General features: G+C 61.7%; 43 protein-coding genes (2 of these 43 running past the window's edge). 17 read left to right on the top strand and 26 right to left on the bottom strand.

Translation table 11 applies throughout. From position 1 onward, the window contains the following. Positions 1–1629, top strand: partial view of a TonB-dependent receptor plug domain-containing protein gene (locus ACFPN2_RS27350; protein WP_380602560.1) — the 3' portion only. The gene continues 1296 nt to the left of window position 1, outside the view; only the last 1629 of its 2925 coding nucleotides appear in the window; its start codon lies beyond the left edge, outside the window; the stop codon is at positions 1627–1629. 16 nt (positions 1630–1645) lie between these two features. Continuing rightward, the gene (locus ACFPN2_RS27345) at positions 1646–4108 is read left to right on the top strand and encodes a penicillin acylase family protein (protein WP_380602558.1); all 2463 of its coding nucleotides are present in this window, start codon (positions 1646–1648) and stop codon (positions 4106–4108) included. Here ACFPN2_RS27345 and ACFPN2_RS27340 read toward each other — a convergent pair. From ACFPN2_RS27340 to ACFPN2_RS27310, 7 genes are all read right to left on the bottom strand, one after another. Beyond that, positions 4105–5058: an aspartyl protease family protein gene (locus ACFPN2_RS27340; protein ID WP_380602556.1), complete on the bottom strand. Its 954-nt coding sequence runs from the start codon at positions 5056–5058 to the stop codon at positions 4105–4107. The two genes, ACFPN2_RS27345 and ACFPN2_RS27340, sit on opposite strands and share 4 nt — an antisense overlap. A 105-nt stretch (positions 5059–5163) precedes the next feature. Next, positions 5164–6687, bottom strand: a complete 1524-nt coding sequence (locus ACFPN2_RS27335; RefSeq protein ID WP_380602554.1) for a hypothetical protein — start codon at positions 6685–6687, stop codon at positions 5164–5166. A 72-nt stretch (positions 6688–6759) separates the two neighbouring features. Further along, positions 6760–8016 carry a S8 family peptidase gene (locus ACFPN2_RS27330; protein ID WP_380602552.1) on the bottom strand — a complete coding sequence of 419 codons (1257 nt, stop codon included), beginning with the start codon at positions 8014–8016 and terminating at the stop codon, positions 6760–6762. Further along, a complete protein-coding gene (locus ACFPN2_RS27325; RefSeq protein WP_380602550.1) occupies positions 8013–8648 on the bottom strand; it encodes a S8 family serine peptidase in 636 nt (211 codons plus the stop codon). Before ACFPN2_RS27325 ends, ACFPN2_RS27330 begins: the two co-directional genes overlap by 4 nt. 8 nt (positions 8649–8656) lie before the next feature. Continuing rightward, a complete protein-coding gene (locus ACFPN2_RS27320; protein WP_380602866.1) occupies positions 8657–9292 on the bottom strand; it encodes a sigma-70 family RNA polymerase sigma factor in 636 nt (211 codons plus the stop codon). Between the two features lie 34 nt (positions 9293–9326). Next, a complete protein-coding gene (locus ACFPN2_RS27315) occupies positions 9327–10082 on the bottom strand; it encodes a TorF family putative porin (protein ID WP_380602548.1) in 756 nt (251 codons plus the stop codon). Between the two features lie 119 nt (positions 10083–10201). Beyond that, positions 10202–11551: a CHRD domain-containing protein gene (locus tag ACFPN2_RS27310; protein WP_380602864.1), complete on the bottom strand. Its 1350-nt coding sequence runs from the start codon at positions 11549–11551 to the stop codon at positions 10202–10204. 247 nt (positions 11552–11798) lie between these two features. Here ACFPN2_RS27310 and ACFPN2_RS27305 point away from each other — a divergent pair, with 247 nt between their 5' ends. Together ACFPN2_RS27305 and ACFPN2_RS27300 are read left to right on the top strand one after the other, a co-directional pair. Beyond that, positions 11799–12659, top strand: coding sequence for a hypothetical protein (locus tag ACFPN2_RS27305; RefSeq protein ID WP_380602546.1), 861 nt, complete (start codon positions 11799–11801; stop codon positions 12657–12659). A gap of 8 nt (positions 12660–12667) precedes the next feature. Next, entirely contained in the window at positions 12668–13759 is a 1092-nt protein-coding gene (locus ACFPN2_RS27300) for a porin family protein (protein WP_380602544.1), read from the top strand. Here the strand turns inward: ACFPN2_RS27300 and ACFPN2_RS27295 are convergent. The 5 genes from ACFPN2_RS27295 to ACFPN2_RS27275 form a co-directional block, all read right to left on the bottom strand. After that, complete coding sequence (locus tag ACFPN2_RS27295; RefSeq protein WP_380602542.1) at positions 13756–14442, bottom strand: lipase secretion chaperone; 687 nt, start codon at positions 14440–14442, stop codon at positions 13756–13758. The two genes, ACFPN2_RS27300 and ACFPN2_RS27295, sit on opposite strands and share 4 nt — an antisense overlap. A gap of 62 nt (positions 14443–14504) precedes the next feature. Beyond that, on the bottom strand, positions 14505–15374 hold the full coding sequence (locus ACFPN2_RS27290) for an alpha/beta hydrolase family protein (protein WP_380602540.1): 870 nt from the start codon (positions 15372–15374) through the stop codon (positions 14505–14507). Between the two features lie 196 nt (positions 15375–15570). Then, complete coding sequence (locus ACFPN2_RS27285) at positions 15571–18627, bottom strand: YncE family protein (protein ID WP_380602538.1); 3057 nt, start codon at positions 18625–18627, stop codon at positions 15571–15573. Between the two features lie 44 nt (positions 18628–18671). Next, positions 18672–19775: an AraC family transcriptional regulator gene (locus ACFPN2_RS27280; RefSeq protein ID WP_380602536.1), complete on the bottom strand. Its 1104-nt coding sequence runs from the start codon at positions 19773–19775 to the stop codon at positions 18672–18674. A 125-nt stretch (positions 19776–19900) separates the two neighbouring features. Then, the gene (locus tag ACFPN2_RS27275) at positions 19901–21142 is read right to left on the bottom strand and encodes a porin (protein ID WP_380602534.1); all 1242 of its coding nucleotides are present in this window, start codon (positions 21140–21142) and stop codon (positions 19901–19903) included. Between the two features lie 271 nt (positions 21143–21413). Here ACFPN2_RS27275 and ACFPN2_RS27270 point away from each other — a divergent pair, with 271 nt between their 5' ends. Further along, a complete protein-coding gene (locus ACFPN2_RS27270; RefSeq protein WP_380602532.1) occupies positions 21414–22193 on the top strand; it encodes a pentapeptide repeat-containing protein in 780 nt (259 codons plus the stop codon). Between the two features lie 4 nt (positions 22194–22197). Here ACFPN2_RS27270 and ACFPN2_RS27265 read toward each other — a convergent pair whose 3' ends face one another. From ACFPN2_RS27265 to ACFPN2_RS27235, 7 genes are all read right to left on the bottom strand, one after another. After that, positions 22198–24519: an MHYT domain-containing protein gene (locus tag ACFPN2_RS27265; RefSeq protein ID WP_380602530.1), complete on the bottom strand. Its 2322-nt coding sequence runs from the start codon at positions 24517–24519 to the stop codon at positions 22198–22200. Positions 24520–24716: 197 nt separating this feature from the next. Further along, positions 24717–27239, bottom strand: coding sequence for a DUF7133 domain-containing protein (locus tag ACFPN2_RS27260; protein ID WP_380602528.1), 2523 nt, complete (start codon positions 27237–27239; stop codon positions 24717–24719). Further along, on the bottom strand, positions 27236–28600 hold the full coding sequence (locus tag ACFPN2_RS27255) for a putative oxidoreductase C-terminal domain-containing protein (protein ID WP_380602526.1): 1365 nt from the start codon (positions 28598–28600) through the stop codon (positions 27236–27238). The genes ACFPN2_RS27260 and ACFPN2_RS27255 overlap by 4 nt, the downstream gene beginning before the upstream one ends. An 8-nt stretch (positions 28601–28608) precedes the next feature. Further along, complete coding sequence (locus tag ACFPN2_RS27250) at positions 28609–29928, bottom strand: Gfo/Idh/MocA family protein (protein WP_380602862.1); 1320 nt, start codon at positions 29926–29928, stop codon at positions 28609–28611. A gap of 66 nt (positions 29929–29994) precedes the next feature. Beyond that, positions 29995–32835 carry a TonB-dependent receptor gene (locus ACFPN2_RS27245; protein WP_380602524.1) on the bottom strand — a complete coding sequence of 947 codons (2841 nt, stop codon included), beginning with the start codon at positions 32833–32835 and terminating at the stop codon, positions 29995–29997. 233 nt (positions 32836–33068) lie between these two features. Further along, positions 33069–34214 carry a Gfo/Idh/MocA family protein gene (locus ACFPN2_RS27240; RefSeq protein WP_380602522.1) on the bottom strand — a complete coding sequence of 382 codons (1146 nt, stop codon included), beginning with the start codon at positions 34212–34214 and terminating at the stop codon, positions 33069–33071. A 9-nt stretch (positions 34215–34223) separates the two neighbouring features. Then, positions 34224–35564, bottom strand: a complete 1341-nt coding sequence (locus tag ACFPN2_RS27235; protein ID WP_380602520.1) for a 3-keto-disaccharide hydrolase — start codon at positions 35562–35564, stop codon at positions 34224–34226. Between the two features lie 99 nt (positions 35565–35663). On the opposite strand from ACFPN2_RS27235, the gene ACFPN2_RS27230 reads away from it, so the two are divergent. Next, positions 35664–36089, top strand: coding sequence for a VOC family protein (locus ACFPN2_RS27230; RefSeq protein WP_380602518.1), 426 nt, complete (start codon positions 35664–35666; stop codon positions 36087–36089). A gap of 15 nt (positions 36090–36104) precedes the next feature. Here the strand turns inward: ACFPN2_RS27230 and ACFPN2_RS27225 are convergent, their stop codons facing one another. From ACFPN2_RS27225 to ACFPN2_RS27200, 6 genes are all read right to left on the bottom strand, one after another. Further along, positions 36105–36854, bottom strand: a complete 750-nt coding sequence (locus ACFPN2_RS27225; RefSeq protein WP_380602516.1) for a DUF3750 domain-containing protein — start codon at positions 36852–36854, stop codon at positions 36105–36107. A 100-nt stretch (positions 36855–36954) separates the two neighbouring features. Beyond that, positions 36955–40125, bottom strand: coding sequence for a TonB-dependent receptor (locus tag ACFPN2_RS27220; RefSeq protein WP_380602514.1), 3171 nt, complete (start codon positions 40123–40125; stop codon positions 36955–36957). Positions 40126–40200: 75 nt separating this feature from the next. After that, positions 40201–41280 (bottom strand): FecR family protein, encoded by a 1080-nt coding sequence (locus ACFPN2_RS27215; RefSeq protein WP_380602512.1) that lies wholly within the window; start codon positions 41278–41280, stop codon positions 40201–40203. A 3-nt stretch (positions 41281–41283) separates the two neighbouring features. After that, positions 41284–41799, bottom strand: a complete 516-nt coding sequence (locus ACFPN2_RS27210; RefSeq protein WP_380602510.1) for an RNA polymerase sigma factor — start codon at positions 41797–41799, stop codon at positions 41284–41286. A gap of 97 nt (positions 41800–41896) precedes the next feature. After that, positions 41897–43261: a glycoside hydrolase family 27 protein gene (locus ACFPN2_RS27205; protein ID WP_380602508.1), complete on the bottom strand. Its 1365-nt coding sequence runs from the start codon at positions 43259–43261 to the stop codon at positions 41897–41899. Between the two features lie 111 nt (positions 43262–43372). Beyond that, positions 43373–44320 carry a LysR family transcriptional regulator gene (locus ACFPN2_RS27200; protein WP_380602506.1) on the bottom strand — a complete coding sequence of 316 codons (948 nt, stop codon included), beginning with the start codon at positions 44318–44320 and terminating at the stop codon, positions 43373–43375. 171 nt (positions 44321–44491) lie between these two features. Here ACFPN2_RS27200 and ACFPN2_RS27195 point away from each other — a divergent pair, with 171 nt between their 5' ends. From ACFPN2_RS27195 to fba, 8 genes are read left to right on the top strand one after another with little or no spacing between them, the layout of a single operon-like run. After that, positions 44492–45967, top strand: coding sequence for a form I ribulose bisphosphate carboxylase large subunit (locus tag ACFPN2_RS27195; RefSeq protein WP_380602504.1), 1476 nt, complete (start codon positions 44492–44494; stop codon positions 45965–45967). 20 nt (positions 45968–45987) lie between these two features. Continuing rightward, positions 45988–46404, top strand: a complete 417-nt coding sequence (locus ACFPN2_RS27190; protein WP_380602502.1) for a ribulose bisphosphate carboxylase small subunit — start codon at positions 45988–45990, stop codon at positions 46402–46404. Positions 46405–46406: 2 nt separating this feature from the next. Next, the gene (gene cbbX / locus ACFPN2_RS27185) at positions 46407–47330 is read left to right on the top strand and encodes a CbbX protein (RefSeq protein WP_380602500.1); all 924 of its coding nucleotides are present in this window, start codon (positions 46407–46409) and stop codon (positions 47328–47330) included. Continuing rightward, positions 47327–48400, top strand: coding sequence for a class 1 fructose-bisphosphatase (locus ACFPN2_RS27180; RefSeq protein ID WP_380602498.1), 1074 nt, complete (start codon positions 47327–47329; stop codon positions 48398–48400). The genes cbbX and ACFPN2_RS27180 overlap by 4 nt, the downstream gene beginning before the upstream one ends. Before the next feature lie 9 nt (positions 48401–48409). After that, positions 48410–49333 carry a phosphoribulokinase gene (locus ACFPN2_RS27175; RefSeq protein WP_380602496.1) on the top strand — a complete coding sequence of 308 codons (924 nt, stop codon included), beginning with the start codon at positions 48410–48412 and terminating at the stop codon, positions 49331–49333. Positions 49334–49345: 12 nt separating this feature from the next. After that, positions 49346–50059: a phosphoglycolate phosphatase gene (gph, locus tag ACFPN2_RS27170; RefSeq protein WP_380602494.1), complete on the top strand. Its 714-nt coding sequence runs from the start codon at positions 49346–49348 to the stop codon at positions 50057–50059. Beyond that, entirely contained in the window at positions 50056–52104 is a 2049-nt protein-coding gene (tkt, locus tag ACFPN2_RS27165; protein WP_380602492.1) for a transketolase, read from the top strand. Before gph ends, tkt begins: the two co-directional genes overlap by 4 nt. After that, positions 52101–53159 carry a class II fructose-bisphosphate aldolase gene (gene fba, locus ACFPN2_RS27160; RefSeq protein ID WP_380602490.1) on the top strand — a complete coding sequence of 353 codons (1059 nt, stop codon included), beginning with the start codon at positions 52101–52103 and terminating at the stop codon, positions 53157–53159. Before tkt ends, fba begins: the two co-directional genes overlap by 4 nt. Before the next feature lie 113 nt (positions 53160–53272). Here fba and ACFPN2_RS27155 read toward each other — a convergent pair whose 3' ends face one another. Continuing rightward, positions 53273–55555: a TonB-dependent receptor gene (locus ACFPN2_RS27155; RefSeq protein ID WP_380602488.1), complete on the bottom strand. Its 2283-nt coding sequence runs from the start codon at positions 55553–55555 to the stop codon at positions 53273–53275. 160 nt (positions 55556–55715) lie between these two features. Here ACFPN2_RS27155 and ACFPN2_RS27150 point away from each other — a divergent pair, with 160 nt between their 5' ends. The 3 genes from ACFPN2_RS27150 to ACFPN2_RS27140 form a co-directional block, all read left to right on the top strand. Continuing rightward, positions 55716–56243, top strand: coding sequence for an Lrp/AsnC family transcriptional regulator (locus ACFPN2_RS27150; protein ID WP_380602487.1), 528 nt, complete (start codon positions 55716–55718; stop codon positions 56241–56243). A gap of 71 nt (positions 56244–56314) precedes the next feature. Continuing rightward, positions 56315–57334 carry an N-acetyltransferase DgcN family protein gene (locus ACFPN2_RS27145; RefSeq protein WP_380602485.1) on the top strand — a complete coding sequence of 340 codons (1020 nt, stop codon included), beginning with the start codon at positions 56315–56317 and terminating at the stop codon, positions 57332–57334. A gap of 22 nt (positions 57335–57356) precedes the next feature. Beyond that, positions 57357–57671 carry the start of an APC family permease gene (locus ACFPN2_RS27140; protein WP_380602483.1) on the top strand. The gene runs 1035 nt beyond the window's last position, so 315 of the gene's 1350 nt are visible here — the first part of the coding sequence; its start codon is at positions 57357–57359; the stop codon falls past the right edge of the window.

Below are 57671 nucleotides of genomic sequence, written 5' to 3'. Positions count from 1 at the left end.
GGTCTCGATGGCGAGTTCAGTCTGTTCAACCGGAACTGGACGCTCAACGCATACGCTACGCAGGGCACGACCGTCACGGACAGCTCGATTGAACATGGCACGCTGAATAACCTCGTGCTCGCAGCCATCGACGCGATCCGGTTGCCAGATGGCAGCGTGGTGTGTCGATCGGCTGTCGCGCAGGCAAATGGCTGCGTGCCGCTGAATGTCATCGGCACTGGCGTGGCCTCGCAGGACGCGATCGACTGGGTGAGCGGCACGCCGTTCCTGCATACCCGACTGAAACAGGAAGTCGTTGCGGTGAGCGCTTCGGGCGATGTGTTCGACAACTGGGCAGGCCCGGTGTCTCTGGCGGTCGGCGCGGAGTATCGGCGCGAGTCGTTCAGTCAGCGCGCGGACGCGGCGTCGACCGGCAACGCCGACAATCCTTTGCTATCCGCTTCCGGCAACAACTGGTTCACTGGCAACTTCCGGCCCTCGGCGGGCGCGTACGATGTCATCGAAGGATTTGCCGAAACTGTCGTGCCGATCGTCAATAACGAAGCTGCCGGCAAAGCCGAACTGAATCTTGCCGCTCGCGCCACGGAGTACAGCGAAGCGGGTTATGTGACGACATGGAAAGTCGGAGCCACCTGGGAGACGCCGTTGCCGGGGTTGCGATTGCGAGGACTGCAATCGCGCGATATTCGCGCTCCGAATCTGAGCGAGCTGTTCCGCGCGCCGCAGAATCTGACGGGCACCGTGATCGATCTGGTCGGTCCATTCGCGGGTCAGTCGTTCACGGTGAATCAGGCAACGCTGGCAAATCTGGATCTGGAGCCGGAGTATTCCAAGACCAAACAAATCGGCGTGGTCTATCAACCGGACTGGTTGCCGGGCTTCAGCGCCTCGATCGACTATTACCGGATCAATGTCGAAGGAGCGATCGGCACTATCACCACTCAGCAGGAAATGGATCTGTGTTTCCAGGGCAATCAGACGCTGTGTGACTTCATCGTTCGCGACGCGTCGGGCATGGTGACAGAGGTCCGCCTGAAGCCGGTGAACCTGGCGTCGACCGAGACCGACGGTGTGGACATCGAAGCTTCTTATCGCACGCCGGTCCCGGCGCTGTTCGGTGCAGGTCCCGCTGACCTCACGCTGCGCGCGTTGGCGACTCATGTGTTCAAGTACGACACCGACTCAGGCATTCCCAACGCGATTGTCACCGAGGCGGCGGGTCAGAACAGCGGCAACATCGCGAACTGGCGGGCCTATGCGACGGAGAGCTACAGCACCGATCGCTTCAGCATCACGTTGGCTCAGCGCTGGGTCAGCCCCGGCGTGATTGCCAACAACTGGATCGAGTGTACGTCGAACTGTCCGGCTCCCACGATCAATAACCCGACGGTGAATAACAATCACATCAAGGGTGCGCTGTACTGGGATCTCGGCGGTACCTACGATCTGGAGTTCGGCAACGGCGGCATGAAGAATCAGCTCTATTTCAAGATCGACAATCTGTTCAATCTCGATCCGCCCAAGGTGGCCACTGCGGGATTGAACCCGTATCTGGTGCGCGCGACGAATTCGGCGCTGTACGACTTGTTGGGACGCATGTATCGGTTGGGCGTCCGCTTCTCCTTCTGACGATAGAGGTTCGATCATGGTTCATCGCAGGCCGGGTCTCCGGGTCGTCATTGGCGTGGCGGGATGGTTGCTCGCGGGCATGACGCTCGCGGCGGATGCCAAGAGTCAGGCGCCGCACGGATCTGTTGTTATCAAACGAGATAACTACGGCGTCCCCAGTATCTATGCCGACGATACGTACAGCCTTTACTACGGCTATGGCTACGCGTTGGCGGAAGATCGATTGTTCCAGTTGGAATCGACACGCCGTTCTTCGCAGGGGCGCGCGGCCGAGGTGTTCGGTGCCAGTTATCTGGAGAAGGATCGCGACGTTCTCACCAACTACGATCCAGAAACCTTGCGACCGCAGCTGGCGGCCCTGAAGGGCGAGCATCGACTCGCGATCGACGGCATGGTCGCAGGCATCAACGCACGCATCCGCGACGTGTTGGCCGATCCGGATCGTCTGCTGCCGAAGCAGTTCAAGGATTTCGGCTTTCAACCCGAGCGCTGGACCGATATCGATGTGCCCATGTCGTGGGTCGGGCAATTGCTGTTTCGTTTCTCCGATTACACCTCGCAGATTTCCAACACGGCGTTGCTGTCCGAGCTGATTGCCGCTCATGGCGATGTTGAAGGAAAGAAGATCTTCGCGACCTTGCGCTGGCGCGATGATCGTTCCTCGCCGCTGACCGTCCAGATTGAAGATCAGGAGTCAGGTCGCGCTGGCAAGCCGGGCCGAGCATTCAAGCCGGCGGAGATGTCATCGCTCAAACCGTTGTCGCCGGCGGCGGCGATGGCCGAGGCGAGTCAGTCGATCAATTTGTGGGGCGGGACCGGGCCGGATCGCACGCCGCATTCGAGCAATACCTGGCTGGTCAATCGCAGCCGGCTGGTCGATGCCGATGCGGTGCTGGTGAGTGGACCGCAAGTCGGCGATCACGTACCCAGCATGATCTGGAGCGCGTCGCTGCACGGTGCCGGCCTCGATGCCACCGGCATGACCTACCCGGGCCTGCCGTATTTGCACTTCGGCACCAACGGCACGATTGCCTGGGGACGGACCGCGCTCGCCGGCAGCATCATCGATGTGTATCAAGAGCAGCTCAACCCGGCGAACCCGCACCAGTATCGTTTCAAAGGCAAGTGGGTGCCGATGACGAAGCGCACGGTCACGATCAAGGTGCGCGACGGTCAGCCGGTGACGCTCGATCTCTATTCGACCGTGCATGGGCCGGTGATCGCTTTCGACGACCAGAACCGCACTGCCTATGCGAAGCGTCGCTCCTGGGCGGGGCGTGAGCTCGAGTCGATGTTCGCGTACTACGATGAGATGAAGGCGCAGTCTTTCAGCGAATGGTCGGCGGCGATTGCACGCAAGTCGAACAACCAGAATCAGTACTACGCCGACCGCGATGGCAACATTGCTTACATTCAGGCGGGCCGCTATCCGATCCGTCCGAAGGACTTCGAGATCCAGTTGCCCACGCCCGGCACGGGCGAGCGCGAATGGCTCGGCTTTCAGCCGGCGGCCGATAACGCGCGGGTGATGAATCCGAAGCGAGGTTACATCGCCAACTGGAACAACCGGCCGTCCATCGATGTGCTCAACACCGATACCTTGCTGTGGTCGAAGTTGAATCATGTCGACGCCATCACCCGCCAGTTCGACGCGAAGCCGAAGCTGACGGTGGCGGAGGTGTGGGACGTCAATCGCACGGCTTCTTATGCGAGCGAACAGCAGCCGTACTTCGTGCCGCTGCTTCGAGCCGCCGTCGCGAATGAAGCGGCCGATAGCCGCGCACGTATCGTTGCCGAAGCGATTATTGGCTGGGATGGGCAGGAAGACGATGCCGCGCGGTCCGGCCGCTACACGTCGCCGGGCGTGGCTGCTTACTATGAATGGATGGCGACCGCGCTGACTCGTTTCTATTCGCGCGACATCCCGAAGAAATATCTCACTGGCTGCGGCGGCGCAGGCTCATCGCTCAATTGCCCTTGGGGCCAGCCATTGGGCGCGCAGGTGTTGTACTTCGCGCTTGCAAAGGGCGAGGGCGGTACTTTGATTCCTCCCTTCGACTTCCTGCACGGCGAAGCTCCCGCCGAGTTCATCCGTGCCACGCTGGCTGAAGCCGATAAAGCTCTGAGTGCCCGCTACGGTGCCGATCCTTCTGTCTGGTTGCTCGAAACCAAACCGAAGACCTGGAGCCCGCTGAGCCCGGCCGAAGTGCCTTGGAGCAGCCCGGACGAAAAGATCGTCTCGAAGCCCAATCAGAAACGCGGCTCGATGAACGCGATGTATGTTTTCAAGAACGGCAAAGTGTCCATGTGCGACGCCACGCCCCCCGGCCAAAGCGGCTTCATCGCCCCCGACGGCAAACCCGACCCTCACTACCGCGATCAACAGCAGCTGTACACCAGCTTCGATTGCAAGTCCCGACCGGTAACCGCGGCGGAGGTCGAGGCTAGTACGGTGAGTCGACGGGAGTTGAAGTTCTAGCCGCGAGCCCGCAGATGCAGCTCCCGCCGCTTGTAGTCGATGATCAACGTATCGAGCAGCCCGATGATATCCATGCCGATCAGCAGCGCCGGCTGATCGGTCATCTTCCAGGCGTCGAAGATATACATATCGCCGAATGTCACCTGCATGCCGCGAAGGGTGAGGTCGCCGAGCTCTACTGAGGGAGCGAGAACGGTTTCGCCTTTTTGGGCGTCGAGAGTGACGCCGATGATGGTGTTCTCCACGCCCTGGCGTTTTCGTTTTGCGAGGGCGGCGCGGAGGGTGCTGTTGCCGATGGTGGTTTGGGCGCCGGTGTCGAGCATGGCGCGAGTGCGGACGCCGGCGAGTTTGACGTCGAACATCAGCAAGTGGCCGTAGCGCAGCTTCACGGGAATGCGGGTGTAGCCGTTGGCGCGGACCGGGCCGGTGGAGCGCAGGATGGAAATCTGGTCGTTCTTGAAATCGATGTGGACGCGTTTGTCGCTGAGGCCGTCCGCGCCCAGCACGCCTTCAGCGCCACCGAACACGTCGGGGACGATGGCGACCTGGCGGTCGCCGAGGAACAGGTCGCCGACTTCGATGCTGTCGACCTTGATGGCGGGCACGATGGAGGAGCCGGTTGCGCCGAGCACTTTCAAAACGTTCGTTCCAGGATTGGTGCCGATCTTCCTGGCGAGCGAGGGAATGACGGCGGTCCGGTTGGCGCCGGTGTCGAGCACCAGTTTGTAAGGGCCTTTGCCGTTGATATAAACGGGAGCCCAGACTCGACCGATGCGATCTCTCAGGGTGGGAGCGACGTAACGCGGCTCGGGGGCGGCGACGACGACTTCCTCGACTTTATTGTCCGCGGTGGCCGGCGGCGGCGGTGCGGATGGAACATCGACGTCATTCGCCAGCGTCGCCAGAGGCGCCAGCGCTACGAGCGCGAATAAAAACAGACGTGGGGCCATAGCTCCCTCGGCACCTGTTCGGCGCCAGTCTCCCCCCAATTCCCCATTCAGTCCCATGAATTCTCCGAGCCGTTTTCTGGACCCGGTCGAATCCTAGCCTTGCAATTAGAGCGTGTCGTCGGCCATTCGTTCCGAGGACTGCGACCACTGACCGTTCCAACGCTCGGCTTCATAGCGCGTGGTCATCGGAAAGCCCGGCGGCCGTCGCTGCTCGAAACGATGGTCGTACTCGATTTCGGTCGCGTAGCGCGGCTCGCTGGCTGACAGGCTGCCGGCCGACAGGCTCCCGAAAATCCTCAAGGTTGCCGCACGCGGATGATCGATGTCGCGCACGACAAAGCGGCGGCCAGCAAAAATGGCCGCATGAATCGTCAGGTCGCCAGGACCGGTCGTGCCGGGCGAGGCGATTTCGATATAACGATCGCTCACCAGGCCGAGATAGTCGCGCGACTCCGGGTCGCGGCGCGGGTCGTTGGCGTAAGTGAGATCGTCCTCGATCACGATCTTGGTCGGCGAGTAGACCAGCATGTTGCCGGCCACCACCCCTTGCACGTACAGCGTCGCACCGACGCTGCCGACGAAGTACACCGGATGCTCGGAAGGCTTGTTCATATAGCCCGAGCCTGGCGCGTCATGGGTGCGCCACATATAACTACCGTCGGCGAAGAAGCGGATGCGCGTGTCATCCGTCAGCTGATGGATGCGGGCTTCCGGATCGTAAGGGGCCCAGGCGAAAGGCTGCAGCGACTGGGGCAGATTGATCCGATTCGTGCGCGTTTCGATGCCGCCGACGAAAACATCCGACTCGCGATTGCGACCTCTGGCCGACATTTCGAAACTACGCGCGGCGGTCGTGACTTTGCCCAGAAACTTCGGCCCGACCTTGGCGTCGTGGAGCACGTTGAACTGCGAATTGCTGTGAAAACGACCGACGATGACGTCATCGTGCAGCTGGACCAATGGATCCCAGCGATCCACCACCTGGGTGAACTGCGAGAACGCGAGCCGTTTGAGCATGATCCGCGTCGACATGAGCTTGCCGTGATCGGACGCGCTCACTTCGGCGACGACCCGATCGAGTGCGGTCCCGTCCCGCGCACGTTCCCACACCATTTTGGCGGTGTATTGCCTGCCGTCCTGTTCCCACTGCAGCGGGGTCTCGGGCTTGCTTTGGAGCTCTTCGGCGAGCTTGGCCAGGCGCTGGGGAAGTGAGGTTTGTTCCTGAATCGACGCCAGGAACGTCACCTCGGGCTTGTCCACCACGGGCGCGACCGGCGGCATGGGCTGAGTTTCGACATCGGGCGGCGTCAGTTCCTCGTCCGCCGGGTTGCTCCGGACTGCCTCGGAAGAGGGCAGCGGCAGCTCGGGCATGGTGACCGAGATATCGGCCGGCAGCGTCGATGCCTGCATCGGCTCGATCGGCCGCAGCTCGACGCCTTCGGCCCGATCGACATCGGGCGCTTCAATCAGGACCAGTTGTGCGAAGGACTGGTCGTTGGAACCGATGCCGTCCTGCTTGCCGCCCAATACGAAGGCGACGATGAAAATCATGAGGTGAAGCGCACCCGACGCACTGGCCGCGACCGTGCGTTGCGCGTTCTTCGACTCTAGAAGGCCAGAAAGCGCCATGGTGCCCCCCTGCGTGAAGGCAAGGGATAGAGTATTCCTGCGCGCGGAAAAAAACAGCCCACCCCGCTTTAGTTAGTGGGTGCTGGCGGTCGAGGCGTTCAGACAGCGCTGGCTGGCCTGGCGGCCGGCGAGGGCCACACATAGATTGATGCTGTCGCCGCTCGGGGCGGTCTGGGCCAGCACATCGCGGACTTCGTCCGCTTTCAAGCGATGTGACAGTAACAGGGCGATGCCGCCCGAAACATTGGCCGCCGCCATCGAGCTGCCGGAAACAAAGTCATAACCATTCTGCGGGACGAGCGTGAGCACGTCGGTGCCGGGCGCCAGCAGAACATTCCGGGCGCTGTGCTCGTGTCCGACCGCATCGACGACCACCACGCCAGGAATTTCCGACGGAAAGCCCGTCGCCGCGCCCGAGCTCGGCAGCGCCGCCACGAAAATCATATCGCGTGCCAGACCGTGCTCGACCAGCCGACGAAGCAACGGATCGCTGGGCCCGCCCAGGCTCAGGTTCACGATGTGAGCTTTCAACTCGATGGCCCTGGCCAGGGCAATGGCGAGCGTGAAGCTGTCACAGACCGCTTGCGCCGGATTGGCTGTATCGGCCCAGCATGCCGCCAGCGCATGCACGTCCGCTTCGGGGGCGATCCCAACGATTCCAAGATGATTGCCGCCAGTTGCGGCAATGATGCCGGTCACTGCCGTGCCATGAGCGGCCGGGCGTGGGCGTTGTCCTGTGAAATTGCTGACAGAGATATGGCTGCCGGCGAGATCGGCATGTGAGGTGTCCACGGCCGTGTCGATGACCGCGATATTCACGCCTTTGCCTCGTGACCAGGTGTGTGCCTGAGGCACGCCCATCGCGGCCAGACTGCCTTGAAGCCCGGCATACGGATCGTTGTAGGCCGCGGTGTCGGCACTGCTGAGCGTGGCAAACGAATTCAACGGCTGCGCCGATTCCACTCGCGCATCGCTGCGAAGTCGTCGAAGCAAATCGGACTGCGATTCGCCGGCATTCATCTCATACACGATGCAATGAACGCTCAACTGCGCGATGGGCCACTCGCGGACCGGTTTCATCCGGTAGTACGTGGCGAGTTGCGACGCCATCGCGCGAGTCGTGGGCGCGATCGCGTAGGGCATGGCCGCGCCGTAATCGCGCGGTGAGGAGCCGGCACGGGCCGAAGGCATCGTGTCCGTGTTGTGTAATGTGATAACGACGAAGCGCTCAGGATGCGTCCGAATCAGTTCCTCTTCGGTGCCATCGCGCGCGAGCTGCATGCAGCCGGCGAGGGCGAGCATCGCGAGCAGAGCAGCCAGGCGTTTCATTGGTAGGTTCCGACGACCGGCTGACTCGGCTCCGCAAACAGAACTTCCGGATGAGCACGCAACGTCACGATGATTCGTTGCACGTCCTTGCCGGCCGGCGCCGACAGCGTGTACACGCCGGCCTCGCTGGGCCCGGCAATGATGTTGCCTTCGATCTGTCGTAGCAGCTCGTTGACCTTGTTCAACGACGCATCGGGAGCGAACACCACGCGCACGGCCGCGCGCGGATCGGCGGCTTCAGGCGTCGGCGTCGAAAGCGTTTTGTATTCCGGCTGGCGGATGGAAGTGAATAACGCGCCCGCGAGCGCGGCGATAGCAACCAGCTGCAACCACAGCGCAGCGATCAGCCACGGCCGACGGACTTTGCGGGATTCGGATACCGGCGTTGCCGGTTGTGTATCGATCTGCGCGAGCAGTTTCTGCCACGACGCATTCGGTGCCGCAATCACATCGTCGTTGCCCCGCATCTGACTGTGAAGCACGCGGTGTCGTTCCAATTCTTCGCGACACTCGGCGCAGCTTTCGGCATGAGTCAGCACAGCGCGTTGTTCGGCGTCGGAAGCGCGGCCGTTCACGACCCAGGGAATCAACTCCCAGCAGTGTTCATGGTTGGCGTGCATTCGGGCGGGCATGCGATTTGTCACTTGCTCGAGTTATTGCCTTGGGGCGGGCTCTGAGCAGCGCCGGCCAGTCGTGGCAACAGCACGCTCAGTTTGCGGCGGGCATGGTACAAGCGTGTCTTGACGGTGTTGACCGGGCAGCTGGTGATCACCGAGATTTCTTCGCAGGAGTGACCGAGCACATACGCCAGCTCCAGGCACAGGCGTTGCTCGAGCGGCAGCTCTTCCAGGGCCTCTTCGATCCATTCCTGAGTTTCGCAAGCTTGCAGATTGTCGACGCCGACCAGCGAATCGGTGGCTTCCAGCTCGACCAGCTCGAACGAGCGTCGTCGCCGGATACTTTTCAACGCGCGTCGATAGGCGATCCCGACGATCCAGGTGGAGACCCGCGAGTCGCCGCGAAAACGGTCGGCACTGTTCCATACCACCAGCAACGTATCGTTGATGACTTCCTCGGCGAGGTCTTGCCGCTGCGTCAGTCGCATCAGGAAACGGGACAGCCGGCGGTGATAGAGCAGATACAGCTCGCGCAAGGCGGTGCGGTCGCGCAGGCTCACACGACGGATCAGTGCCAGCTCAGCTTCGTTATTGCTGAGCGCGGACGGCTTGGCGACCGTCGCCAGTCTCGGACCCGATTCGTTGTGGATACGCGTCATCACGCGGGTAGGTACCCCGGGCAGGCCAAGCGGTTCAATGCAGGTTGCCGAATCTCCAGATCACTGTGCCCAACCAGGTAATGGCGGCCCGGTCGTGACCGAACAGCTCGCGGGCCGTGCGGTCCACGTAGGTATAAGTGAGATGCACGGTGAACCGGTCGGTCGACAGCATCAGCCCGGCGTGGCCGTACCAATACGACTCATCGAACAGCTCGCTCAAGTCCCGATAGCCGACGCCGACATTGCCGGACCAGCCGCGCAGAATGGGTTGGTTGGCACTCAATTCATACGACAGCGTCGAACGGTCGTCCGCGTAGCCCTCATAACTTGCGTCGCCATAGTTCGGCGACCAGGCCACCGTTGCAAACGCCATGGATCGATAGCCCAGCGACGCGGTGACTTCGTCGTAATCGTAGTTCACATAGGGCAGGTCGTTCGGATAGAAATAATGCGTGGCGGTCAGCGACGCGATCCATTCGGGATTGAGTCGCCAGGCGCGGCCCGCATACACATCGATCTCCGTGCTGCCGCCTTTGCCGTGATAACGATCGATCGCGGAGGCCCAGGCGCCGACGGTCCAGCGCTCATCGAACTGGGCGCGCACTCCGCCTTGCAGTGCCGGCTCGCCCTGCGTCTGCGAGATGCCTTGCTGAATGTAATCGCTGGTCAACGCCAGCGAACCGGTCCATTTGATTTCAGCTCGTGCACTGCGCAGCGGGGCGCTCAAGATCAATAGGCACACGACGCATGCAACGAAGTGTCGAGCAGTGGGCGAAGTGAACGTGCTCATGTCGGGCCGTGGGCGCGCTGCTAGTCCGAGAGCATTCCCGGGACCAGCAGCATACGCGTTTCGACGGCCCGATGCGTACTGTCAAAAGTCGTTGCCCAAGGTCAAAGGCTTCGCTTGCATCAATTGTTTTGGGCACCCGCCGTGATCCACGCCCGAAGATTCGCGATCAATGCCGGATCGAGTGGCGCGCCGCCCAGCGGCATGCGACCGCCGCTGATGCCGGACGCACCTTCGACTTTGTGAACCAGATAACTCGTATCCGGATTGCCGGCGCTGACGCGCATCACCGAAGGCTGTTCTGTACTTGCGACACCTACAATCGCAGCAAACGTTGCGGCGGCGTTGCTCAAGTTCATCGAAGAGGGCAGCGAGCTGCCACCGCCGGTGTGACATCCCGAACAAATCGGCGTGAAGATCGTGGATTGCAGTTGGGTGAGTGTCGGTGCGGTGTTGGTCGCGGGCTCGGTATTCAGCGACAGCTGACCGCGCAGTGCGCCAGCCGGTGCGGCCGGCGTATGCACATCGACATACAGATTGTCAGCGGCCAGCGCATCTCGATCGGCTTGCGTGACCGCTTGTCCTTCCAGCAGCCAATGCGTGGGGGCGGTCGGGTCCTTCATCAACGAAAACAATGGCGCGGACGCATTCTGGCCGGCAGGTGAGTTGTGCACGTGAGCTTCGGTTGCATCGTCCACGCCGGTTGTTTGCACATGCACCGTCGCCGTGTTCGCTGTTTCGTTGACGGTCATGGCGGCGAAGCCGGTGGCCGAGTTGGTCACAGGCGGCACCACCTGGCTGTCATCTAATGTCGCCACGGCGACGGCGATTCCTTGCGGCCGGATCTGTCCGCGAATCTCGCCGTTGGGGAAGGCGGCGGTGTGCACGTTTACATACAACTGACCGGCGAGCAGCGCGGTCACCTGGTCGGCCGTCAGCGTGGCGCCGGATTCGGCGTCCCAGCGATTCGGATCAGTGCCGCTTTGCACGAAGTTGACGATCACCGGTCCATTGGTGCCGGCGATGCCGTTATGAATGTGCGCCATCGTCGCCGTGATGCCTGTGAGTGTCACACCTCCTGTCACGGCGCCTGTCACCAGATTGAACGTGAGCTGTCCGGTGCCCGTGGCAGCGGAGCCTGTGCTCGGAAACACTTCGGCCGAAGTTGTCGTCACATCGATCACGGGGAGGTTGAGCACAGTGATCGAGACTGCGGTTGATGTCGTCGAAGCATTTGCACTGTCGACCGTGCGTGCGGTGAGTGAATGCGAGCCATCGGCGACTGTCGATGTGTCCCAGCTCGCCTCGTAGGGAGCGGTGGTGTCGGTCGCGATGACGTTACCGTCGACGAGAAATTCCACGCGATTGATACCTGCGCCAGCGGTAGCGGTGGCTGTCAATTGCACGGTTCTGTTGAGAGAGGGCCCGCTCGGTGCAGTCACCGTTGCTGTCGGTGCCGCGGCTTGCGACATGCCCTGACTCGAACTTCCGCCTCCGTAGCCTCCGCCACCTCCGCCGCAGCCGCTGACCACGATCGTTGCGACCGCGAGTGAAATTTGCACGGCTCTTCGTAGCTGCATGTCGATTCCCCACGAGCGTGACTGTCAAGGGTTGTGCTCATGAGTACCTGAGCGTCGTTTGGAAAGTTCAACGCGGGCCATTGAACTCGACGCGCGTGCGCGGGCACTCATGCGACGAACAACAACGCCTGGGTGATGCATGAGAAAGGCGAAGCTCTTGGCGATGTGCATGACGTGTGCACTCGCCGGTTGCGCTGGCGACGGCAAAGGACTGGATGAGAACGGTCGACCGGAAGGAGAAAGTACCGGCACGTTGCAGCCAACGTTTCAATCCATTCAGGCGAATGTCTTCACGCCTGTTTGCACCGCCTGTCATGCGGGTGCGGCTGCGCCGTTGGGATTGAGGCTCGACGAAGGCGCGTCCTATGCGCTGCTCGTAAATGCGCCGAGTGTCGAAGTGCCGGAGCTGCGGCGAGTGCAGCCAGGCAATCCCAACGCGAGTTATCTGATTCAAAAGCTGGAAGGCACGGCGGCACGCGGCGGGCGCATGCCGCTCAATCAACCTGCCTTGCCGCCAGAGACGATCGCGGTCATTCGACAGTGGATTACGGATGGCGCGCCGAATAGCACGAGCGCGGGCGGCGGTGGCGGCGGCTCGAAGACGCGCTTTGAGTTAGTGACGCTGACGGCTGTCTCGCCCGCGCGCGACGAGACGGTGCCTGCGCCTGTGCGCGACATTGTCGTCGTCTCGGACGTCCAGCTCGACGCGTCGCTGCTGCAATCGAATCTGATTCAGCTGCGCGCCAGCGGCGGCGACGGCAACTTCGATTCCGGCAACGAAGTGTCGGTGCCCGTCGACGCGACGGTTCGCTCCGATCTGCCCACTGTTCTATCGATTACTCCACGTGCGCCGCTCGCCGCGGACTCTTATGAGTTACGCATCAGTGGCACCGAACCGGTCGCACTGGCCGATATGCAGGCCCGTCCCATCGACGGCGATGGCGACGGTGTGCCCGGCGGGGATTTTGTATTGCGCTTCACGGTGGAGATGACGCGATGAGGTCGAGCATGGTGTTTCGGAAGATCTGCGCGCTCGTCGCCTTCGTCGTCCTCGCCAGCGCGCACGTTGCCCAGGCCGAGCCGTACTTTGCCGTTCGCGAAGGACTGAAGTGCGCGAGCTGTCATTTCAATCCGACCGGCGGTGGCATGCGGAACGCTTTCGGTAATGCGTGGGCACAGAGCGCGTTGCCGGCACGTCGAATCGAAGGCACGGGAACGGATGCATGGACCGGTGTGTTGAATTCATTTGTCGCGCTCGGTGGCAATCTGCGCGCGAATGCAACTTACACCGATGTGCCGAATACGCGCGCTGCCTCTGAGTTCGAGCTTCAAGAGTTGCGTGCGTACCTTGCGGTCACCGCGATTCCCGATCGCCTGGCTGTTTACATCGATCAACGCCTCGCGCCGGGCGGCAGTACCAACCTGGAGGCGTTCGCTCGTTACACGACCAAAGATCAGCAATGGAACGTTCAGATGGGCCAGTTCTATTTGCCGTACGGCTTGCGGCTCGAAGATGACGATGCGTTCATTCGTCAGGTGACCGGCATCAACTTTGCGACGCCCGATCGCGGCGTGCAGGTGGGATATGAATCGGCCCAATGGTCCGCGCAACTCGCCGTCTCCAACGGCACGGCCAGCGGCCCCGAGACTGACGAGGGCAAGCAGGTGAGTTTGCGAGCCGAGCACGTGCAGAGCATCTGGCGCGTGGGCGCGGGCTTCAATTACAACCACACGGACGAAGGCAACCGCCAGATGCAGGGCGTGTTCGCGGGCGTTCGCACCGGCCCGATCGCCTGGCTCGCCGAAGCCGACTATCTGAAGGACGAAACGCTCGGCCCGACCGAACGCAAACAATGGGTGGGATTGATCGAGGGCAACTGGCTGATCACCCGTGGCCAGAATCTCAAGCTCACCGCTGAAGTGTTCGAGCCCGATACCGACGTGGACGAAGACGAGCAGAACCGGTTCAGCCTGGTTTGGGAATATGTGCCGTTCCAGTTTCTACAGCTGCGCGTCGGTGCACGCGTGTACGACGGCATTCCTCAGAACGATTTGCAGAACCGGAAGATTTATTTCGCGCAGGTGAATGGATTCTTCTAGGGCCGGCGCTGTTGCCGGGCCGTGATCCCGTCGTGGAGCTGTTGCGCACGCTCAGCTTTCTCTGGAAGGGTCAAACTTTGATCCTTTTCCAGACGCATGAGATCGATCAGCGAGCGCGTGGTGTCTTCTTCGACGCCGTAGAGCGCCTTGGCCACGTCGGGGCCGAAGTGAGCGACGCGTAACGCGTGCAGACCGTCCAGCTCGGCGAGCGCGGCTTCCTCGGTGGCCGGCGCGATGCCGGGTGGATACGACTGTCGCTGTGCTTTGGAATAGTTGTCGTAGCGCTCGAGCAAGGCCGTGGCTTCGGTGGCAGCGGCGGGTGGCAGTGTCGCAGTGGCGTTCTGTTGGGCTTCGGGTAAGTCGGCGCGGTCCGTCTGAGCGAACAACGCTTCCATGTTGAGGCGAGTTTGTTCATCGACGACCAGCTTGCCGGTGCTATCGACGCGGAACGGTTGTTTCGCGTCGGTCTTGCCCGGAGTTGAGTCTGATGGCGGAGCGGCGTCGGGGGCGACGATGTTTGTATCGGGCGCTTCCTCCGCGACAGCCTTTGTTGTCGATCCTTCAGCGAGCGTCGCCGATGTTTGTGGCTCAGCCGGCGGCTGAACCTCCGGACGCCGCCACCAAAAGATCGCCGCGCCAACGGCGACGAGCAAACAAACGATGGCCAGAACCCGATGTCGCATGGTCGCTCCTGACTCGGTCGGAAAGGATGGCGGCGTTGCGGCCGCCATCCTGGCGAGGGCTCTCAGTACGGACAGGTCGAACGATAGTCCGAGAACACCAGCGCCGTGGCGTAGCTCTGATGAGGCGCGCCGCACAGGAACGGCGTGTAACGAGTGTCGTTGTCCATGAAACGCTTGACCCAGGCCACCGAGTAGCGGCCGATCGGGGTGCTGGTGCTGTTGGGCGCGAAGTGCGTGCCGCCGTTCAGCTCCGCGTAGGCCTTGTCGAGAGAGTCCGACAGGCTGTTGTAGAACGGAATGGAATGCGACGCGACCGGCGCAATTGTGTCGGCCTCCGCACCCACCACCAACGTCGGCACCTGCATGCTCGAGAAAGACTTCAGCGTGCTCCATGCCGTTAACGGCACCGCCGCCTTCAACGACGGATTATCACGAGCGGCATACAACGTTCCGCCACCGCCCATCGAGTGACCGGCGACACCGCGACGGGACGCATCGACTTTGGCACGAACAGCGGCGCTGCTGGAGTTGGTGACGTAGTTCAACGCCGCCATCAACTGCGTCGCGCGGCTCGGCGGTTGATCGAGCGTGGTGTTGGTATCGATGGTGATCACGACGAAGCCGTGCGTCGCTATACGGCGCGCGAGCCACGCGATCGAAGATTGAGTCGCGGTGAAGCCCGGGCAGATCGCCAGCACGGCGTACGTGCCGGTAGCGGTCGGGTAGTAGATCGTGCCGCCACCGAAACCGACCGCGCCGAGACTCGACACGCTGGAGGTTGCGACACTGAACGGACCGCTCGTTGCATTCAACGACGCGGAAGTTGGATCGGGTCCCTTTTGATAGGGATTCGTTTGCGCGTGCGCGCCGGCGGCCAGCACCAGCAAACCCAGTCCGATGGCCCATCTGCGGCGGATGTTCTTCCTTTCCATGTGTATCCCCTGATGCATCGTGCATGTTGATGATTTGCGCGTGTTCCGTTCTGCAGCTGCAGGTCGCTCGTGACGGAATTGACGGCGGAGGGGATATAGCACGGTCGTCCACCGAATTACCATAGATGGGCAAATACGCCCCGAAACGTCAATTTCATTTGCTGCTCTGTCATGGGCTTCATGGAGTATCGGACGCTTAGGTCTCATCCCGATCGAGCACGTTGTCCGAATCGCGATCCACACCGATGCGCGAGCCATTTCCCGGCGGCGCGCAGGTGAAGGTCACTGTCGTTCCCGCCGAGCTCACTTGATTCAACAACCCTTGCAGCGTCAGTGCCGCTTCGGACGCGGCGTTCGGCACAAAGCTCTGATTGCTCTTCATGATCCAGCCCTTGGCGACGTTCTGAATCACTGCCCTGGCGACCAGCTCACATTCCGGCCGCGGGCTCGTGACTAACGCGCGCTGGACGAGGAGATTCACGCGCGCGACCACATCACTTTGCGTCACGTTCGCCGGCGTCACCGTGACTTGCTGACCGACGATGGGATTCATCTCGGACGGCATGGCCAGGACGAACTGCTCCACCTGAGATCGCTGAGTCGCATTCAAGGTGAACACCGGTGCGCTCAAGAACAAGCTGACCGTGCCTGACGCACCGGAGTTGTCGAAGCCGAAGCCCCGAATCTGATCGCCGAGCACGGCCGAGGAGGTCTGCGTGTTCTCGGCGAACATGCCGACCTTCTGATACATGTTCCGTAGATGCGGAATCTTGAAGTCTTCATCGACGCCCGCGCCTTCGATCGCCATCGTGCCGTCGGTGCCGAAGCGGCCTTGCGCCGGATTCACGACGTGACAACCGTTGCACGTGGTCAGCGTGTCGGAAGTGACGGTGTTATAGATCTGCTGACCCTGCGCCTGAAGGGTAGTGAGCGTGTTGTCCAGATTCGCGATGGGGTTCGGCGGATAGGTCAGTCGTAGCGCGAACTTCGCGAACGCATCCATCTCCGCATCGGTGAGCTGCGACGAGCGGCCGAGCAGGCCGGTGAATGCGACGTTGAAGTCTTCGAAGGACTGTTCTTCGAGCGTTTCGTTCGCGTCACGGTTTACGCCGGTGCGATCGCCGCGCCAATGCATCGGGCCGTTGCCTTTCAAGCCGCGCAGACTCTGAGTCGTCATCGGTCCCTTCATCGGATGCAGATTCCGATTGCGACCGATGATCGGAATGTTGGCGTTGTACGGCGTCGGGTTCTGCACCAGCGTCTCGTCGGGATTGCCGAGATCCCAGGAGAGATGATCCATGTCGCCGAAGATGTGGCAGCCGGCGCACGACGAGTCGCCGCGGCTCGACGTGAGATTGGCGTCGTACAGGAATGGCCGGCCGCTCGTGATCACCGCTGGCTCGGGATTGAACATGCGGATGTGCGCGGCCTCGGTGAATTGCGCCGTGTTGACGACGGAAATGCCATTGTCGAAGCGCGTCAGCACGTAGGCGCGCCCACGCGTCTCATCCAGCACGACGCCGGTTGGGCCGCCGCCGGAAAGTGTCAGCTGATTGGCGGCTGCCGGAGTAAACGTGTTCGCCTCCAACTGCGCGGTGTTGAAGCGAGCGAGCTTGCTCGAGCCCATCGCCACCAGAAACAAGTTGTTGCCGTCACCGCTCACGGCCATTTCAAGCGGCGTGGCCAGACTCAGCGCGCGTTCCGCAGCCGTGCCGACACTGCTGGCATAGCTCGTGATGTGTTTATTGAGATGACGGGGCGCGACCGAGGTGCCGTTGATGACTGTGATTCGGCTTTCTGCGAAGTGACCGCGAACTGTGGTCGCGCGGGTGCCTGGGCCTTCGAATCGCGTACGGTTCAACGCCTCAGTGTTGCTGACGTAGACGACACCGGTGCGCGGATTCACCGCAACGTTGAACAACGTCGTGCCGACGCCGCTGATCCGGCTCGTGACCTGGGGCAACGTGCCCGTCGCATCGATGGCAAACACGTCGTAGTCGGGCAGATTCAACTTCACCCGATTGTTCCAGATCTGCGGTGCCACGCCGGTCCGCGGATCGCCGCCGTCGAGCCAGTTCGTACCATTGAACTGCACGATCAGCCCGGTCCCTGGCTGCGTGGTGCCGTCGGCTGCGTTGAATGGCGGTGGCTTGGAGATGCCGCCTTCGCCGATGTCATCTGTGAGCACCGTGCTTCGATTGCCGGAGTTCAGCACGGCGGCGTACACGCGACTGCCATCCGCCGTTCGCGCCAGTCCGCGCAGCGTGTCGCCAAACATGTTGAGAACAGTGGCGGGCGCGCCGCCGAGTTTCGTGCCGAGATTGTTTCGAGCGAAGACCCAGACATCGGCGCGACCGACGCCTGCCGTCGTCAGCTGTGGATTGAACGGGGCGTTCTGGCCGCGATGGGCGGCGGTGATGAATGCCCAGGCATTGGCAGTGCCGGCGAATACGATGTCGCGTGGTTCGTCGCCAACCAGCAGCGTATTGACGACTCGCGCCGGACTCGACGACACGTCGATGATGCTCACGCTATCCGAGAGATGATTGACGACCCACAGCTCGTTGTCGTTGGCGAGGGCCACCGCGACCGGTTCCAATCCCACCGGAATCGACTCGATCGGAATCGGTGTGGCGCCGGTCGTGTCGAAGACCTCTACGCGATTGTCCGGGGTGTTGACGGCGTACAAACGCGAGCCGTTGCTGGACAATGCGAGCGGCCGGACTTGCCCGGTCTCGAATGTCACGAACTCGCCGAGCGCCGGTCGCGGACCGCCAGGGTTGCCGCCGCCTCGAGTGCCTGACAGCGCGACGTTGTCCACGTCGTAGGTTTCGAGCGTGCTGTTCGCACTGACGCTGAAGCGCAGAACGATGCGTGTGGCATTCGCCGCCGAAGCACCGAGAGAATAGGTGGCTCTACCGGACACCGTTCGGCTCGACTCGAGCGTGACAAAGGCGCCGTCATTGATGGAGACCGCCGCGGTGCCGGCCTCGCCGAGATCCAGCCCCGACGACGAGCGATCGAAGCTCAGGGAAATGTCAGTGAAACCTTGCGCATTGATGGCTGTCGACACGATCGCGCCATCCTCGCCAAGCAAGCTGCCGCGCATGCGGGCGGCGCCGGTCGTTGTCGATACAGTGCCGGTCGATGTGAACTGCCCCAGGCCGGAGCCGAAGGCTTCCTGGAAAATCACATCGGCGTGCACGAGTGGCGCCGACATGGCGAGCAGAATTCCGAGGCATGGATGCTTCATGGATCGTCCCCCCTGATGTGACGGGCCGATCCTAAGGAGTGGTGCTACGAGCGCGCTATGACACGACTTACCGCTTTAGTCGCTAATTGGCGCGTGACTTTCTCAGGCGGCGTCGCTCGCATGGCGCCGGCTGCAATTCCGCTCCAGTTCCGTATGGCGCGACGAAGGCTCGACGCGCACGAAAAGCCCATCAGTTCCGCAATCTGATCGACGCTCAAGTGCGAGCAGCGCAGATGATGTGCCGTGAGCTCCATGCGAACTTCATGAGCGATGCCGCGAAAGGTCGCGCCTTCGCTGGCGAGCCGCCGTGTCAGAGCGCGGGGCGTCACGCTCAGCATCGACGCAATCTCTTTGAGAGGCGGACGCTTGTTGAATCCGGCGAACACATGCCAGCGCACCTTCGCTCGATAACTGGGCTCGACTTGCGACTCGTTCAGTTCCTGCTCGCAGCGTTGGATGATGCGGTCGAACGCGCGGCGACGAAACGGACGGAACGGCTCCAGGACGAAGTGTCGATGCGCGGCGATATATGAGCGGGCGCAGTCGAAGCGAATCGAACTGCAGGGGAGTGCGTGATACAGGTGGACATGGCGGGGCTCGCCGTGACTGAGGCACACATGAATGGACGTGTCCGGTGCCGCTTTGTTGCCACAGGAATCCCAGAGGCGAAGTTGCGTGGCGAGTCGGAATTCGCCTTCGAACTGACGCAATGGCGCGGAAGCCTCGCCGGCCGGAAAGCAGTGGAGCGGGCACACGATCATGCCGTCGAGATCCAGATATGTTGTCGGCCGCCGGCCGCGGAATGCGTACCAAGGTTGCGCGATCATCAGATAACGTTGGAATGCTTCGCCGGCGGCACGCAGGCTGGGGCTGCATTGAACGACGCCGCCGACGGTCCCGTAATAACTCCAATCGAACATCTGACCGACGATCAGGCCGAGCCCGGGCTGACGGCATCGCGCCAACCCGTTGCCAATCAGCCGCGCTTGCTGAGCATATGAAATGCGGGCTCGCGGATCGTCGAGCATCGCGTGCGAGATGCCAGTGCCGCGTAGCAGAGCGGTGAGATTCGCGCCGAGTTGCGTGAACGCTTCAATGAATCCCAAGGGATGAAGCTGCAGCGGAATGACAGCTGCGTCGGCGTCCATGTCCTTCCCCCGTGCGCTACCGAGGCCGCTCGTCCTGGCGGGCGTTGCTCGTATAGCACGGGGTCGAGAACGTTGTCATCGGGCGGCGCTCGATTCCGCAGAGCGCCGCCCGCCAGTGCCGTTCCTCAGAACGACAGATAAGCGCCGAGGTTGAAATTGTCGCTTTCGTTCTTGATGCCGTTGTGAGATTCCGCTTTGATCTTGGAGTATTCGCCGATCAGCGTCAGATTCTCGGTCAACGAGTAATAGACGCCGCCGGTGTATTTGTCGTTCTTTTTCACCAGGTCCGAAGGGGCCTCGCCGGAAGCCAGATCCAGATTGCTCTCGCCGTAGTTCACGCCGACTTTGAGATCGCCGAATTTATAAGTGACCTGAGCAAGGAAGCCATCGGAGTCGCGTTCCTGACCGAGGGCGGTCGCGCCGAACAGGTACAACGCGGTCGTGCCCATGCCTTTGCCGCTGTAGTACCAGCCCATCACTTCCAGACCGGCGAGCGTGACCTTGCCGCCGGCGTCCCAGCCAGTGCTGTCGAAGTCGCCGACGTTGAGCGGGCCTTCGTGCTTCTGTGAGATGAAGCTGGCGGACAGATAGAACTTGTCCGCTTTGAACGCGACCTTGGCATGGTAGCCGGGACTGCCTTCCGGCGTCGGCGTGCCTTGGGTGATGGGCTCGAGCGGATCGAACACACCGACCGTGAGCTTGAAGCCACCGAAGCTCGGCGTCGTGTAGTTGATCTGGCCGAGCCAGTCCGCATAGATGTAACCCAGGCCGATCGAGCCCAGTGACGTGTTGGCCGGCGCCGCATAGTTGCCGTTGCCCCCGCCGACACCGGGCAGCGTCATGTCGTTCAAGATCGCATCGGCGCCGAACAGGCCGATGTCACGCCCGAGCTTGAACTCGCCGATTTGTTTGTTACCGAACGTCATGAAGACCTGGCGCATGTCGATGGCAGTCGTGCCCAGCGCGGTATTCAGCAACGGCGCGCCTTGCTGCAGATTCGGGCTGCCGTCGTTGGTGCTGATGCCGGGATAGAAGCCGAAAGTCACCGACAGATCCAGGCCTTTCTGGGTGGTCGATGCGCCGATCGCGAGCGCGGCTGGCAGGAGGCCGTTGCTGATCGACGAGGTGTCGGTCACGCCGGCGGCGCCGCGACAGGCGAGGCCGCCCGTAATACCTAGCGTTGTCTGGTCTTCGCAACTGGAATGGATGTAGTAAACATTCACGTTGCCGCTGGCGGTCAGTTTCCAATCGCCGGCGGCGACTTCGACTGCTGCTGCGGGGCGTGGCGAGATACTTGCTACGAATACGGCTGCTGCCGTGTACCACAAAATATGCGTCGATCCATCTCTGCGTTCTTTGATGCGCATGATTATCCCCTGAACGGTGTTGCCCGTTGCCCACTTGTAGCAAGGGCTATGCCACTTTGGGATTGGCTCGGTGCGCTTGCACATCGCGCTCGGTCCGTAGGCAATCGATATGCATCGGCGCATTGTTTGCAACGAAGAGCGGATGGAGTGCGCGGTCGTGTGGTTGGAGCAACAGCTCACAATGTGTCAGTGGGTGACAGTGTTACGGCACACACCGGCACAGTGATACAGTCATCGCAGCGATGTAACGTTTCTGGGCCGGAGCCGATACGTGCTTTCCAGGAAACATCCACACGCTTTGTGGCATTGCAGGCCGATCGTCGTCGGTCTGTGGCTGGCTTATCTCATATGTGCCGCCGATTCGTTATTTGCTGCGGAGCCGGTCACCCGGCAACAAGTGATATCGCAGCTCGAGTCCGGCACCAAGGACCTTTCCAATCTGCAAGCGGCGGGTGTCGATCTGTCCGGTGTCGATTTCCGCGGTGCCCGATTGTTTGGTGCCAACTTCGACGGCGCCAATCTTTCCAATGCCAGATTGGCTCACTGCAATCTGGATCTGACGCTGATGCGAGGCACCGTGCTGGTCAACGCGGACCTGCGTGAGTCGAGCATCTTCGGCGTGTTGATGGACAGAGCCAATCTGTCTGGAGCGAATCTGCGCGGCGCGCGGCTCATGAGTAAGCTCGACTCCGCCAATCTGGATGGCGCGAATTTATCCGAGTTGAAGTCGGGCGCGGACATGCGGAATCAGCCGATGGGATTGATCCGGATCGTGCTCACGCATGCCTCGCTCAAAGGTGCGAAGTTGATCGGTGCGGATCTGTCGCGAGGGGACTTGAGCTATGCCGATCTGCGCGAGGCCGATCTTACTCGCGCCAATCTGAGTCGAACCAATCTGACGGGAGCCAACTTGGGGAATGCGTGGCTCGACGGCGCGAATCTGACCGACGCCGAAATTCACAACGCCATCTTCGTCGGGGCGATGGGGATGCAGAAAGTGCTCGGGCTCGACTCGACGAAAGGCAAGGAGACGGCGACTTTCGATCAGTGAGGCGTCAGCCAGTTCGCCGTTCGAGGTGATCGTCGCCACCGGGGCCGCGCAGTCCCTCCAGCGCATCGGCCAGCTCGTTCGCCAGATAAGGTTTTCTGAGGAAGGGCCAGTCGCCGCCGTGCGCGAGCGATTCTTCCAATGTTTCTCCGGCATAGCCGGAGCTAAGCAGGATTTTGATGCCCGGTCGCAGCTGCTGGGCTTGTTTGGCCAGTTCCACGCCGCTGATGCCGCCGGGCATGACCACATCGCTCAGCAGTACGTCGATGCTCACATCCGAGTTCAGAACGCGCAGCGCTTCCTCCGCATTCGCGGCACGAAGCACGCGGTAGCCGAGATCCGCGAGCATGACTTCCACGATGCCACCGACCGAAGGATCGTCTTCGGTCAGCAGAACATTCCAACCCGTGTTCACCGGTTGGACGATGCGATCGGGCGTCGACTCCGGCACGGGCAGGGTGGCACCGATCGGTAAATAGATGCTGAACGTCGTGCCCGCGCCCAGCACGCTGCGCACTTCGACTTCGCCGCCGGACTGACGCACGAATCCATACACCTGACTCAGGCCGAGCCCGGTGCCCTTGCCGGCCGCCTTGGTCGTGAAGAAGGGCTCGAAGATCCGGCTCATCACCGCTTCGTTCATGCCCTCGCCACGATCGGCGACGCTCACTTCCAGGTAGCGGCCTCGCGCCAGATTCGGCAATTCGTCGGCCGCCAGCTCCACGACCTTGGTCTGCACGATGATTTCGCTGCCGGAGACGCTGGCATCGGTCGCGTTCACCAGCAGATTCAACATCGACGCTTCGAACTGCGCGGGATCGATCAGCGCGACCGCTTCGTCGGAGCACAAACGCATCACCAGCGAGATCGATTCGCCGGTCGCGCGTTTCAACAGCGGCTCGCACTCGCGGATCAGGACGTTGAGATCGCAGGCCTGCGGCTGCAGCGGTTGACGACGAGCGAATGCAAGCAGTTGCGCCGTGAGTCGTTCACCACGGCGTGCGGCGGCGAGCGCAGCTTCGCCGAGCCGTTTGCGACGGGCCGCGTTCTCTGGATGCTTGAGAATGACATCCAGTGCGCCGATGACCACCGTCAGCAGATTGTTGAAATCGTGCGCGACGCCGCCGGTCAAGCGGCCGAGCGCGTCGAGTCGTTGAGCGTGCATCAGAGCCGCTTCCGCTTCGGACTGCGCGGCGATGGCATCGGCGGCTCGTTGTTCGGCGGCCAGCTTGGCCGTGACGTCGTGAAACGCAGCGACCGTGAGTGGAGCATCGCCGGTCGCTTGCACTGGAGCCGCAGTGGTCTCGAACTGCACGACTTCGCCGTCGGGCCGGCGATAGCTTTGCAGGTGCGGGCCGATGCGACGGCCTTCGGTCATCGCTTTATAGAGCACATAGTCTTTGGGCGGCCGCTGGTTGCCCATCTGGTCGACCACGCCGCCGGCGATCTGCTGATCCCAAATCGCTTGCGCCTCGATCGGCCGGCCCAGCAAACGTTCCGCCTCGGCATTTGCAAACCGAATCTCGCCGGCGGGCGCGGCCGCGACCAGCACGCCGATCGGCAGATTGTCCAGGACTGCGCGCAGCTGTTGTTCGCTTTGCAGAGCGGCCCGCAATGCCAACGCTTCGAGTCTACGATCGTGAAGGGCGGCGATCAGCGTCAGTAACAAAATGAAGAAGGTGCCCGCGGCCACGCCGATGGCCAGTACGATCGTATCGATGCCGGCCGGCTCGATATCGCGAGTGGTTGCCGCGTCGACCTGAACGCCCAGCATCGCGGAGTAGTGCATGCCGACGATGGCGAAACCCAATGCACAGGCGCCGAGCACACGTTGTGTTCCCGTGGTCTTTTTCTCCGCCATCACCAATGCACCGGTCGATGCGCTCACTGCCACCAGGAAGGCGAGCACCGCATACGCCGGGTTATAGGTCAGCACCACGCCCGTGATCACGGCCGCCATCCCGACGTAATGCATCGTGCAAATGCCGGCGCCCATGATCCCGCCGCTGATCAATTGCCGAGCGAACGATTGCCGCCGGGAGTAAAAAAAGAACGCGAACGCGGTCGTCGCAATCGCCAGGACCAGCGACAACAACGTGAGCCCGACCTGATAGCGCACTTCGCTGCCCGGGTTGAAGCCGAGCATGGCGATGAAGTGCATGGACCAGATACTCAAGCCCAGCGCGATGCCGGCCGCGGCGATCCAGGCGAGCCGCCACGCTCCGCCATGGGCCCGCACCCGACGGAACAGATCGAGCGCGGTCCAGGAACCGAACCACGCCGTGAGAACCGACAGAATGACGAAAATTGGGTGATGGGCCGCGTGCATATCTTCTAAGCACACATCCGTGCTGTAGGCCCGCCAGCATAGAGCCAGAAAAATCAGCAAGACAATAGGACGGCCCAGGTATTACGAGGCGGTTTGGGGCCGAGGGACTGCCGGATTCCCCGAGGGCCCCTGCGGTTGGCCGCAGAGTTGACAACTCAGCGCCTGATGTCGCCAGTCGCCGACAGGAGATTTAACAGTTAACGAAGCGGCTGAAGCTCTTCGTCGCTCCACGGCTGTTCGCGATGTGAGACCACATTGCGGATGGATTCGACGGTGCGCTCATCGACCGGGCTCGCCTCATTGCCCCACGAACGGCGTACATAAGTCAGGATGGATGCGATGGTCGCGTTGTCGAGGCTGGCCAGGCTGGGCATGGCGAGCTGATCGACCTTGCCATTGAGCACGATGCGCACCAGGGCTTGCGGCGAGCCGTTGACCCATTGCGAGCCGGCGAGGGCCGGCGCGAGTCCTTTCATTCCCTGGCCTTCGTCTTGATGACAGGCGGCGCAGACGGCGAATGAAGTGCGGCCTTTGTCATAGAGCGCGCGTTGTTCAGGTGTGAGCTTTGCGAGCGACGCAGCCATGTCCACAGCGGCGCCGCGCCAACGCAAGAACGTCGCGAGTTGTGCGGCTCTCGGCGCATCGGTCGCGCCACTCGATGCATATGTGAGCAGCGGTTTCGGCTCGACCGCAAGGTAGGCCACGCGTTTCGATCCATCGTCGGCGCGAGGGATGAGGCGGTCGATGCCATCGAGCAGGGCAGTGCGCACCCACGCACTCGTTTTCGGTTCAGTGAGGCGGTTGAGCAGCGACTGGCTCTGTTCCGCGTCGCCCGATTGCAGCAGGGTTGCGCTAGTTACCGCCAACACCGGCGATGCGTTGGAAATATTCGGTGCGCCCTCGGTCGCGATCAGCGAAGTCACAAACATGGATTCTCGACCGGCGATGCTGCTGACGATGGCGTCGGCGACGTAGGGCTGTGCGCCGGCTTGTCGAGCCAATTCCAACAACGCGGGATCGGCGTGCTTGCCTTGAGCCTTGCCGATCGAAAGTGCCACCTGGCGCACGATCGCCGGCTCATTCCAACGCGCGCGTTCGAGCAAGGCCGCAATCGTGCGCTCTGGATCGGTCGTCAGGAACTTTTCTGACACACGCACGGCAGTGGCGGCGACACGAGGCTCAGCGTCGCGCAAAGCAACTGTCGCTGTTGGCCAATCGATCGCGCCGATGCCATCGAGCGACCACAGCGCATGCACGCGCGTCGCGGGACGAGAAGAGGTTGTCACCAAACGTCGAAGCGCGGATACCGTGCTGCTGTCCTGACGTTCGACGAGCAGGCGCTGTGCTGTTTCTCTCACCCACGCGTCTTCGTGATCGAGCGCGCTGACGAGTTGTGCTGGCGTTGCTTTCGCCAGCGTCGGAACGGGACGACGAGAAACATTCTCCGGCACGATACGATAGACGCGCCCCATGCCGAGCGGCGCTTCGAGTCCGCGCTCCTTGATCTGATTGCGCAGATACGTCGTCAGGAAGATGCGGTGCTGAATGATGCCGCGGTACATGTCCACGACGTACAGCGAACCATCGGGCCCGTTATAAAGATTGACTGGCCGGAAGCGCTCGTCGGTGGAGGCGAGGAATTCAGTGCGCTCGTAGGCGTTGCGCACGCGAGGTACGCCATCGCGCTCTTCAATCACGAGTCGCTTCACCAGATTGCCGGCGGGCTCGCAGATGAAGGCGTCCCCTCGAAAGCTATCCGGGAACATCGAGCCGCGATAGATGGCGGGGCCGCTGGCGGCAGTGAGCACGGGCAGCGTGCCATCTTCCCGCAGGATTTGATAACCGCGATTGACGCCGGTGGTCACGCGAGCGGGCCAGACGGATATGTCAGACGCACGAGCGAGCTGCACATTCGAGCCGCGCGGGTTCGGCAGATTGCGATTGCGGAGCAGGTACTCGGCCGGAAGCGGGTCGGTGTAAAGCGCGACGCTATTGTTGTTGAAGTACAGCTGACCGAAGTCATCCTGCGCGATGCCCCACTGACCGCGAAACGAAGTGGGCTCGCGTTTCCATTGTCCGCGTTCGTAACGGAAGCGCGTTGTGTGATTGGCGTTGTAGATCCAATTGTCGAACCCCCACAGCAGTCCGTTGGCGCTGTGCTCCGGGTTCGACGGGTTGCCGTAATCGTTCGCGACCAGTTGTTTGTCGTCGGCCTTGCCGTCGTTGTTCGTGTCGCGCATGAACCAGAGATTCGGGGGCTCGGCGACCAGCACGCCGTCGGCCACCAGCGCGATTGCGCGAGGCAGGATCAGTCCGCTCGCAAACTCCGTGCGCTTGTCCATCCGGCCATCGTTGTTAGTGTCTTCGAGCGTGGCGATGGTGCCGATGGGCGCATCTTCGCCAACGCCGTCGACGTTCGGCATATAAGCGCGCATCTCGACGACCCACATGCGACCGTCCGGTCCCACCGTGATGGCGACGGGATCGAACAGCAGCGGATCGCTCGCGACGATTTCCACCTTGAAACCAGGCGCGACACGCAAACTTTTCAGCGCGGCTTCCGGATTCAGCGGAGGGGCGGGCGGCGCTTTGATATGCGGCGGTGGCGGTTGTTGTTTCTCACCGGGCCGGTCGCCGCTCTGCGCCTGCGCTTGCCAGGCCGGAATCAATGCCAGACAGACGGCCGCGACGATGCCGCGGCCCACGCTGTGAAATCTCATCGGCTGAGCTGATAGGCCTGCATGAGGGTCGCGTACTTGGTGAGAATGTTCGGCACTTCCCATGCCGGCAGCTTGCCTGAGCGCAGATATTTGAGGAAGTTCTCAGTGACCTGGGCGAAGTGCGCTTCGTGGCCGACGTTGTAGGTCTCCGGCACGGTCACCGTCCAGCGTTCGCCGTCGCGCCGCACGCCCACGCCCGGATATTTGCTTTGTAAGGATTCGATAGTGGATTTTACCGCCGCATCGAAGGCCTCGGCTGTCACGTTCTTCGCGCGCTCGATAGAGAGCACGGGCTTGAACTGCTGGGCCGCGCCTTGCTGAATCATGAGCGTCGCCTTCGAGCCGCGCATCACCGAGAAATGCGTGTCACCGCCGCCCGGAGGCGCTTCGAAGTTCCACTTCACCGAGATCAGCGCGTGCACGTCTCGCAGGCGATAGGTGAACTCGCCATTCGCGTAGACGTTCAGCACGCCGTTCTGCACGTCCGACTTCAGGAAATCGGGGAACGCCGTCGCGCCGGTGACTTTGCTGAACTGCTCGAGCGTGATCGGCGTGCGGCTGTGCTTGGCGCTGAGAACCTTCGCGTCTTCGGGCTGGAGCGCTTGCTCCGGAAACGCCTGCCACTGCACCAGATCGACCAGATGCGTCGTCACATCGACCAGCCCTTCGCCTTGCTGATGCACGTCGAAGAACCATTGCGGCCGCTTCAACGGCGCGCCGGCCACGATCTTGGAGAAGTGATGCACACTTTCTTTGCGAATCGCGGGATCGGTCGGCGTGCCTCTCAGCAGCGAGCCGAACAGCTCCGGCCGCTGCGACAGCTCACGTTGCAGGATGGAGGTGATCTCGAAGCGCTCCGTCATGATGTCGTAGAGCAGCGTGCCTTTCTTCTCCGCGAGTGCGAACGCCTGCTTGAGCTTTTCCAGATCCGCCGGCGTGATAGCCATCGGCTTGTCGGCGAGCACGTTGAAGCCCGCATCGATGGAGCTCAGGATGTACTGTGCCTTCTGCGCATTGTTGCCAGAGATGACCACGACATTGCCGCTTCGATCCTGAAGCATGCGCTGCAAGTAATCGGGGCCGGTGTAGATCTCGGTGCGCCACTGCGTGGGCCGGTCCGCTCGCTTGTTGAAGCCTTCGATGCGCTTCATATGCTCGAGCACGTCGTCGCCCTTGGGCGCGTAGACGTGCACCGACGGATCGACGCCTTCATACATGAACTTCTGCACCAGCGAGGCGTGGAAATGCCCCGGGTCGAGCGTCACCAGGCGCACCGGACCGGTGACTCCTTCGGCGTGAGCAGTGAGGACAACACCAACCATCAGCGTCGCGCTGACCAGGGACCGCAACAGATTTCGCATGATGCCGTTCAGCTCTTGATCAACCGGGTCACGCCGTACGGAGCACGTTCGGCACGTGACAGCCACTTATTCGCTTCGGCATCGTTGAGGAAACTTTCGGACTTCACATCCCAGGTCAGCGGTCGCTGTAACTTCATCGCGATCCAGCTGACGATGCAGGCGCTGCTGCTGCGATGAGCGATGTGGGCGGGGGCGAGCGGTTCCTTGCGCGAGCGCACGCTCTCCAGCCAGTTCCTGTGATGACTGTCGCTACGGGGCAGCTCCACCTTCAGGCCCTTCGGATCGAGCAGCCGTTTATCGCTGGCGTCGAGCGGCGGCATCGTCTGCCCGGATTTCGGATCGCTGGCGGTCGCCTGACCGTCGCGCGTGACCCAGATCCAGCGGCCGTCTTCACCGATGAACTTCAATCCGTTGTTGTTCTTGTCGGAAACATGCACGCGGATGTCGCCGGGATACGTGAGCTTCACATCGTAGGCACCGTGCACGTTCCAGATCTTGTTGGTCGGGAAGTCGGCCGTGCCTTCGACGCGCGACGGACCGCTCGATTCCAGATCGAGCGCCCAATGCATGGTGTCGTAGTGATGCGAGCCCCAGCCCGTGATCATGCCCAGGCAGAACGATTCATTACGCAGCCAGCCCGGGCGTGTATATCCGACGCGCGGATGAACGCGCTGCTCGGTGTAATAAGCAAGCTCGGCGGGCCCGATCCATCGATCGAAGTCGAAGCCCTTCGGCACGGGCTGCGCCGGATCGTCCGGCGCGGTGGGATCGATGGGCAAGCCGATCTCGACGCTGCGCACTTGCCCGATGCGTCCCGAACGAACGAGCTCCGCGGCCTGACGAAACTGAATCCAAGAGCGCTGCTGGCTGCCGACTTGAAGGATACGCTTGCTGCGCGCGACGGCATCCCGAAGGATCTTGCCCTCAGCGATCGTCATCGTGAACGGCTTCTGCAAATAAACATCCTTGCCCGCCAGGATCGCGGCGAGCGCGGGCTCGGCGTGCTGGTGATCCGGCGTGCTGATGACGACCGCGTCGATGTCCTTGCGCTGAAGGATCTCGCGATAGTCGCCGTGCACGCTCACGGTCGGCAGCGTTGCATTGATCTCGCGATACAATTCCTCGACGCGCTTCTTGCCGTCGGCCGCGCGATTCGCATCGAGGTCGCAGACCGCGACGATGTCGGCGAGCCCGGACTTCAAAACGCCGGGCATGTCATGATCGCGCGCAATTCGACCGCAGCCGATCTGCCCGACCCGAATACGATTGCTGGGGGCCTCGGCTCCCCACAACCGGCGGGGCAGTATTAGCGGTAACGATAACCCCATCAGCGTCTTGCCAAAGGTCCGGCGGGAAACGGAACTCGCGGGGTGTCGTGATCTCATGTCGTCATCCTAAAACTGGCCGCGGATTCCCAAAATGAACTGGCGGCCGGGTTTGTTCAATGTATTCGCCCGGTTCTCATAACCGTAGAACGAATATTCTTCCTCATCGGTCAGGTTGAGCGCTTCCAGGCTCAAGGTCAGCTCCTGACCGAGCGCTTCGAAGTTTACGCTACCGGAAAAGTCCAGATAACCCGCTTCGCGACGATAACCGGTCTCCGGCGAAGTCGAGCCGCAGTTCAGCTCACATTCGACGTAGTCGTCACGATAGTTATACGACAGCCGGAGCGCGTAACGGTCCTGTTCATAGTAGGCAATGGCGTTGTAATTATTTTCCGCCAGGCCGAGGATGGTCTGGCTGCCCGGATCGAGGCGCGTGAAGTTCAGCGTGAAGCCGAGGCCCTGCAGCAGCTTGTCGAGGCGCTGCTGATACAGCACCTCGGCGCCTTTCAGATACGTCACTGCTTCGATATTCACCGGCGTGTTGAACAGCAGGATGGTGTCGAGGCCGTTCGGCAGCAGCGCCAGAATGGTCGGATCGGTGATGGTATCGAGCGGGACGCCTGCGTTCCGGAACGGCTGCGGAATGTTCTGCCGCACGACGAAACCGGTGATCTCTTTGTAGAACAGGTTGCCGCCCAGTGCGCCGCCTTCCGAGAAATACCATTCGATGCCGCCGTCGAGCTGATCGGCGATATAGGGATCGAGGTTGGGATTGCCTTGTGAGACGACACCGCCGGTGCTGATCGAGGTGAACGGCTGCAAGTCGGACGGGTTGGGGCGGGTCATCGCCCTGGAGACCGATAGGCGTGTCACCAGTGAATCGCTCACATCGTAGGCGAGGTTCAGAGATGGCAGGGTTTCTTTGTATTCGCCGTCGATGGTATTGCGACCGTAATCTTCCTTGCGCAGGCCGAACAGGTTGCCCGCAGCCGGCGGCGTCGACGGGATGCGGATGAAGCCTTCCATCTCGTGCTCGGTCTTCACATAGCGCACGCCGGCGTTGACGCGCAGAGTGCGCCCCCACAAGTCGAATTCCCCGTTGGCTTCCACGTACGCCGACAGGTTTTTTTCCTCGAAGCTGCCCGAGTTCTGGAAGTCCAGATTGGCGGCGGCGTCGAGCGCGTTCGGATTCAACATCCGGCTGAAGGCGTCGAGGTCGGATACGATCCAGCGGTTGTAGCCGACCGGATCGTCGAGGTCTTTGCCGAAGTTCTTCACCGGCACCACCTCGGCGAAGCTGGTGATGTTGAACTCGTTGAGATTCGCGCCGCCGGTGTAACCGAAAGGTGTCAACGCGGTGCCCTGCGTTACGCCGACGGAGGACGAGTAGGCAAGGCGCTCGCGGTAGTACTTGTTGGCCAGCGCGCCGACCCGAATGTTTCGATCGTCGTCGCCGAACTTCAGATCGAGCGCCAGATTCTCGTTCTCTTCCTCACGGGTGCGCGGCTGCACGCGAACCGTGTCGAATTGCCAGTTGCCCGCGTCGGCCAGATTGAGCTGCGGGGTGATCCTGGGAATGCTGCCGTTCACGTCGATGTCGACGGTGCCCGGTCGCGACAGAAACAGGTAGGTGGTCATGCGCCAGCGGAAATCCGATTCCGCCTTCGAGGCCTTCATGTCCAGTGCGATCCTGTCCGAGATCTGCCACGAGCCGCCGAGGCCGAGATGTTTGAAGTCGGACTCCTGCTCGAACAGACGATTCTCCGACCAGAACTTGGCGTTGAGCAGCGTGCCATGGGTCAACGTGTTGTTGCCGTCGATCTGGAAATTGCTGGGCGTGATATAGCCGAAGCCGGTCTCTCCCGCGGTTTGCGGCGTGGTGTTTCTTACCAGCAGGTTGTTGGTGTACCGATCGAAGTTGGATTCCAGCTTGGCGTAAATGAAATCCAGGTTGAACGCTAACTTTTCGTTGGGCGCCCATTGCAATGCCAAGGTGCCGCCGACCCGATCGCGATCGCCGACTTGCGTTTCGGGGCGACCGAGACGCGGCACCTGAGCGTTGGCCAGTTGCGCGTTGGTCAAGCCGGACTCGTTGACGTAGTCCGGCCGCTGATTCGCGGGCGTCGAGTTGACGCTTGGCAGATTCCAATCGAAGCCGCCCGCGTAGCCCGCCGCCGGCGGATTGTTTGGAATGCGCCCCGAGGTCCAGCCCTGCGAGGTCCAGCCATCGGTACGGAATGTTCGCTGAGACATCGACACGCTTAGCAGCGCGCCGAACTTGCCATCCCAGTTCTTGCTGACCAGGAAGCTGCCGCGAGGATCGACTTCCTCGGACGAGGATTGATACGCGCCTTTCAGCTGATAGCTGGCCTGGAAGTCGTGGTAATCGAAAGGGCGGGGCGTGCGCAGATCCACTGTGCCCGACAGGCCGCCTTCAGTGGTGCTGGCTTTCGGGGTTTTCGACACCTGCAGCATGCTGAAAATTTCCGAGGGCAACAGATCGAAATCGAACTCGCGGTTGCGCGCTTGTTGATCGACGCTGCCTTCGGAGGCGGCCGAGACCGGCATGCCATCGAGCAACACGCGGGCGAAGCTCGGGCCCATGCCGCGTATCGATATTTGCTGTCCTTCGCCGTTGGTGCGCGAGATCTGCACGCCGGGCACGCGTTGCAGAGCTTCGGCGAGGTTGTTGTCCGGCAGCTTGCCGACGTCCTCCGCCGTGATGGAATCGATGAAGTTGACCGAGTCGCGCTTGGCGTCCAGCGCGATTTCCAGGCTCTCGCGATAGCCGCTGACGACGACTTCTTCGAGTTGGCCGGGGTTGGCGGTGGATGTTTCCTGTGCCAGGGCGACGCTGCCCAGGCACAAGCTCAACACTCCCGCGCTGGCCGAAGTAATGCCGCGTTCCATCTTCAGCTCCTTACGTTCTCGTGGACCACGATGTAGGGCCGTCGACATGGAGGAAGCTTTGGTTTTGCCGGGACGAGCGCGCCCGTGTCGCTTTTTTCAAGCGACCTTGCAGACCGGATTTTCCCCCTGGCCGGCCACCCTCATCGTTGGAAAGTGGCCTGACCAGCAGATTGTTAGATCAGCGCGGGAAGCCTGTCAATGCTGTATTGGGATCGCTAACATGGTCAGGCCAATCAAGCCAGGATTGGCCGGGTTGCGTCCCGTTGCGCGGTCAGCACCAGTTCGGCGGCGAGCAGGGCTTGTTGCTGATCCTGCGCAACCTGGGTGCGCTCGACGATGTCCGTGACGAACTGCGGACCGAACGGCAGGGCCACCTCTTTGCAATCGATATAGCGGGCCTGCTTGCGGTCGACGATGTACAAGTGATCGCCGCCCGGCAGCCCGGAGGCGACGTTGATGTATTTGCGCAGCTCGATATAACCCTCGGTGCCGAGGATAAACAGGCGGCCGTCGCCCCAGGTGCTCAAGCCATCGGGTGTGTACCAGTCAACGCGGACGTAACCTGTGCCGCCGTTGCCGGTCATTGTCATGTCGCCGAAATCTTCGAACTTCGGATAGTTCGGATGCGCGAGATTGCCCGTCTGCGCAGCCACGACGCGCGCCTGTGTGCTGTTCGTGTAGTACAGAAACTGATCGGCCTGATGCGAGCCGATGTCGGTCAGGATGCCGCCGAAACGAGCCTTGTCCCAGAACCAGTCCGGTCGCGACGGCGCATTCACGCGATGAGGCGCGAGGTTGACGGTTTGAATGACCCGACCGATCGCGCCCTGGCGAATCAACTCTCCGGCATACACCGCCGAGCGCACTTCGAGCCGTTCCGAATACATGATGGCGAATTTTCGACCGGTGGCTTCGACCGTCCGGCGCACCTCGGCCAGCTGGTCCAGCGTCGTGATACCCGGTTTATCCGCGAGATAATCTTTCCCGGCCTTCATTACGCGCACACCGAGCGGCGCGCGTTGATCGGGAATCGGCGCGCCGGCAATCAGCTGGATGGACTTGTCCTGCAGGATCTCATCCTCGCTGCGCGCCACCTTCACATCGCCGAACTTGGCGCGAAAATCCGCGATCTGTTTCGCATCGGACCCGTAAACAGCCACGAGCTGGCCACCGCCCCGTTGCATGGCCGCGGTCATGCCGTAGATGTGCGCGTGGTCGAGGCCAATCACGCCGAAGCGAATGGAATGTTTGCTTGCGGGCGCCTCGGTCCTGGCTTTCTCAACCGCAGGCGTGCCTTCCGCCAACGCGACCGATGACAAAGTGGAGGCGATGCCTGCGAGGCCGGCGGATTGCAGGAAGCTGCGTCGATCAGTGGTCATTGCTTGTTCCTAAAGCGCACGGATTTTGATGCTACGGAAACGAACTTCATCGCCATGATCCTGCAGCAGAATCCGGCCTTGTTCCAGCTGGCCGAAGCCAGCGATGTCCTTGAATTTGCTGGCGGCGACGCGGCGCTGGAAATCTTCCGACCCGCGCTTGAATGTCAGCACCTGCACGCCGTTGAGCCAGTGCTCGATGGTGCCGTCTGCCCGGGCGACGATGCGCGCATGCTGCCATTCGCCGACCTTCGGCGCGATGCCCACGTTCGACATCAGCCGGCCGCGAGGCTGGATATCGTACAGGGACGCGAGCGTGCGATTGCCATCGATGCCTTGTTTCGCGTCGGGGTGACGCTCGTCGTCCAGTAGCTGATATTCGAGTCCGAGCGCGTCGCCGGTGCCATAGTCGCCCACGTAATATTTGATGCCGCTGTTCGCGCCGGGTGTCAGTTTGAAATCCAGCTGCAACTCGAATGCGCCGAAGGTTTTTTCCGTGACCACGTCGCCACCACCGCCGCCGGTGACAATCAGCTCGCCATCTTTGATTTTCCAGCCGCGCGTGGGAAAGGCGTCGCCCTTGGCGCTGCGCCAGCCGGTTGTCGAGGTGCCGTCCCAGAGCAGTTGCCAGCCCTGTTTGCGCTCCACTTCGCTCAAGTTGTTGGGCAGGGTGTTGCGGACGAAAATGCTTGCATCGGCGCGCGTGGCGGTCGGATGTTCCTTGATTCGCAAGTTGCGCCAATGAATTTGACGGCCCGCTTCGTCGGGCTTGTCGATGGAATGCACCTGGAGCGCGATGAAGCCGTCCTGGTAGGTCGCATCGAGCACGTACGCGGAAAGCTGGCCGTTCACCCAAGTGCGCATGGACGGGCCGACGGCTTCGATGCGGATTTGATTCCACTCGTTGAATTTGTAGAGCCCGGGCTGGGGATTCAGCGTGCCCGGATACCACCAGCCGCTCATGGCTTCATCGTACAGTCCGCCGGTCCATTGGCGCTCGGACGGATCGAGATCCATCTGCGGGCCATGCACGCGGCCTTGCATGACTTCCGGTTTGCTCTGGCTTCGAAACTGCACGCCGCTGTTGGTCGGGCCGACGGTCTGTCTGGCCTCGAATTCCAGCACGAAATCGCCGAAGGTCTTATCGGTGGCGAGAAAGCTGTTGGGCGAGCCTGCGGTGGTCGTGCCGACGATGGCACCGTCGACCACTTCGTACTTCGCCGAGCCGTTGGCGACGTGCCAGCCGTTCAGCGTTTTACCGTCGAACAACGATTGCCATTCGCTATCGCCGGCGGCGTGCGCGAGGCCCGCGACCAGCGGCAGTGTCATCAGGCAGGTCAGGACAAACTTCATGTAGAGTCCCTCGATAGTGAGAACTGTCGCAAGCGCGTGGCGCCGAGCATAGCGAATTTTTTCTTGTCCGCTGGCGCGATCGCCCGCTAGGATGAATTCATGAGCCTGTCGCCCTTCCACCTCGCCATCCCCGTTCACGATCTGCCCGCCGCGCGCCGCTTCTACGGCGAAGTCTTCGGCCTGGCGGAAGGGCGCTCCAGCGCGCAGTGGGTGGACTTCGACTTCTTCGGTCATCAGCTCGTCATTCACGAGCACCCGAAGACCGCCTCTCAAGAGCACGCGCATACCAATCCCGTCGACGGTCATGACGTGCCCGTGCCACATTTCGGCGTGGTGCTCGCCTGGGAGCAATGGGAGGCGCTGGCCGAACGGCTGAAGTCTTTCGGCATCCGGTTCGTGATCGAGCCTCACATTCGCTTCCGAGGTCAAACTGGCGAGCAGGCCACGATGTTCCTGCTCGACCCCTGCGGAAATGCCCTGGAGTTCAAGGCATTCAAGGATATCGGGCAGTTGTTCGCGAAGTGAGCTGGCTGGTGTGAGCTACGGAATGATCACCGGCGTGTGATCGTCCGGACCGATCCTGCCGAGCAGCGGCAGCTTGATCGACAGGCTCGCCGGATCGATGCCGAAGGTCAGGCCCAACAAATTCAGCTCGACGCCTTCTTCCCAACCCGCTGCAATGCCGGCGACGCCGAACAGATTCACTTGGGCACCGGTGCCGCTTGGCGTGAGTGCGACAGGAACAATGCCGAGATAGTCCTTGCCGATCGCGGTCGGCGGTAAGTCGACGCGCAGCTCGGGCACGTCGCGAAGGACGAACGCGGTGAAGGTGTTCGAGTTGGGGCCGGGCCAGATGCGATAGGTGCCGTTGTATGGATAGTTCTGGATGGCGATGTCGATGCGATCGATCAGCGCGTCGACGCCCGGGCCGCGAACGTCTTTGAGCAAGTCGGGCTCGGCGCCGAACCAGCGGCTGTCAGGCGGGCGCATGCGTGAGACGACGGTGGTTCCATCTCGTTGCAATCGATAGCCGATGACTTCGTGCACTGTGAATTCCGATGCACCGCTGCGTTTCACCGCAATCCACGTGTGCACGCCGAAGTAACCTTTCCAGTTGATGGTGCGTGCCGCATACACCTGCACGACGGCTTCGGGCGTCTTGGCCGGATCGGGGGCGAGGCCCACGGGCTCGCGGCTGGCCGTGCGCCAATCGTTATGGCTCGCCGAGCAGGCCGCATAGAGCGGCAAAAGTAAAATCAGCCAGCCGATGCGCCGGCGTCTGGTAGTCATCGTTCGTGCTCCCGCTCAACGTAGCGTCCAGCAAATCGAACGACATTGCAAACAGCGGCGGGTGCGCCAGCACCCGCCGAGGCCTCAGCTTACAGCGACGTCAGAATTCGGCGCGGACTCCGAGGGTATAGCGACGACCGGTCTCCTCGAGCAGCAGGATCTGATTGTCGTAACGGCCCACGCGCTGCTGGATCTCGTTGCCGAGATTCACGCCTTCGGCGAACACCGAGAAGTGGTCGCTGATTGCGAAACTGGCGCGGGCATCGATCTGTTGATACGGCTCAACAAACGTAGGCTCGCCGCCGAAACCGACGGCGGTGCGCAGGAAACGTTCGCGGCGGTTCCAGGCAATGCGCACTTCCAGCGGACCGTTCTCGTAGAAGCCGACGACGTTATAGGAATCGCCCAGGCCCTCGAGCGCGAACGTTTGTGACACATCGTCGACGTTGAGCTCGGCGCCGCTATCGACCAGCGTTGCATTCGCGCCCAGGCCGAAACCGCTCCAGACGCCGGGCAGATAGTCGAAGCTGTGTTGTACGCCGATCTCGACGCCCTTGACCGTCGCGCTCTCCAGATTGTCGAGCAGGCTGACTTCGAACACCGGATCGCCCGTGAACAGATTGTCCGAGTCGGCGATGGGCAGCGGCCGATTCTCGACGGTGTTCACCAGAAAGTTCTGCACTTCTTTGTAGAACACGCCGACGGTGATGAAGCCGTTGTCCTGGTAGTACCACTCGGCCGACAGATCCGCGTTCTTGGACTTGAACGGCTTCAGATCCGGATTGCCGCTCGATGCCTGCAAGTTGCCGGGGCGCGTCGTGCCAATCACCAGACGCGGCGACAATGCACCCAGCGGCGGACGAGTGAGAGTTTTCGAAGCAGCGAAGCGCAACACCACGTCGTCGGTGACATTCAATCGGAAACTCAAGCTCGGCAGGAAATCGTTGTACTTGTTCGTTTGGCTGACGGTAACCGCTTCGCCAAGCACGGTCGTGTAGAGCGTCGGGTCGCCGCTGTTGACCAGATCCTGCAGCGCTTGTGAGATACCGAAGGCTGTCGTCTCGGTGCGCACATAACGCGCGCCGATGGTGAGATTCCAGGGCATCTGGGCCAGTGAGCCTTCGAAGCTCGCATCGGCATACAACGAAGCGACTTCTTCTTCGACACGCGAGGAGTCCGGCCGCTGATGAATCTCGAACCCGTTGCTCGCAGCGAGCTCGGCCAACGTGCTTCCCGGCGGCAAGCCTTGTGCAGCGTCACGCGCGCTGGCAGCGGCCGAGGACTCGAGATAAGCGAGCAGGGGATTGATATCGAACGCCTGCCACGCCGAAGGCACCGACACGCGGCCGCCGAGATACCCGGAGCCGACGTTGAACGGTCGCATCAAATTATCGGGAATGCCGACGAAGTAGCCGCAGTACATGCAGAGGATGTTGTTATCCGAGAGTCGAGTGTCGCGGCTCTGCTTCTCCTTGGCATAGTAACCACCGACCGTGACGCGCTTGAGCAGATCGCTGTCGGGCTGCCATTGCGCCTCGATACGATGTTCGAAGATCTCATCTTCGAGATCGGCGCCGCCGCCAAGCGGACCACCGCCGGTGCCGCGCAGGTTGAAGTGCGCAACGGGCAGGCTCGGATCGACATAGTCTGCTGACGGCACGCCTGTGACAGAGGGAATGCCATTCGGCGCGTACGACAATGTGTAGATGTCTTTGCGGAAGCCGACCACCGCGACGTTGGTGCCTTCAGCGCCGCCGGACTTGGCGCGCGACCATGACGAGTCGAGAGATACGTTGACGTTGTCGCTCACATCCCAGGCCAGATTTAGACCGCCGGCGTAGATGTCCGTGGGGCGATCTCGCTCCGACCGAGTGAAGTCGACGGCGGCGTCGATCGTCTGCGTGATGCTCGTCGCCGTTCGATGCTCGTCGAAAGTTGCGTTGGTGATGATGGAGGGCGTGACGAAGAAGCCGAGCGAGTTCGCCTCGGTGAACACGCTGAACTTATCGTACATGCCGTCGACGGTCAGGCGAACCTTGTCTGAAATCTGATACTGGAACGTGGCGTTGGCGTTGATTCGTTCGCGATCCTCATCCACCGGGCTCACATTGAGGTTCTGCGGAATGAAGAACTGATCGTCAGCGGAGTATCCCTGGGCGGCCAGATTGTTCGCGATTAGCGTCATGCTGTCGCGAGGTGCGGTGAGATAGCCGTCGGTGAGAATGCGTTCCGAGCGGTTCTTGCGCCTCTGGTACGACGCCGAGGCGAGCAGGCCGATGCGTCCGTCAGCAAACGTATCGCTGATCATGCCGAACGCTTCCGGGCTCGTGTGCTCCGAGAGATCTTCGTACAGCGCTTTGGCGGAGAGAATGCTCTTGAAATCGCCAAGCTCCAGCGGGCGCGGCGTGTGTAGCAGGATCGTCGAGCCGATGCCGCCTTCCTGAAGCAATGCCGTTGCGCTCTTGTACACGTCGACACGCGAGATCAGCTCGGCCGGCAGCACATCGAAGTTGAACGAGCGCGCACCGGTGTCCGAAGCGAGTCGGCGCCCATTGAGCAGCACTGTATTGAACTCCGGCCCGAAGCCGCGCACCGTGACTGCTTGGCCTTCGCCACCGCTGCGATCGATGGAGACGCCGGTGATTCGTTGCAAGGACTCGGCGATGTTGGTGTCTGGAAACTTGCCCAGACTTTCCGAGGCGATCGAGTCGACGATTTGATCGGAGTCGCGCTTGATCTCCATCGCCTGGCGCAAGCTGCTGCGAATGCCGGTGACGACGACTTCTTCGAGGTCTTGCGGCGAAGCGGTGGACTGCGCGGCGGCGGGGCCGCTCGCGACACCGAACATGACGGCCGAAGCCGCCGACGCCAGACGAACGTTCTTCACAATCCAAGGTCTGCTGATGCGTGGCACGCGTTGATCTCCGGACTCTTCGTTGCTGGGCCGTTCGCGCACGGGTGCAGCTGGCGCGACCGGCAAAATCGTGACGGTGTGCTCGTTGAGATACTTGAAGGTGAGGCCGGTGCCGGCGAGCAGCTTCGCGAGTGCTTCTTCGGGCGTGAACTCGCCGACGGCGCCCTGAGTGTTCAGAACGTCGACCTCCTCGGAGACATACACGAGCTGAAAGCTGCGCTCCTTGGCCAGGCTTTGCAGCGCCACTCCGAGGCCCTGCGACGGAATATCCGTTTGTTTCCTGACCGAGGCTTGCGATTCGGCCGTGCCGGACAATCCCATCAGCGCCAGGCAAACAGCTGCTACGCTTACTCGCATGACATCCCCCAGCCTCAAGCTTGCGCCAGGCTCGTTCTCGATTCATTCGGGCCGTCGTCTGTGCGACGGGCTCAATTACCGTTGTTTCGTCAGATAAATCGCGGTGTCGCTCTCGACCACGTGCACGCCGGCGCGCTCGCGCAGGAATTGCAGCAACGCGCCCGGATCGCTCGACGCAAACACGCCACTGATGTGGAACTCGTACAGCTCCGGGTCCTGCACGACGAGTGGCCGCTGGTTGTAGCGGTTGAACTCTTCGGCGACCTCGGTCAGCGTTGCAGCCTTGAACACCAGTTGTTTCTGAGTCCAGGCGATGGCGCGAGCGACGTCGGGCTGCTGAATCTTTTGCGCAGCCTTGTCGTTGACCGAAATTTGTTCGCCCGCGGCGAGCAGGATGCCCGCGCCACTTTCATTCGGAAGCTGCGGCATCGATTCAGTGACGTTGACCGCGACCGGATCGATGCGGGCATCGGGCACCTCCGTGAGCACGGAAACTCGACCTTCGACGACTGTCACAACCGTGCCCTCGCGTTTCTTGTTCACATCGAACTGCGTTCCTACCGCTCGCACTCGCGTGCCGTCGCTGGTGACGATGAAGGGTCGCGACGTATCGTGAGCCACACGAAACAACGCCTGACCTTCGAGCAGTTCCAATGCGCGCTCATGCTCGGAATAGCGAACGCGAACTTTGGAGCGTGAGTTGAGCTCCATGGTCGAGCCGTCCGACAAGGTGATCGAGCGTTGCTCGCCGATCTGCGTGACGTAGATGGGCTCGCGAAACAGATATACCCAGACAAAGGCGGCAAGGCCGATGGCGATGAAGGCGACCACCGCCGCCCACCGTGCGTGAGAAATAGACGTGGGGGCCCGCACGGTGGGCGAGGTGATCAGCGTCGCGACGTTGCTTTGATCGGCCAGGGCTTCGGCAATGAGTGTTTCGGTGTCCCAACGGCGTTCGGCATCGAGCGTCGCGCCTTCATCCCAGATTGCGGCGAGCTCCAGATAAGCACTCAGATGCTGGGGCGACTGACGCAGCCAGGCGTCGAACTTGCGACGCTTGTCATCGTCGAGTGCGCCGCTGCGACAGTTCACAAACCATTCCGAGGCCTCGGAGTAGATCTGCGCGTTGAGCCTGGCGGACGAAGTGCGCGGCATGGCTCAACCTCGCTCCAGCCGCTGGCGGAGTTGCACCAGGGCTTGCATGAGGTTCTTTTTCACCATCGGCAGCGAGATGCCGAGTCGTTCGGCGATCTCTTCCAGCGACAGGCCGTCTCGACGATGCAGCAGGAAGGTGGCGCGCAGCTTCGGTGACAATCGATCCAGCTCGGACTGCAATTGTTCCAGGCACTGTTGCGCGTCCAGATCGAGCACCGGATCCACGTCGGGGACCGCTCGAGCGGAGTTCAACATCTCGCTCAACTCGACCGACGGCGGCGCCGCCGATTGTCGAAGCGAGTGCTGTTGAACCACATGTTGCGCGACCGTGAACAGATAAGCCTCCGGCGATCGGATCGACTCCACGTTTGGCACGCGTAACATTCGGAGATATACCTCCTGCAGCATGTCAGGCACGTCGGCGGCATTGCGGACCCGCAGCAGCAGGAAACGGCGCAATTTCACGCCGTGGCTGGCAACCAAGCCGGTAATCAATGCGCGAGCAGCCTCGGCTGACATGGTTCTCCGGATGTCGGCCCGTGAAGTCGTAACCCTGTTGCAGTGTTAAGAGCGATCGCCGCGAATCTGGTTACCGCGTCGACGCACTTTTTCTGAGCTACGTCGGCGTGAGGCCGTAGAGCAGGGAGGCGTGAGGGGCCAGAGTGGCGGACACACGATCGCGAACGGTGCCGATGTCACGTTTGGCCCAGAGATCTCGAACCTTGGCGGACTTCAGTCCGAGACGCGAGAGATCGAAGTGAACTTGCTTCGAGTCGGCCTTGTCGCTGACGTTGAACATGGCGAGATAACGCGTCTCGCCTCGTTCGGCACGCGCGGTCCAGGTGCGAACTTCTTCGATGAGCGCGGCCGGCTTGTTGTCGCGGCTCGCCTGATTGACTGCGAGCACTTCACGATTGGTCAACAACGCGAGCGTCGCGGGATCGAGGTGTCGCAAATCGCCGCCCATGATCAGCGGCGAGCGGGCGATGGACCACAACGTCATCAATGTGCGTTGCTCGTCCGGCGTGAAGTGACAATCGCGCTTGCCCATTTGCAAGCGGCCGAGCGGCAGCATGTCCGCGTCCGGCCAACGACCGGGCTGACGGAACATCGACCAGTTCTCCAGTCGTGTGAACTGTGCTTTCAACTGCGGCCATTCGTCCCAGAAATCATCGCTGATCCGCCACATCTGCGCGTAACGACGCACGTGCTCAGCACTTGCGAGCGGCGTCTCGCCGGGGGACAGGCTCAAGATCATCGGGCGGCCGCTGGCTTGAATGGCTCGGTGCGCGGCTTCGATCTCCGGCGCATTCGCGTCGTAAGGTCGACTCATGTCGTCCATCTTCACGAAGTCGATGTCCCAGGAGGCGAGCAATGCGAACACGCTGTTGTAGTACTCCTGCGCGCCGGGCTTGCTCATGTCGACGCCGTACATATCCGGGTTCCATGGGCAAACGCTATTGGTGTTCGCGATGTCGCGAGCTTTCCATTTGCCGCCGAGGATTGGCAGGTTGCGCTCGACCGCGAGTCGCGGAATGCCGCGCATGAGATGCACGCCGAACTTCAATCCAAGCGCGTGGACTTTGTCGGCGATGGGTTTGAACCCGGCACCTTTTACACTCGACGGAAATCGATTCGGCGCGGGCAACAGTCGGCCGTGCTCGTCCATCGTCGGAATGGGCTTGGTGTTGTAGTCGTAGCCCGTGGCTGCGCCTTCATACCATTGGATGTCGATGGTGAAGATGTCGTAGCCGAACGGCTTCAGCTCGCGCGCCATGATCTCGGCGTTCGCGATGGCTTGTTCCTCAGTGATGGTCGTCGCAAAAGAATTCCAGCTGTTCCAGCCCATTGGCGGAGTGGGGGCGAGCGGCGGCGTCGCGCTATTCGATGCCGGTGCCGCGCTCGAAGCGGTGCTCTGAGAAAGCAGGCCAAGCGCACCCGTGGCCGCGAGCAATTCGCGGCGATTGATTCCTGTCGACACTGTCGTGCGTCCCCCGACTACTGGTCCTGTCTAAGAGCGATGGCCGCCGAAGCGGTTACCGTCCTGACGGATTTAATTGTATGAGTAATTCCGGAAGATGCAACCGGGCGCTCAACCGCCGGCGGCGCGCAGGATGGAGCGGCTTTCCTCGGCCGTCTTGTGAATGATCGCCGCGCCTTTCTCGAGCAGGAAACTGCGGAACGCCACGGCAATCGGCGACAGGCGCTTGTCGCGCATGTGAATCACGAACCAGTCGCGGATCAGCGGCAGGCCGGTTACGTTCAACAGCACGAGCTTGCCGGCCGCGAGCTCCAGGCCCACGGTGTGGATGGAAATGAAGCCGATGCCCATGCCGGCCATGACGGCTTGCTTGATGGTTTCGTTGCTGCTGACTTCCATGAGCGCGCGGATCGGCACGCCGCGCTTGCTGAAGACATGCTCCATCGACGCACGCGTGCCGGAGCCTTCCTCGCGGATGATGAAGTTCTCGCTGCCCAGTCGCTCCAACGGAATGCGACGCTTGCCCGCGAGCGGATGAGTGGGCGAGGCGATGACGACCAGCGGATGTTTCGCGAACGGCTCGGCGATGGTGATGAGCTCACGGGGCGGCCGGCCCATGATGACCAGGTCCGTTTCGTTCGCCGCCAGCTGCTGGATGATTTCTTCCCGATTGCCCACCGAGAAACGAATGGTGACTTCCGGATAGGCGGGCGAGAACGCAGAGAGGAGTGATGGCGCGAAATATTTCGCCGTGCTCACCGCGCCCAGCTTCAACACCCCTCGTTTCAAACCACGCATGGCCGCGAGCGATTCGCCGGCTTCACGCAGCAGCTCGGTGACTTGCGAGGCATAACGCAACAGCTCATCGCCCGCCGCGGTGAGATGAATCTGGCGGCCGACATGCTCGAGCAGCGGCAGCCCGACTTCGATCTCGAGCAATTTGATCTGCTGAGAAATCGCCGGCTGCGTGAGATGCAGCTCGCGCGCCGCTTTGGTGAAAGAGCGGTAGCGCGCAACGGCGGCGAACACCCGCATCTGTCTCAAGGTGATGTTCCGCATGGCGATTCCCCAATGCACGATTCCCCTCTGCGCCAAAGCGCGAGTGGCAGGATGCCCGAGTCGCTGTTTAATAAGAGAATCTTATCCAGAGGTCAACTATTTCCAATTGGACCTAATAAGCTTCGCGCGGCCACATTGTGCCCCACAGGTTGGCGGCACTAACGAGGCTCGATGGCCATGAAACGAATCGGTAATCGCACTGCGTCGGATCCGGCGGCCGAGCGCTACCGGGCAGGTGTGTTGAAGTACGCGCAAATGGGGTATTGGGACAGCGGCTATCGGCCTAAGGAGACCGATGTGCTGGCGATGTTCCGAATCACACCGCAGGAAGGTGTGGATCCTAACGAAGCCGCCGCGGCGGTGGCTGGTGAGTCGTCAACAGCAACGTGGACGGTGGTGTGGACCGATCGATTGACTGCTTGCGATCGGTATCGCGCCAAGGCCTACAAGGTCGAGCCGGTGCCCGGCGCTCCGGGACAATACTTCGCTTACATCGCCTACGACCTGGACTTATTCGAGCCCGGCTCAGTCGCGAATCTCACCGCGTCCATCATCGGCAACGTGTTCGGCTTCAAGCCGCTCAAGGCGCTCCGCTTGGAAGACATGCGTTTTCCGGTCGCCTATGTGAAGACCTTCGCAGGGCCGCCCACCGGCATCATCGTCGAGCGCGAGCGTCTCGATAAGTTCGGCCGGCCGCTGCTCGGCGCGACGGTGAAGCCCAAGCTCGGCCTGTCTGGCAAGAACTATGGGCGCGTCGTTTACGAGGCTCTGAAAGGCGGGCTCGACTTCACCAAGGACGACGAGAACATCAATTCGCAGCCCTTCATGCACTGGCGCGATCGGTTTCTCAATTGCATGGAAGCGGTCAATCGCGCTCAGGCTGTGAGCGGCGAAGTGAAGGGTCACTACCTCAACGTCACCGCCGCGACCATGGAGGACATGTACGAGCGCGCCGAGTTCGCGAAGCAACTGGGGTCGGTCATCGTGATGATCGATCTGGTCATCGGCTACACCGCCATTCAGTCGATGGGACGCTGGGCTCGCAAGAACGACATGATCTTGCATCTACATCGCGCGGGTCACGGCACGTATACGCGGCAGAAGAATCACGGCGTTTCTTTCCGCGTTATCGCCAAGTGGATGCGGCTTGCGGGTGTGGATCATCTGCACGCCGGCACCATCGTCGGCAAGCTCGAAGGCGATCCAAATACGGTGCAAGGTTTCTACAACGTGCTGCGCGAGCCGCACAACCCGGTGGATTTACAGCGCGGCATTTTCTTCGAACAGGACTGGGCGGGACTGGGCGGCATCATGCCGGTCGCATCGGGTGGCATTCACGCGGGACAGATGCACCAGCTACTGACTTATCTGGGCGATGACACCGTGCTTCAGTTCGGCGGTGGAACCATCGGTCATCCGATGGGCATCGCGGCCGGTGCCACTGCGAATCGGGTCGCGCTCGAAGCGATGGTGCTGGCGAGAAACGAAGGGCGGGACATCTGGCGCGAAGGGCCGGCGATTCTTTCCGACGCTGCCAAGCACTGCACACCGCTGCGGGCAGCGCTGGATACGTGGGGCGAGGTCACGTTCGATTATGCGAGCACCGATACACCTGATTTTGTTCCGACGCCGACCGCGGCCGCTTGATCTTATTAGAGAGCACAGCCATGCGACTTACTCAAGGCACCTTCTCCTTTCTTCCCGATCTCACGGACGCGCAGATCAGCTCGCAGATCGAATACTGCCTGCAACGTGGCTGGGCCGTGTCGGTCGAGCATACCGAGGATCCGCATCCTCGTAACACGTACTGGGAAATGTACGGCAACCCGATGTTCGATCTGAAAGATGCAGCCGGAATCATGCGCGAAGTGGATGAATGCCGGCGCACGTTTCCGAATCGATACGTCAAGGTGAATGCGTTCGATTCGACCCGCGGCATCGAGTCGCTGCGACTGTCTTTCATCGTCGCGCGACCGCAAGACGAGCCTGGCTTCGAGCTGCTGCGCGAGGAGGGACCGGGCCGTGAGGTGAGGTATTCGATGCGGTCGTACGCGACGCGACGGCCCGAAGGGCACCGGTATTAGCCATGAACTCTGTGCTCAAAAACACAGACGACTTCAACCTCGAAGCCGCTTTCCGCGACTCGCACGTCGCCGACGTGCTCGATCAGCTCGAGAGCGAGCTGGTCGGCCTCGCTCCAGTGAAGACTCGCATTCGTGACATCTGCGCACTGCTGCTCGTCGATACCTTGCGGAAGCAGGCGGGCTTGAGCACCGAAGCGCTCTCGCTTCACATGAGCTTCACCGGCAACCCCGGCACCGGCAAGACCACCGTCGCGCTTCGCATGGCCGAGATCCTGCATCGGCTCGGCTACGTTCGCAAAGGTCACATGGTCGCCGTCACTCGCGACGATCTGGTTGGCCAATACATCGGCCACACCGCGCCGAAGACCAAGGAAGTGCTGAAGCGCGCCATGGGCGGCGTGTTGTTCATCGACGAGGCCTACTACTTATATCGACCGGAGAACGAGCGCGACTACGGCCAGGAAGCCATCGAAATCCTGTTGCAGGAAATGGAAAACCATCGCGACGACCTGGTCGTGATTCTGGCCGGCTACGAAGACCGCATGGATCGCTTCTTCCGTAGCAACCCCGGGATGTCTTCGCGCATCGCGCATCACATCGCATTCCCGGACTACACGGCGGTGGAGCTGCTCGCCATTGCCGACCTGATGCTCGATCAGATGCAGTACTCGCTCAGCGCCGACGCCCGGACCGCGCTGGAGGAATACATCGAGCGCCGACAAACGCTGCCGCATTTCGCGAATGCCCGATCCATTCGCAATGCGCTGGACCGCGCACGCTTGCGACAAGCCAGCCGCTTGTTCAACAAGCGCGACGCGTCGCTTGCGAGGAACGATCTCATGACGATCGAAGCGGCGGACATCCGAGCCAGCCGCGTGTTCGCCGAGACCCCACCCCCAGGACGACAGGGAGAATTGCAACCATGACGACGCCCGCGCCCAGAACGTTGACCCGATTCCTGATCGAGGAACAGCGCCGTCACGCGAATGCGACCGGCAACTTCACCGCGCTGGTGAATGACGTGCGTCTCGCGTGCAAGCGTATCGCCACGCTCATCGGCAAGGGCGCGCTGTCCGGCGCGTACGGCGATGCCGGTGTCGTCAACGTTCAGGGCGAGGTACAGAAGAAACTCGACGTGTTGACCAACGACATCTTCATTCGCACCAACGAGTGGGGCGGTCAGCTGGCCGGCATGGTGTCCGAAGAGATGGAGAAGCCTTACGCGATTCCGGCGGAGTTTCCCACCGGCAAATATTTGTTGCTGTTCGACCCACTCGACGGCTCCTCGAACGTGGACGTGAATGTCGCCGTCGGCAGCATTTTCTCCGTGCTGCGCTGTCCTGACGGTGTCACGGACCCGTCCGAGGAGCATTTTTTACAGCCAGGCACCGAACAGGTGTGCGCGGGATACGCGATCTACGGTCCGTCCACCATGCTCGTGTTGAGCACGGGACGCGGCGTGCACGGATTCACGCTCGATCGTGAGATCGGCGAGTTCATGTTGACCCATCCGGATCTGCGCATTCCGGAAACCACCTCGGAGTTTGCCATCAATGCTTCCAATTCACGTTACTGGGAATCGCCCATCACGCGCTATGTGCGCGAATGTCAGGAAGGAGCGGCTGGCCCGCGCGGTCGCGACTTCAACATGCGCTGGGTCGCCGCTGTGGTGGCTGAAGCTCATCGCATTCTCATGCGTGGCGGCGTCTATATGTATCCACGCGATCGGCGGGATCTGACCAAGCCGGGCCGCCTGCGACTGCTGTACGAAGCGAACCCGCTCGGCTTTCTGATCGAGCAGGCGGGTGGACGCGCCAGCACGGGCCGCGAGCCGGTGCTGACCGTCAAGCCCGAAAGCCTGCATCAGCGCATTGGCTTCATATTCGGCGCACGCGCGGAAGTGGAGCGCATCGAGCGCTACCACGCCGAGTGCAATGACTTTGAATTCAAGGCGCCGTTGTTCGGTACCCGCAGCGTGCTTCGAAGTCCGGCATAGGTAACGGTCATGTCAGCCACACATCCCATCATCGCATGTACGGGCTCTTCCGGTGCCGGCACGACGTCGGTCTCACGGACCTTCGAACAGATCTTTCGTCGCGAATCGATCGCCGCGGCGTTCATTGAAGGCGACAGCTTTCATCGCTACGACCGCGTAGCGATGAAGCAGCAAATGGCCGATGCAATCACTCGCGGCGATCAGTACTTCAGCCACTTCGGGCCGGACGCAAACTTGTTCGCCGAGCTGGACGGCCTGTTCAGAAGCTACGGCGAGAACGGCCGGGGCCGCCGTCGCAAGTATCTGCATGACGACCAGGAGGCCGCACCGTACGGACAGAAGCCGGGCACGTTCACCGAATGGGAGGACCTGCCCGACACGACTGATCTGCTGTTCTATGAGGGCCTGCATGGCGCGGCCGCTCACGAGGACATCGAGATCTGGAAGCATGTGGATCTGCTGATCGGCGTCGTGCCGGTCATCAACCTCGAATGGATTCAGAAGTTACATCGCGACAAGTCCACACGCGGCTATTCCACCGAAGCAGTGGCCGACACGATTCTGCGTCGAATGCATGACTACGTGCACTACATCTGCCCGCAGTTCTCACGCACGCACATCAACTTTCAGCGCGTGCCGGTCGTCGACACGTCCGATCCGTTCATTGCACGGTTCATTCCGACGCCGGAGGAGTCGATGCTGGTCATTCGTTTCGCCAACCCGCAGGGCATCGACTTTCCCTATCTGCTGGCGATGTTGCACGACTCGTTCATGTCCCGCTCAAACACCATCGTCTGTCCGGGCGGCAAGATGGATCTGGCCATGCAACTGATTTTCACGCCGATGATCATGCGGCTGATCGAGCGACGCAAGGAATCGCTGGCGCGCCGGTCGCAACGTTCCACGCACGCATTACTGGAGCCCACTTTCTGACTCGAGGTCATCATGCCGAAGCTCATCGACTGCGTCGCAGCCGTGTCGTTCGATCTGGACGGTACGATCATCGACACCGCGCCGGATCTCGGCGCGGCAGCCAACATGATGTTGGTCATGCTTGGCGGCCGTCCGCTGCCGGACGAGCGCATTCCGGGATTGATCGGCGCCGGCATCGATGAGTTCGTAAAAAAGGTACTGCAGCAAGCCGGCGTGACGCCCGATGCGCCGATGCTGGAGATGGCGTCGATGTTGTTCCGGGATCTGTACGGGCAACGCGTGTTCCAGCGCAGTCGGATTTATCCCAACGTTGTGATGACGCTGCACACGCTGCGCACGGCGGGGCTCACCTTGTGCTGTGTGACCAACAAGGAACGCAAGTTCGCGCAGCCGTTGCTGGAGCTGGCGGGCTTGAGCGGCTTCTTCAACGCATTGTTATGTCCCGATCGCCCCGAGGATCGAAAGCCGAGCCCGTCGCTGCTGTATTCGGCTTGCTCTCAAGCCGAGGTCGAGCCCATCGACATGTTGTTGGTCGGCGATTCGCGCGCCGATATCCAAGCGGCGCATGCGGCGGGATGTCGGGTCGTTGCGGTGGATTACGGCTATCACCGCGATCAACCGCTGGAAGAGCTGCGGCCGGATGCCATCGTCAGCAACGTGAGTGAGATCATGGAGCTGAGCGTGCGTCCTCGGAGTGGGACTCGTGCATTGAGGGCCATCCCATGAGTGCCGAAGTCGACCTGCAGAGATCGCGGCCGCGCGCTCTGGGACCGCGCCACGAAGGAATCAACGTGCTTCGTGCATTGGCGATGGACGCCGTGCAGAAGGCCAATTCCGGTCATCCCGGCATGCCGATGGGCATGGCCGAGATTGCCGAAGTGTTGTGGCAACGGCATCTGCGCCATAACCCGGCGAATCCGGAATGGTTCAATCGGGATCGCTTCGTGCTTTCGAATGGGCACGGCTCCATGTTGTTGTACTCGCTGTTGCATCTGACGGGTTACGACCTGCCGCTGCAACAGCTGCAACGGTTCCGTCAGTTGCATTCGAGAACGCCGGGGCATCCCGAGTACGGCATCACGCCCGGCGTGGAGACAACGACAGGGCCGCTGGGGCAGGGCATCGCCAATGCAGTCGGCATGGCAATCGCGGAGAAGGTGCTCGCCGCGCAGTTCAATCGACCGGGCTGCGAGATAGTCGACCATCACACCTATGTGTTTCTCGGTGACGGCTGCTTGATGGAAGGGATCTCGCACGAGGCTTGTTCGCTAGCCGGGACGTTGGGACTGGGCAAGCTCATCGTCTTCTATGACGACAACGGCATCTCGATCGACGGCCATGTTTCGGGTTGGTTCACCGACGATACGCCGCGACGCTTTACAAGCTACGGCTGGCATGTCATTCCGAATGTGGACGGGCACGACAGCGAAGCCGTCGACAACGCGATTCGAGCCGCGAAGTCGATGACCGATAAGCCCTCGCTGATCTGTTGCAAGACCGTCATCGCCAAAGGCTCGCCGAACAAGGCCGGCACGCACGATGCACATGGCGCTCCGCTCGGGGATCAAGAGATCGCCGCCACTCGCGAGGCGCTGGGCTGGACCCACGGACCGTTCGAGATTCCCGCACATATATATGAGCTGTGGGATGCCCGGCAGGCGGGCGCGATCTACGAGGACGCCTGGAGCGAGAAACTGGCGGCCTACGCCACCACGCACCCGCAATTGAGTCGGGAGTTCGAGCGTCGCATGCAGGGAGAACTGCCGAGTGACTTTGCGGAGAACGTCCGTCGGTTGATGGCGCGTACGCATGCGAAGGCCGCGACGGTGGCGACACGCAAGGCGTCGCAGGAAGCCATCGAAGGCGTCGCTCCGTCACTCCCGGAATTGATCGGAGGCTCGGCCGATCTTGCCGGCTCGAATCTGACGTTGTGGTCGGGATCGCGCGCCATCACCAGCAAGAGCGGCGGCAACTATCTTTACTACGGCGTGCGCGAGTTCGGCATGGCCGCGATCATGAACGGCCTGGCGCTGCATGGTGGATTCATTCCCTACGGCGGAACGTTCCTGACGTTCTCGGACTACTGTCGCAACGCTCTGCGCATGGCGGCGTTGATGCGGATTCGCTCGATCTTTGTATTCACGCACGATTCGATTGGTCTTGGCGAGGATGGGCCGACGCATCAGCCGGTCGAGCATGTCGCGACGTTGAGATTGATTCCGAACATGGATGTGTGGCGCCCCTGTGACACTTTGGAGACCGTGGTCGCGTGGACCGCCGCAATCGAGCGCGACGATGGCCCAACGAGCCTGGTGCTCAGTCGACAGAATGTGCCGTTCCAGAATCGAGATCCGGCGGCGATTGGAAACATCCGTCGTGGCGGCTATGTGCTGGTGGAGCCGGACGCCGAACCGCGTGCCGTCATCATCGCGACGGGCTCTGAAGTGGGGCTTGCCGTCGAGGCGCAGAAGAGGCTGGTGGGTGAGGGGATTCCGGTTCGCGTTGTTTCGATGCCGTCGACCACTGTGTTCGACCGCCAGGACGCCGACTATCGAGCACAGGTATTACCGATAGAGCTGCCCAGCGTCGCTGTCGAGGCGGGCGTGTCGGATATCTGGCGCAAGTATGTGGGACGCCGCGGCGGGGTGATCGGCATCGATCGCTTCGGCGAGTCGGCACCGGCTTCGGAGCTGATGAAGTATTTCGAGTTCGTGCCTGAGCGAGTTGTCGAGGCGGTCAAAACGGTGATAGCTAGCGGGGGACCCTCATGAGCCTGGTGTCATTGAGACAATTGCTCGATCACGCCGCCGAGCACAGCTACGGCATGCCGGCGTTCAACGTCAACAACATGGAACAGGTGCAGGCGATCATGCAGGCGGCGGACGAGACTGACAGTCCCGCCATCCTGCAAGTCTCCGCCGGTGCGCGTAAGTACGCGGGCGAGGCGTTTCTGCGGCATGTCGTTCTCGCCGCGGCTGAAACATGGCCGCACATTCCCATCGTTCTACATCAGGATCACGGCGCGAGTCCGGCCGTGTGTCAGTGCTCCATTCGCTCGGGCTTCACCAGTGTGATGATGGACGGCTCGTTGCGAGAAGACATGAAGACGCCCGCGCCGTACGAGTACAACACGCGCGTCACGGCGAAGGTCGTCGAGATGGCGCATGCCGTGGGTGTGTCGGTCGAGGGTGAGCTGGGTTGTCTGGGATCGCTCGAGTCCGGCATGGCCGGCGAGGAGGATGGCGTCGGCGCGGAAGGCGTCTTGACGCGCGATCAGTTGCTCACCGATCCGGCTCAATGCGTGGACTTCGTGGAGCAAACGGGCGTCGACGCGTTGGCGATCGCGATTGGCACGTCGCATGGCGCGTACAAGTTTTCGCGCAAGCCGACCGGAGACATTCTGGCGATCTCGCGCATCCGGGAAATTCACGAACGTATTCCGAACACGCACCTGGTGATGCATGGCTCGTCGTCGGTGCCACAAGAGTGGCTGGCGATCATTCGCGAGCACGGCGGTGAGTTCAAGGAGACGTATGGTGTGCCGGTCGAGCAGATCCAGGAAGGGATCCGTAACGGCGTACGCAAGGTGAACATCGACACGGACATCCGAATTGCGATGACCGGCGCGATGCGTCGCCTGATGAATACGGATCGCGGTGAGTTCGACCCGCGCAAGTTCCTGAGCCAGGCCACGGCGGCCGCGAGAGAGATCTGTCGAGCGCGCTTCGAAGCGTTCGGTTCGGCGGGTCAGGCCAGCAGGATCAAGGCGGTTTCGCTGGAGAAGATGGCGGAGCGTTATCGCAAGCCGGTTCGCAAGATCGCGTGACAGGCCATCGAATAAGGCTCCAATGCCGCGATTCAAGCCTGCCGTTGGACCCCGCGGGAAGAGAGACGCTGCAGGTTGGTGACGGCCACTGAGCGACCGTCACTCACGCTTGGTCATTTGAATCCGTAGCGCAGCTCGACGCCCACTTCGCGCGGGCGAATCAAAAACTCCTTGGCGCCGAGCGACGGTTGACCCGTTTGGATGACGCCGCGCTCGTCCGCGACGTTGCGGCCGAACAGCTCGATCGACAGATCGTCGCGTTGGAAGGCGATGCGCAGGTTCGCGGTGTCGAACGATTCCTGGGTGAGCGCTTCGTCGGCGCCGAATTTCAAGCGCATCTCGCCGACGTACACATAGTCAGCGCGAACGTAGCCTGACCACTCCGGACCCATGATGAAGCTGTACTGCGCACCGACGCTGCCGTTCTTTTCCGGCGCGTCCGGCAGACGTTCGCCCTTGGCGTAGATCGTGCCGGGCTCGACACGCTCAAACTCCGCTTTGGTGTAGGACGCGGAGAAATTGAAGCGCCACGCATCGCTGGCCTGGGCAACCATCTCGAGCTCGACGCCGTCGTTCGTCACATCGCCCGCATTTGCCAGCACGCTGAAGCCGCAGGGGAGCGACACGCCGAGCTGCACACCTTCCCAATCCTGTCGATACACCGCCGCGTTGAGGCCGATGCGCCCCTCGGCGAGCTGCGACTTCACGCCCAGCTCGTAATTCCACAACGTATCGGGATCGGTGAACGGGCCGGCGCCGACTGCATTCGCTGCGGCCTGGCACGCGTCGGGCAAGCGCTGGTTCACGACACCGCTGCGGAAACCGCGGCCAGCTTGCACATAGAGCGTCAGATCCTCGGCGGGCTCATAGCGTAGATACGCCGATGGGTTGAATTCACTCGATGATCCGACCCGATCCGGTGCGCCTTCCTGCGCGCCGCCGATCAAGATTCCATCCGACGGCGGAGTGAGACTGGTCAGATCGTCCTCGAGATAGCGGGCACCGACGCCCACCGTCCACTGCGATGCGAACGTGTAGCTCACCTGAGCGAACACGGCTCGCTGCTCCTCTTCTGAGAACCGGGCCATCGGTGCGTCGGCGGCGAAGTCCTGACCGGCCAGCACCTCCGGCAAGCAGGTGGGGCACGAATACTCGGGAACGAACTGCGAGAAGTCCGCGGTCTGTTTCAAATAGAACAAGCCGGCGAGCCATTGGAATGGGCCGTCGCCCAGTGACTGCGCCCGCAACTCCTGAGTGAACAGCTTGCCGATACTCCGATCGCGCAACGGCCAGGGAATCGGCGCGCCGAAATTGCCTTCGGCGAGATAGGTGATGTCCTGGTTGGTGAAGCGGGTCATCTTCGACCAGTTGCTCGCCGAGGTGAGCGACACGGCATCCCAGTCGTACTTGGCGACGATCGTATTGATCTCGAGCCGTTCGCCCTGGCCGCCTTCCTCGAAGTAGTCCAGCGCGCGGCTCTGCTCATATTCGCCGAAGTCCGGCATGGTGAACGGCTCGCTATCGAGCGTGACATCCTGAGTGGCGTGCGTCAGATCGATCTTCAGATGTTCGGTGGCTTGCCAGCCGAGCGCGGCGCGAACGCCCCAGGTCTCTTCCGAGTTGATGTCCTTGCGGGTGAAGGCGGGCACGGCCGGCGTCACGAGCAAGCCATCGGGCAAGCCGAGCGCGCCGCCATAGTCGACGGCAGCCCGGCCCGCGAACTTGTTGTCGATGTAGCCCGCGATGTCGTCTTGATAACCGACCACGCGCAACGCCAGCTTGTCGGTGATCAAAGGAATGTTGACGGTGCCTTCGACGTGATAACTCCCATCGCTGGAGTGAGCCGTCGTGAAGCCGCGCGCACCGACGTGGGCTTCGAATCCCGACGCATCGGGCTCGGCGGGAATGATACGAACGACGCCGGCGAGCGCGCTGGCACCGAACAGCGTTCCTTGCGGGCCGCGCAGGACTTCGACGCGATCGATATCGACCAGACGCAGATTCGGCTTGCCGCCGAAGTTGGTCAGCACGCTGGTCACGGTCTCGCCGAAATAGGTCGCGGTGGTGGAGGGCAAGCCGCCTTCGCTACCGCTGATACCACGGACCCGAATCTGTGAGACGCCGGGGCCGCCATCCTGGAAGAACACGCCCGGCACCGTATTGAGATAATCGGCGTAGTTCGTGAAGCCGCGTGTCTGGATGTCTTCCGCGGTGATGGCGGAGATGGCCACTGGCACGTCCTGCAATTTCTCCTCACGCTTGGTGGCGGTGACGATGATTTCTTGCAGGACCTGTGCGTCACGTGGCGTATCCGCGGCGTGTGCCGGATTCGCGACGATTGTGGCGCAGCTCTGTAAAAATGCGACGGACAGGGCCGCTCGCGAGAAGGCATTCATGCGCATCATCCTCTTGCCAGGTTCTTTTTGTGTTCGAGGGATCGACCAGCGACGAATATGCCGGCCGTCGGGCGGCGGTTGTGTTCGTTTTTAGGAAGCCGCGCGGAGGATTCGTTTGCGGGTATGCGGCATACTGCGCCCGACACGAGGGGAAGGGCGAATGGCACAGAATTCATCGCGGCCGAGCCGCATCGACCGCATCGATTTGAGCATTCTGACGGCGCTGTTCAGTCAGGCGCGCATCAGCAAGGTGGATATGAGCGAAGCGGTCGGGATCTCCGCCAGCCGCTGTTACGAGCGGATGCGGCGGCTGGAGCAGGCCGAGATCATTCGCGGCTATCACGCCGACATCGACATCGCGCGCCTCGCCAGTTGCCTGCAGTTCCAGGTGCAGATCAAGCTGTTGAACTACACCAGCGCGCGGGCCCGGCAGTTCGAGAAGACGCTGCTGAAAATCCCCGAGATCGTCTCCTGTCACGGCGTGCTCGGGCACGTGGATTACGTCATGACGGTGGTGGCGGCCACGGTCGAGCGCTATCAGGAAGTCATCAACGAGTTGCGCAGTCAAAGCGAGAACGAGTTCGACTTCGTCACCTTCCCGATCTCCAAGGCGATCAAGTCGCATAGCCACGGCGATTTGAAGCAGATCGTCGGCCGGCTGAGCCGCGAGGAGCCCAGCTCCGGCTAAACCGACGAAACGTCCGCGCCGCTTTCCCAAAACGAACACTTCTGGCGCGGGCCGGCCGGCATATTGCCGGCATGAGCATTCTGAGCCTGCCGCAACCGTACCTGCTGTTTCTGGGCGACGCCGTCGATGAGCGTGACGCGAAGACCGCAATGGGACTGCGCGATTGGGCCGGCGACCGTTGCGTCGGCGAATTCGCGTTGCCGACTGCGACGATCACTACCGGACTGTCGCGACTTACCCCGGAAGCGGCACGGGCTCGAGGGGCGCAGTCGCTCGTGATTGGTGTGGCGCCGGCGGGCGGCATCGTTCAGCCGAGCTGGATTCCAGCGCTGCGCGAAGCCCTCGAAGCCGGGCTCGATCTGGTCAGCGGCATGCATACGCGACTGGAAGACGTGCCGGTGCTGCGACGAGCGGCGAGTGAGTTCGGCCGACGTCTCATCGATGTGCGCCGGCCTCGCGAGACCTTTCCAGTCGGAACAGGGCGACGACGCAGCGGTCAACGCTTGCTGACTGTGGGCACTGACTGTGCGCTCGGGAAGAAGTACACCGCGTTGGCGCTCGCGCGGGCATTCGCTCAGCGCGGCGTATCGTCGACGTTTCGTGCGACTGGCCAGACCGGCATCATGATTTCAGGCTCGGGCGTGGCCATCGACGCGGTTGTTGCAGATTTCATTGCCGGCGCCGCTGAAGCGCTTACTCCGGATGCCTCGGCGGATCATTGGGATGTGGTCGAAGGGCAGGGCTCGCTGTTTCATCCTGCTTATTCCGGCGTCTCGCTCGGGCTGCTACATGGGACGCAGCCGGATGTGATCGTGATGTGTCACGAGGCCGGTCGCGAATCGGTGCACGGTCTGCCCGAGTTCGATTTGCCCAGCCTCAAGGAAGCGATCGATGTGACGCTCATGCTCGCCCGGCGCACCAACCCGGCGGTTCGTTGTGGCGGTGTGAGTCTCAACACATCGACGCTGCCTTTCGAGCAAGCGCAGGCGCTGCTGGCACGACATAGCGTCGAGTTGGGTGTGCCGTGCGCCGATCCGGTCCGTGGCGGTGCTCGCTTCGAGGAACTGGTGAGTGCATGCTTGGGCACGTAACCACCCATTCATCGGCGGGCCAATGACACAAACAACGCTGCCGCGCATTTTGGGATTTCGCGATCTGGTCCTGCTCACGTTGGGATCGGTGATCGGGTCGGGAATCTTCATCGTGCCGGCCAGCGTGATGCAGTCGACTGGCGGCCACTTGGGGCCGGCGTTGCTGGTGTGGATCGCGGGCGGCGTGCTCTCGGTGCTGGGTGCCTTGACCTATGCCGAGCTCGCCGCGATCAAGCCGGACGCTGGCGGAATCTATGTTTACATTCGCGACGCCTGCGGCAGCTTTGTCGCTTTCTTGTATGGCTGGGCGCTGTTCTTCGTGATTTCCAGCGCGACG

Source organism: Steroidobacter flavus, from assembly GCF_042651805.1.
In the GTDB taxonomy this organism is placed as follows: domain Bacteria; phylum Pseudomonadota; class Gammaproteobacteria; order Steroidobacterales; family Steroidobacteraceae; genus Steroidobacter; species Steroidobacter flavus.
Note: the sequence above shows the minus strand (reverse complement) of the source record. Positions and strands in the feature narration are given on the sequence as shown.

Excerpts from the sequence above, each read along its gene's own strand:
- ACFPN2_RS27220 (WP_380602514.1), bottom strand. The coding sequence starts at position 40,125 with ATGCGAGTAAGCGTAGCAGCTGTTTGCCTGGCGCTGATGGGATTGTCC.
- ACFPN2_RS27200 (WP_380602506.1), bottom strand. The coding sequence starts at position 44,320 with ATGCGGAACATCACCTTGAGACAGATGCGGGTGTTCGCCGCCGTTGCG.
- ACFPN2_RS27175 (WP_380602496.1), top strand. The coding sequence starts at position 48,410 with ATGTCAGCCACACATCCCATCATCGCATGTACGGGCTCTTCCGGTGCC.
- ACFPN2_RS27315 (WP_380602548.1), bottom strand. The coding sequence starts at position 10,082 with ATGAGCACGTTCACTTCGCCCACTGCTCGACACTTCGTTGCATGCGTC.
- ACFPN2_RS27225 (WP_380602516.1), bottom strand. The coding sequence starts at position 36,854 with ATGACTACCAGACGCCGGCGCATCGGCTGGCTGATTTTACTTTTGCCG.
- fba (WP_380602490.1), top strand. The coding sequence starts at position 52,101 with ATGAGCCTGGTGTCATTGAGACAATTGCTCGATCACGCCGCCGAGCAC.
- ACFPN2_RS27180 (WP_380602498.1), top strand. The coding sequence starts at position 47,327 with ATGACGACGCCCGCGCCCAGAACGTTGACCCGATTCCTGATCGAGGAA.
- ACFPN2_RS27340 (WP_380602556.1), bottom strand. The coding sequence starts at position 5,058 with ATGGCCCCACGTCTGTTTTTATTCGCGCTCGTAGCGCTGGCGCCTCTG.
- ACFPN2_RS27210 (WP_380602510.1), bottom strand. The coding sequence starts at position 41,799 with ATGTCAGCCGAGGCTGCTCGCGCATTGATTACCGGCTTGGTTGCCAGC.
- tkt (WP_380602492.1), top strand. The coding sequence starts at position 50,056 with ATGAGTGCCGAAGTCGACCTGCAGAGATCGCGGCCGCGCGCTCTGGGA.
- ACFPN2_RS27310 (WP_380602864.1), bottom strand. The coding sequence starts at position 11,551 with ATGTCGCAAGCCGCGGCACCGACAGCAACGGTGACTGCACCGAGCGGG.
- ACFPN2_RS27190 (WP_380602502.1), top strand. The coding sequence starts at position 45,988 with ATGCGACTTACTCAAGGCACCTTCTCCTTTCTTCCCGATCTCACGGAC.
- ACFPN2_RS27285 (WP_380602538.1), bottom strand. The coding sequence starts at position 18,627 with ATGAAGCATCCATGCCTCGGAATTCTGCTCGCCATGTCGGCGCCACTC.
- ACFPN2_RS27260 (WP_380602528.1), bottom strand. The coding sequence starts at position 27,239 with ATGAGATTTCACAGCGTGGGCCGCGGCATCGTCGCGGCCGTCTGTCTG.
- ACFPN2_RS27245 (WP_380602524.1), bottom strand. The coding sequence starts at position 32,835 with ATGGAACGCGGCATTACTTCGGCCAGCGCGGGAGTGTTGAGCTTGTGC.
- ACFPN2_RS27275 (WP_380602534.1), bottom strand. The coding sequence starts at position 21,142 with ATGCGCATCAAAGAACGCAGAGATGGATCGACGCATATTTTGTGGTAC.
- ACFPN2_RS27145 (WP_380602485.1), top strand. The coding sequence starts at position 56,315 with ATGAGCATTCTGAGCCTGCCGCAACCGTACCTGCTGTTTCTGGGCGAC.
- ACFPN2_RS27335 (WP_380602554.1), bottom strand. The coding sequence starts at position 6,687 with ATGGCGCTTTCTGGCCTTCTAGAGTCGAAGAACGCGCAACGCACGGTC.
- ACFPN2_RS27250 (WP_380602862.1), bottom strand. The coding sequence starts at position 29,928 with ATGGGGTTATCGTTACCGCTAATACTGCCCCGCCGGTTGTGGGGAGCC.
- ACFPN2_RS27330 (WP_380602552.1), bottom strand. The coding sequence starts at position 8,016 with ATGAAACGCCTGGCTGCTCTGCTCGCGATGCTCGCCCTCGCCGGCTGC.
- ACFPN2_RS27230 (WP_380602518.1), top strand. The coding sequence starts at position 35,664 with ATGAGCCTGTCGCCCTTCCACCTCGCCATCCCCGTTCACGATCTGCCC.
- ACFPN2_RS27325 (WP_380602550.1), bottom strand. The coding sequence starts at position 8,648 with ATGCCCGCCCGAATGCACGCCAACCATGAACACTGCTGGGAGTTGATT.
- ACFPN2_RS27195 (WP_380602504.1), top strand. The coding sequence starts at position 44,492 with ATGGCCATGAAACGAATCGGTAATCGCACTGCGTCGGATCCGGCGGCC.
- ACFPN2_RS27150 (WP_380602487.1), top strand. The coding sequence starts at position 55,716 with ATGGCACAGAATTCATCGCGGCCGAGCCGCATCGACCGCATCGATTTG.
- ACFPN2_RS27240 (WP_380602522.1), bottom strand. The coding sequence starts at position 34,214 with ATGACCACTGATCGACGCAGCTTCCTGCAATCCGCCGGCCTCGCAGGC.
- ACFPN2_RS27215 (WP_380602512.1), bottom strand. The coding sequence starts at position 41,280 with ATGCCGCGCACTTCGTCCGCCAGGCTCAACGCGCAGATCTACTCCGAG.
- ACFPN2_RS27280 (WP_380602536.1), bottom strand. The coding sequence starts at position 19,775 with ATGGACGCCGACGCAGCTGTCATTCCGCTGCAGCTTCATCCCTTGGGA.
- gph (WP_380602494.1), top strand. The coding sequence starts at position 49,346 with ATGCCGAAGCTCATCGACTGCGTCGCAGCCGTGTCGTTCGATCTGGAC.
- ACFPN2_RS27305 (WP_380602546.1), top strand. The coding sequence starts at position 11,799 with ATGAGAAAGGCGAAGCTCTTGGCGATGTGCATGACGTGTGCACTCGCC.
- ACFPN2_RS27290 (WP_380602540.1), bottom strand. The coding sequence starts at position 15,374 with ATGGAAAGGAAGAACATCCGCCGCAGATGGGCCATCGGACTGGGTTTG.
- ACFPN2_RS27295 (WP_380602542.1), bottom strand. The coding sequence starts at position 14,442 with ATGCGACATCGGGTTCTGGCCATCGTTTGTTTGCTCGTCGCCGTTGGC.
- cbbX (WP_380602500.1), top strand. The coding sequence starts at position 46,407 with ATGAACTCTGTGCTCAAAAACACAGACGACTTCAACCTCGAAGCCGCT.
- ACFPN2_RS27300 (WP_380602544.1), top strand. The coding sequence starts at position 12,668 with ATGGTGTTTCGGAAGATCTGCGCGCTCGTCGCCTTCGTCGTCCTCGCC.
- ACFPN2_RS27345 (WP_380602558.1), top strand. The coding sequence starts at position 1,646 with ATGGTTCATCGCAGGCCGGGTCTCCGGGTCGTCATTGGCGTGGCGGGA.
- ACFPN2_RS27235 (WP_380602520.1), bottom strand. The coding sequence starts at position 35,564 with ATGAAGTTTGTCCTGACCTGCCTGATGACACTGCCGCTGGTCGCGGGC.
- ACFPN2_RS27255 (WP_380602526.1), bottom strand. The coding sequence starts at position 28,600 with ATGCGAAATCTGTTGCGGTCCCTGGTCAGCGCGACGCTGATGGTTGGT.
- ACFPN2_RS27155 (WP_380602488.1), bottom strand. The coding sequence starts at position 55,555 with ATGAATGCCTTCTCGCGAGCGGCCCTGTCCGTCGCATTTTTACAGAGC.
- ACFPN2_RS27265 (WP_380602530.1), bottom strand. The coding sequence starts at position 24,519 with ATGCACGCGGCCCATCACCCAATTTTCGTCATTCTGTCGGTTCTCACG.
- ACFPN2_RS27320 (WP_380602866.1), bottom strand. The coding sequence starts at position 9,292 with ATGACGCGTATCCACAACGAATCGGGTCCGAGACTGGCGACGGTCGCC.